The following is a 57,671-nucleotide window of genomic DNA, read 5'->3' as shown; positions in this document are numbered from 1 at the left end:
GAGAAATCAGTAGCCGTATTTTGAGTCGAAATTTGATCAACAAGCCAATTGGCGACATCCCAAGATGTGACTAAATTATCTGGCAATTGCTGAAGAAGCTTTTCAACATTATTTTGTAGCAAAGATAGCAGGGCATTTCCCCTGCCTGCTTTCTCTACAATAAACTGACGTGCTGCTCGCCTGATTAATTCCCTTTGCACGTACGGGACATTTTCCTGAGTGAGGCCAGCTAAAAAACCATCAATTACATCGCTATCGGACTTGCGAGATAACGTGAGTGCAACCATGGCTGAAAACTGAGTCTTTGATATGCCTCTAATTCTTTTTAGGTCTGCAAAAGATGCCGCTTCTTCTGTAGATGTAGCCTTAACTTTGAGTTCGGAATAAACGGCTTTGCAAAGTATATCTGCACGGGGGGAGTGGTCTGGAAATTTATCTGCAAGATAAGTTGCAACTCTGCCCATGGTATGGCTTTCTAGGTCATCCATCGCCAATGGACTTCGAATGAATTTCAAATTAGCAAAATCAACCTCTCCAACATCACACCCTATCTCAGCCGCAACCGAAGTTTTTAGCTCGGCAAGCAGCTTAGGGTCAATTTGGCTAGCAGAAAGCTCAGAAAACGCGGTTGAATCATCGCCAGTTTCAAGCTTTAGTTCTACAGGTGCATTACTTACAAAAGAAATAGCAGCAGTTTCGTCTTTCGCAATCGATTTGGATTCATGGAGCTTTGCAAGTATCGATTTACCGTCTTTGGGCGGCTTCGCCAAGGTGGTTTTTGTCCATTTTGTAGCGCTTCCTTCCTTTTTCTTTAGCTGGAAAAGCGTCATCTGATCAGGAGTAACCTCACTATTTAAAACGGCAACATCCTCGATAAACTCCAAAAGGATCAAGTAATCATCATGCTGAAGATCAATTTGAAGGAGGTGACACAACGCCCAATAGCGCTGAAATTCATGGCCTTTACCGCCATGTCTTCCTCCTCGCTCTTTGGTAAGCGAGTCATTCAGTGTGTCGAGAAATGCCATTTAATCCCCGCAGAAAAACATTACAAAGACGAATGAATATCACTTTGCGCCCCGTCCCAGTTGAGAGCCAATGTCTTTTGACGAAAGCATTCTAAAAATACTCGCATCAAACGCTCGCTTAAAATCAGGGTCTGAGGCGTAGCGTTTGTACAGATCAAGTTCTCTGCGTCGCTCAATGCTGATTGCATGTTGAATTAACTTTTCCAGCGCAAGCTGGCGGTTTTGGTTGTCGGGGTTGTCTTCAACTTGAGCTTTGTAATCGGCGTGGCCAATAACATGCTTGGCGATGTTGATGAACTTTACGCGCTGCTCTTCGGGTGTCGCTTCCCAGCCTGCGAAATGGCGCTCGTTGAAGGCTTTGATAATCACATCCAACGGGTCTTTTTGCTCGCCTTCAGTATGCACACCACGCAAATTCGGGTTCTGCGGGTCTAACTCGGCCTCAGTGTCGTCTAGGCCAATTTTGGCATCTAGTTTCGAGCGTTCCAGCCCGTAGGTACTCAAGTCGATGCTGTTGAGCAATTCATCGAGCGCATCTTGCGATGGGTCTTTGACTTTCAGCTTCGGTATCAGGAATTTCAAGAACCAATGCAGCATCTCCCATTTCACATTGTTGAACGGGATGATTGCGGCGACTTGCGCGTAGATTTTCACAAATTGCTTGGCTTTGATCTTGAAGTCGATGCGCTGCTCATCATCCAAATCCGTATCAAAACGTTCGACGACCGCATCAATGATCGGGTGTAGCTCTTCTGCTTCCGCGCTGGCGAAAAACTTTTCATTGAAGTTTTCGACCTCTGCCCAGTCATAAATACCGACATCATCGAGCGCATCTTTCAAATCATGCAGTACGTTCACATCTGTCGGCTCACTGAGCGTGGTTGAGGTGTAGAACGGGTCAAAAGCCTTTTTGATTTCATCGACCGAGTTATAAAAATCGAGCACAAATGTATCAGTCTTGCCTAGCTTCCAATTGCATCGGTTCAAGCGTGACAAAGCCTGCACTGCCAACACACTTTGCAGCTTCTTATCCACGTACATGGTATGCAGCTTGGGTTCGTCGAAACCAGTCAGATACTTGTTGGCGACCACCAGAATTTTGTAGTCGTCTTTTTCAAACTCTTCAGGCAAATCGCGTGCCGCAATGCCGTTCAGCGAATCTTCGGTGTATTTGATGCCATCGACTTCTTTTTCTCCAGAGAAAGCCACCAGCGCTTTAAATGGTGCGTTTTGCGCTTGCAGCTCGGCACGGATGGCAAAGAAATAGCGGATCGCACACTCGATATTGCGCGTCACCACCATTGCCTTGGCCTTGCCTTTAAGCTTTTTAGCCTGCCAAACCTTGCTCATAAAGTGATCGGCCATGATCTGGGCTTTCACTGTAATGCTCTCAGGGCTGGCTTCAACAAAGGCTTTCAGTTTCTTCTGTGCTTTGGCGGTATCAAACAGCGGGTTATCTTCTACCGATTTTTGCAGCTCGTAATAGCTTTTATAGGTGGTGTACTTTTCGAGCACATCGAGGATAAATTTCTCCTCAATCGCCTGCTTCATCGAATACAAATGGAATGGGTAAAACTTGCCATCAGCCGCTTGCCGACCGAATTTTTCCAAGGTCGCTGGCTTTGGGGTAGCAGTAAAGGCAAAGTAGCTGGCATTGCTACTCATCTTGCGGCCTTTCATTGCGGCCAGAATTTTGTCTTGCAGGTCTTCAGGCACTTCCTCATCGTCCGCGCCCAACGTCATATTCAGCTTGTCAGAAGCACTGCCCGATTGCGAAGAATGGGCTTCGTCGATGATCACGGCAAAGTTGCGCTCGGTCAGGTCATCAATGCCATCCACGATGAAGGGGAATTTTTGCACAGTGGTGATGATGATTTTCTTGCCCAGCTCCAAGTGTGACTTGAGTTCAGCCGCGCTTTCGCAGTGCGCCACAATGTTCTTGGTTTCAGAGAACAGCTTGATATTGTCTTTAAGCTGCGAATCGAGCACGCGCCGATCTGTAACCACTACCACCGAATCAAACAGGTTTTCCACGCCGTGAATGTCATACAGCTCAACAAGCTGATACGCCAGCCAAGTAATAGAATTCGATTTGCCCGAGCCAGCAGAATGCTGAATCAAGTAGGTCTGACCAACCCCGCGTGTTTTGCAATCATTCAATAGACGGCGTACCACATCAAGCTGGTGATAGCGCGGGAAAAATAGCGCTTTACGCTCTTTGCCCGTTTTTTTGTCTTTCTCAACTGTGTGCTTGGCAAACTGCTCGATGATATTGGTGATGGAATGCCGCTGTAGGATTTCTTGCCACACATAGGCCGTTTTATAGCTACCTGTATTCGCAGGCAGCACGTCATAACTAGCACGAGGCTCCGCAACAATGCCTTTAGCGACTGGCGTTGCACCCAAATTGGGTGGATTACCCTTGCCAAAGTTATGCCCTTTATTGAATGGCAAAAAGTTGCTGTCATTGCCAGCCAAATGGGCGCACATATACGCCTCATCAGGGTCTAGCGCGAAATGCACCAAGCAGCGGCCAAACTCAAACAAAGGCTCTTTCGGATCACGATCAGTACGGTATTGCTTAATCGCATGGTGGACATTTTGCCCCGTCCACGGATTTTTCAGCTCCAAGGTGGCAAGCGCCAAACCATTGATAAACAGCACCATGTCTACCGATTTAAAGGTATCGGTTTCGCTGTAATGCACTTGCCGCGTCACACTAAAGATATTCGCGGCAAAGTTGCTCACCACTTCGGGGTTCAGCTCGTTGTAGGGCAAGCGGTACAGCAACGTGAGGTGGGCATCATCAATATCCAGCCCTTTTTTCAACACGGCCAGTACGCTGTCTTTGCGGATTTTCTTATTCAGCCGCTCCAGCACCAAGCGCTGCCAGTTTGGGCGATCTTTTAATTTAGCCAGCTCCTGCGGCTGCGTGGACTCAAGAAACGCCCAAAATAGCGCATCATCAATCGCAAACTCACGATTAAAATCGGCTGCTTGACCAATACGCCAGCCGTCTTTGGCTAAGGCATTTTCCAGATGACTTTCAAGTGCGGCTTCGTTGGTTTGGCTGACCATAAATTAAAGCTCCAGCTCACCTGAGATATGTTGCAACAAAGCTGTGTGTGACTCTGACGTTACAATCGAAATATGAGAGCTTTTTGATATCAAACTCATCAGAACTGATGTCGCAGGATGTTTAATTTTACTTGCTTTTTTAGGATCAACTGCTGGCGCAGTAATGACATGAATATATCCAATTCTTCCCAAATCGTCTTCGAAATTTTCAATTGATCCATGATGTGGAATAGTCAATGTATCTACATTATCCAAAAGGGTGCCATAGTGTTTTTTGAAATCGTCAAACTTCTTGCTTTTAGGCTCATTTTTTAACTCGGCATCACCAGTACCGAGCCATCCAATTCGGTTATGCTGAAGATCAAAACATCTCCAGCAGCTCTTCAGATTAAAAAATCCAGATTCAAAAAATGTAAGTCTACGGATCCAATATTCATTCACAGGGGCAGAATACATGCATAGCGAAATTGAGTTAGGATTTTTTTTGAACTCATCTCTATAAAATTTCTGCAATAACCCCCAGCTAGATCCGTCAATCTTATTTAAATAATCTAGCAAATCCGATTTATCCGACAGTTTTAAATCAGCAATCAATTTATTTACAAAATTTCCCGCAATTACAGCATCTTTTTGAACGTAGAATTTAAATTCCCAAGCTAGCTTAGATGATGCATAGATACCCGAGACTTTATTGTGGCTATCATAAATAACAATACCACTCTCAGAAGGCGGTAAATTTATATCAGTAGTAGATTCATCAGTACGAATAAATACGACCTCAGTATCTGCCCCCCGGCTAGTAAACCATTTTTGCGGATCTTGAATTAAATCAGAGAACTGTACCTTAGTGTCGAAATCTTCTTCTGCCAATTGAATAAGCATCAAAAGTTTAAAGTCCTCCTCAAGAAACGGAAGGACAACTTTTCTAACATGAAATTTTTCTAAGAGTTTAGGAATTCCATTAACATGATCAGCATGAAAATGTGAAATAACCAGCAGATCGATGACTGGTATCTGACCTTTGACTAACGCCTTATCTGACGAATACCTAGTTTCAAGATATTGTTCGATTTTATCTTCAATTAGTACTGATGCGGTCGTTAACGGGCCTTTTGCACCACAGTCATAAACATAGTGGTAAAGCACACCTTCTAAATTAATGCTCGCCGAATGAAAAAAACCATGACCAACTGGCCATTGCTGTCGTCCATGCTCAAACGAAATCATATACGCCTTAGTTAACTTTACTATTCTTTGGTTTGATAGGTAGGTCTTGCGGTTATTTTTAAGCTGATCTTTATTGAGAACAAAAAACACCATCTCTACAAATATTTAGAGAACACTAGCAATACCATACGGAGCTTAAACCAGTAATTTACCTCGAATACTGTCTTTCCACCATCAGAATTTGTAAGCAGCCAAAAGAAAATTCATCAGTTGTGCGATAGCACTACTTTGACTTAAGGCCGAGTGCCATCGCGCTTTAAAATCGCCGCGCTGTAATCGAGAAATTCATCCAAATGCTCGGTAATCACGCTCACTGTAATGGGTAGCAGCAGGCTTTGGTATTCGTGCACGGCGATGTTGCGAAAGCCGACCATGTGCTTGAGTGCGTCGGCCAAGGGCTTGGCGATCCAATCGGCCTGCGCCAGCAGCGTGAACACATCGCGGGCGCTTTGCGGTACACCGAGGCGCTCGCGACGTATCAGGTGGTGCCCCATATCCAGTGCGGCTTCGCAGGCGCGTTGAATATTCAATATCGCCGCATCTTGGCGGGTAAAATCAGTCGCAAAATCACTGGCGGCGGCGTATTCCTCACGCGCTCTTGCCACGCAGCGCTCAATCGTTGCCGCCTTGTTAATCAGCACATCATCGGCCATACACGCTCCCGTTTTGACTAATATCGGCCAGCACGCCGCTGCGAGCGGCATCTAGCGCGGTTTTTTCGCTCAGTACATAACACTCAAACAAACCTGCCGCTGGCTCAACGCCCCACAAGCGCCGCCCTGTAGTCAGTACTTGGTATTGCATCACCGTACTTGCAGAGCGCAAATCGAGCAAATCCACGGCACAGCCGACCAGCTCGGCCAATTCCCCCGCCAAGCGCCACAACAGCAATGGATCAGCGAAACCCGCGACCAGCACTGCCAAATCCAAATCACTGTCGGCGTTAGCAGTGCCTTGAACACGGCTGCCGAAGGCGTAAATGCCAATGACTTCAACGCCCATGTTGGCGCGTAAATGGTGGATGGCGGATTCACTAATCCGCATAATGGAGGAAGAATCCGTCATATTGTGTTCTAAGTGCATGCAATTACACCTTGAGCTTACCTGTGACTACTGACGCAATCAGTGTGCTTTTCATTTCCTTCAACGACTCGATTTCATTGCTCACGCCACCAATTAAATTCTTGAATTGCGCATTAATGCCCTCGCAGTGACTCAAAATCGATTCCTGTTCATCAAAAGGTGGAACAAGCAGAGGTAAATTACCTAGTTTCGTTTTATTAGTTGATGCGAGATTAGTGGTCTTGTTTGCTGTGGTTGTAAAATAGCGCCGCGCATATTCAACGCCCGTAATAAGACTAACAAACTCGGGGAGAACAGCTCGTACTATTCGAATTGCAAACACGTGATTTTGGTGCAAACACTCATCGATTTCGCCATACCAGCAAGCACCTCTACCAAGTTTATCGATATCGCCACCTTCAGTTACAAGAATGTCTGCTTTTTTTAGAAAGTAATTCTTTGCATGCCTAATTGGCAATTTAATTTCGGCAATATCTGACAAATCCAAAAAGCCATCCTGTACATTGGCAACTCGCAGGTAAGGATAAGATTTAATGCTATTCACTTGAGCATAGCTCTTGCCCAAAGTCACACCACTTTGTACTGTAGAGACATGTTTGAGTGGTGCGGTTTGCCAGTGCGCTGGAATTTGACCAATCCATTCCACGCCACTGTCGCGCATCGGCACGTCGGGGTTGAGGCTACGGGTGACGGCTTGGTTGATGAGGATGTTTTTTTGCTCTTGCAGCAATTCAATCAAGCGCTGTTTTTTGGCAATAGCCGTGTCGATTTCAGCGGTTTTTTGGTCGAGGAAGTTAGCAATCAATTCTTGCTCATCTTCAGCCGGAATTGGCAAATATGAATATGACATTTCACCAAAATCAATGTTTTTGCCCTGACGAATACCTTTGACTGATGTATTTAACTCAGAGATAAATCCCGTACTTTTTAGTAAATATTTTAAATATCCAGAATGAATATCACGTTGCTTGCGTAATACGGTATATGCAGGACTGACAAGCCCTGTATAGGCTGAATATTCAATGCCTCCTTGGAAAGAGCGCAAGCTAATAACAAAATCATCAGTGCGTACTAATTTGAACGTCTGTAGTTGCCCCAAAGGCATAACAACCCGCTGGTCGAGTTGATCGCGTGGAATTACGCCTTTATCTTGAGTTACTGAAAGAAGTTCTGCATTGGGGTGCCCCTTCTCAGACACTTCGCAAAAAATCCTTTTTGCCCGTACCACTTCCCAATGGCTTGGAATCTCCCCCAGCCACTCAACACCACTCGGCTTATAAAGTTCATAGCGCAACATCAAGCCACTCCATAGGTATAGGCTTTCAGCCATTGATTTGAAATGGCTACATGGCAATACCCATCATTCAATTTATCCCAAGGTTGCGCCATCATGCTTTTGGCTCCTTCTTCTTGCTGGCGCTACGTTCGAGCGTTTTGAGCTGCTTGATTGCAGCGTCAAAATGCACCTCAACGGGGCTTTTGGCGTTGAGCAGGGTTTGGCGGTATTTATCGAATTCGATCTGGGCTTTTTGCAGCGCTTGTTCATGCGACACTTTTCCCGCGCCTTGCAGAATATCGCGGTCGGAAACGCGCAAGAAGTCGTCGAGCTTGCGTATCCAGTCGGCCATATACATCGGCTTACGGTTTAAGGCTTGCAGCTCGGCGAACTCTAGGTACAAGTTGACGATGCGATTGAGCGTATCCAGCTCTTCGCTGGTTAGATAGTTTTTGGCGACACTGGCCTCGGTTTTGGTCGGCTTATTGCCGCTAAAGCTGGTCATGCCCATATTGGGCAAGCTGGCGTCGGCACGCTGAAACACCACTTCGGATGCGGTGTGGCCGTGTGCCGCCCAGTGCATTTTGTTTTGCACGGTGGCAAAGAAACGCTTGGATTGTTCACTCGCGCCCTCGTAGTCGATGCTGGTGGCGTAAATGTCGAGCACTTTGCGCCAGAACACTTTCTCGCTGGAGCGAATATCCCGAATGCGTTGCAGCAACTCATCAAAGTAATTGCCACCGCCGTTTTGCTTTAGGCGCTCGTCGTCCATCGCAAAACCTTTGATCAGGTATTCGCGCAAGCGCTGGGTTGCCCAGATGCGAAATTGCGTACCGCGCTGCGACTTGACGCGATAGCCAACAGAGATGATGACGTCGAGGTTGTAGTGCCGTGTACTGTAGTTCTTGCCGTCACTAGCAGTTGTAAAGAAATCCTTTACTACTGAATCAGACTGCAATTCACCCTCATTAAACACATTGCGAATATGCTGCCCAACGTTTTGTTTACTGGTCTGAAATAGCTCAGCCATTTGCGCTTGATTCAGCCAAACCGTTTCACCATTAAGCCGAACTTCAAGCCGAGTTTCACCATCTTCAGTGGTGTAGAGCAGAAACTCGCCTTCAGGTGGCAAGATCGTTAAATCAACCATGCTGCGCCCCTACAAAGCTGACTAAGGCTTTGAGCAAGCCATCGGTTTCTTTTTCTAAGTCGAGAATTTCTTGCGTGACATCGGCAAGGCTACGCAGCGGTTTGTGCTGGTAGAAGTATTTATTGAAGCTGATCTCATAGCCGATCACGGTTTTATCAATCGCTAGCCATGCCTCGTCAACGTGTGGACGTACTTCCTCAATGAAGTAAGCGTGAATCACGTCGTGAGCATGACGGGTTTTATCCCGATCCAGCGGCACGTTTTCAGTGTCGCGCAACTCGCTATCGGTTTCGTATTCGATGTATTCGCTGGATTTTTCGGTTGGCCAGTAGCCATAATCGGCGAGTTTATCTGCCGTGGTTGCCAACTCTGCAAGCAGCTCTTGCTGCTTGGCAGCATTGAGCTTGTGGACTTTTTTGATTACCTTGGCGGCACGCTCATCACGCCACGTAATCGCATTGATAATTTGCTTTTTCTCATTGCTAGCCAGCTTCAAGCTCAAACCCTTAGCGGTTTGGTCAAAGGTAATCTCGAATTGGTTGAAATCAAGGTATTCGGCATCGCCAATGGCATCAGCCAATTGCTGTGCGTACTGCATGATTTCCCGCTGTGCTAGCCATGTTGCGACATTGAGTAGCTCTTTGCGATTTTTGGGCGACAAGGCCATTTCTTCGCGCTCGATATGGTCTTCAATCGCTTCGGCGTGAGATTTCAGGCCTGATTGCAAATCGTTGCTATATACCGCATCGCCATACTTGGCATACACCCATTCCATAATGTCTTGCATGCCAGGTGTGTAGCGCAGTGTCGCAATCCGCTCGGGGGTAAATTGCGCTGCCAAGCGTAATGGGCGCTCTACCGTAACTTTGTAATAGCCGAAGTCGCGGTTCTCAAAGACCTTGGAAATGCCATCATTGGGCATGTCTTGATAGAGCTGAGTGATTTGCTGCAAATGTTCTTCTGAAAACTCGCAGTTTTTCTCGCCCAAGTTTTTACGCAGTTTCTGATACAGATTAGATGCGTCGATCAATTGCACCTTGCCACGGCGTGAGGCTTTTTTGGCGTTCGAGAGCAACCAGACATAAGTGGTAATGCCCGTGTTGTAGAACAGATTGTTGGGCAACTGGATGATGGCTTCGAGCATATCATTTTCAAGGATGTGGCGGCGAATATTGCTTTCGCCGCTGCCAGCATCACCCGTGAATAAGGCCGAGCCATTGTGAACCGAGGCAATGCGTGAGCCGATGGGTGAATCGGCAAGGCGTTTCATTTTGCCGACCATTTCCATTAGAAATAGCAATTGGCCATCTGATGAGCGTGGGATGGCAGGGTAAAAATCGTGCTCTTCTTCGGTGTAGTTGCCAAGGTTGACCTGAAAACGCGGGTCGAGCACATCTTTGCCTTCAACAATGCTTTTTTGATCACTCTTCCAGCTTTTGCCGTAGGGTGGATTGGTGAGCATGAAGTCAAAGCGCTTGCCTGAAAAATCATCCGTCGCCAGCGTTGAGCCAAACAGGATGTTTTCAGGGTCATTCCCCTTGATCATCATGTCGGACTTACAAATCGCATAGGTTTCTGGGTTTACTTCTTTACCGTACAAAAACACACCGACTTTGGCTTTAATCTCGCCTTCGGGGTCGGTGATGAAATCTTGCGATTCGGTCAACATGCCGCCACTGCCACACGCAGGGTCGTAAATCGTCAGCGGATTAGGCAGTTGATCTTTGACGGGAATGAAGACCAAATTGGTCATCAGCTTAATCACTTCACGCGGGGTAAAGTGTTCACCCGCTTCTTCATTATTTTCTTCGTTGAATTTGCGAATCAGCTCTTCAAATACATAACCCATGCCGAGATTGGATAAACCAACTTGCGTGCGGCCATCCACGCCTTTGCGGTCATCAGGGCTGAGATTGATTTCATCCGATACAAATTTTTCAATCACGTCATGCAGCACATCAGATTGCGCCATTTTGCGAATCTGATTGCGCAAATCAAATTTCTCGATGATTTCCTTTACGTTGTCGGAAAAACCATCAAGGTAGTATTTGAGATTGGCTTCAAGTTGCGAATGATTACCCAGCAATGTCTTTAGCGTGAAGGGCGAGGTGTTATAAAACACGTAGCCCGAAGCGTCTTGCAAGCCATGCGGATCAAGATCGGCCATACCTGCGTCTTCACGCTGAAAACGCACTTCTTCAAGTACTACTGCTTTGGTGGGCTCCAGCAAACAATCCAAGCGCCGCAATACAAACATCGGCAAGATGACATCGCGGTATTTGCCACGGACAAAAACATCGCGTAGGCAATCGTCGGCAATCGACCAAATGAAGGAAACAATCTTGTTATGTGCGGAGTGATCCATGCGCTCTTCTTTTCTGCAAAAAACTGAGTTGGTATTGCACCAACGGAAGCGCTAATGATACTCGGTCTGAAGGGGGGAGTCAGTTGCAAACAGGCAATTGAAAAGCTTTTTATACAGCCAAACAATGCGCTGAATGAGCGTTTCATATGCAAACCAGCAAACACACCTTGCCCCACTTATTGTGCATTTTGCAGAGCCTACACCTCGCAAAATGTGACTGACAGTCTCATCCTATGTAGCATGCACTGGATAGCTCTGTTGCGATTAGCGAGCAGAAGCTTCTTCGGGTGGCGAGGCCAGAAGGGATAGAACGTCAGTATCCAGAGACTCGGCAATTTTGCAGAGTACCTGCAGCGAAGGATTGCTCACACCGCGTTCAATCTGCGACACGTAGGTTCGGTCAATATCGGCATCGAAAGCAAGCTGCTCTTGCGAGCGCTTGCGCTCTTTGCGTACTGCTTTGACGTTCGTTCCTAAGTTCTGGCGCAATTGGTCGAACTGATTCATAGCGCCACATCGTCGCTGCAATAGAGACTGATGGTCTACGGAATATAATCTACAAAATTATGTAGATAATCGCTGTGCCAGCCATGAAGGGCATTTGAAATAAAACTGTGGCGTACAAAAAGCAATGCTGAATACCCAAGAATTGACGCAATTTCTAGAAAGCCAAAAGGCACTTCAATTGGGCAAGCCTGTTGCAGATACGATGGCTGCCAAGTTGTTACTCTTCTTTCAACAAATCGCGCCGTTATTACCAAAAAGCCAATCAATTTCGCCAGTTACCCAAGTCAATCCAACTCAATTGCAGGATTGGCTTGAGCACATAAAGCAGCCACTAATTCGAGCAAAACAAGGTGGATTAGGATTTAACCCATGGATCATCGCCAACATCAAGCGTGATGAAGTGAGAAATTCTGCCGTCCTCGCATGGTTGCTCAATCCAAATGGGAATCATGGTTTAGGCAAACTAGCACTGTGCGCATTAGTGCGCGGTATACCTGAGCTTGGCTTATCAGAGGCGCTAAATACATCAAGCCGCTGTTCGGTAAGAACAGAGAGCAATCCCGATGGGGATCGCAGCAATCGCGTTGATATTGAAATTGACGCCGACCATTTTTACCTGCTGATTGAAGTAAAAATTGATGCGGCAGAAGGCATAGACCAGCTCAGTCGTTACGGAGCGCTCTGCGAACAGCGTGCAGCATCTCGCCCTTGGGCAATCTTATTTCTTACCACTAAGCGCAGCATGCCCAAAACGGCAGGCAATTATGCTCACAAGATTCACAGCGTTTCTTGGCTGCAAGTTGCTCAATGGCTAAGCAGTGCGCTCAAGCAGCATACAGCGCAAAGAACCAACCCCGACAAGCAAGAAATCTTAACTCGCGAAAGCATCAACTGCTTTCTGTCATATATCCGCACCTTTTAGAGGCATTTTATGAGTGATTCACGCGAAGCTGGGGCAATCATGCTATCCCAGCTAAAAATTTTGAATGACACCGTCAAACTGTTCGAGAATGAAATATATCCTGAGGTACATGCAGCAATTGCCGAAGTTTTTAGCGATTACGCCGAAGAAAATTGGATTGGTGGATATGAAGATGCTGAGCCAGAATTGTGGTTAGCACTAGCGAGCTGGAATACTGCAGAGCCAGACAGCAAGTACCGTCCAATTGCGAGCCTTGATCTCGTAGACGTGAGTGAGGATAGTGACAATTACTTCCTCGCCGCATTGTGTGGGCTTGCAGGAGCAAGAGCAGGCTTTCAATTCAATATTGATTCGCGCTATTTTGGAGGCTCAAACTGGCGAAATTACGTGCAATCGTGGAAAAATAAAACACCCAAACCTGTATCAGCGCTGGAAGAATTAGGTTTTCAAGATTTAAGTGGCAAAGGTGAGTTCTTCCTTCCTGTACTACTCAAAACCGAAAAGCTTGCAGATGCCTATCGTAATGATGATTACGCCGAAGCTTTGCAACCTATTAGCGATGCGTTTGATACCATCAAACAATCATTGAAGCATTTTGACGCCATTATAAAAAACGCACCAACAGTCTAGCTAAATTCTATTTCAGCAAAAGGCAATCTATGAGCAACGATAAATTATTCTTCATTTATCAGGAATTGTTTGCCAAATACCCTCTCAGCTTCAGAAATCATGATGCCGAGGATACGCAGTTTATGAATGGAGTTCATTGGCCAGAAGAATGGCTTCCACTTGTAGATCAAACTTGCGCTGAAATAGAAAAATACTTATTAAGCATCCAAGACACAAGCAAAACATCGTCATTACCAAGAATAGTTCAAATCAAAGAAAAGTTTGGCGAATTAAAAATAAACATTATTCCATGCGACGAGAATCTAAGCAAAATTAGGAGAAACGCCGCAATTCAAAGCAAAACATGCAAAAACCAAAAATTTGACAAATAAATATAAATTCCAATAATATAAAAATGCAAAGCTGATATATCGGCCAATTGCAACTATTTTATTTGTTTTAATCATGAGCGCCCTGCAAATAATTTGCAGGGCGCTCTTTTATTTGGAGAAAAGAAAATGACTCGACTTTCCCATGCATTGTTTTCATTAGGACAAACCGTGGCAACTCCTGGTGCATTAGCTGCACTCGATGAAGCTGCCATCAACGCACTTGCACTGTTACGCCGTCATCAAACAGGCGATTGGGGCGATTTACCGCCAGAGGATTGGGAGAGTAATCAGCAAGCCGTTGAATGTGGCTGGCGCATTTTGTCGAACTATCCGCTCACGACTGGCGAGCGCATTTGGATCATTACCGAAGCTGATCGCAGCGTCACGACCTTGCTTTTGCCAGAGGAATACTGAGCATGGCACTGGTTGTACATCCCAATCTAGTTGCAGGGCCTCACGGCCCTTGTGTAACTATTAACCGTAGCGGCAAGCTACGCCCGATTTATCTGCAACAAAGCGTGCTCGACCAAGCTTGTGGGCCGCATTGCGTATATATGGCAATGATGATTCTCAAGCTAGTCAGCCGCAGCCAACTGCTTATCATGTCGCGTGGCGATGATGAATATCACCCACTGTTTAATTCTTGGCTAATGGCACAAAGCTACTGGTTACACGGCACACCCACGCGGGGTTTGCTCCGCTTATTTGCCGGACTCGAAGATAAAATCACGCTCACGGCCATCGACGAAACGAGCACGAAAGTTAATCAATACCTAGCCAGTAACTATCAAGCCCACGATGTGTACATCCTTAATATCTTCAATTGGCGCGCAAATTTAGATCATTGGCTTCTAGTGGTTGGTCAGGAAATTGAGGCAGATGGCAGCACGAGCTGGTTGACCATTGATCCATATACCCCGCCACTAGGCAATCAACTCTTCAGCGGCAAACTCAAAACGGCCAAGGGCAAGATCAGTAGCTACCACATGAATAATGGGAAAGTCTGGCAGGCTAAGGCAAGCGCATTACTTCGCATTCAGCTCGAACACGATTGAGTTTCGCGAATGCTACAGTCGTGATTCTGGCACTTGGTATTCATCAGCGTTCAAGCTTATCTTCGCTATCATCATGACAAAATTCTTACGAATAAACCCCAATGCGAAAAAAGAAACCCCTTAGAGCAAAAGACTCACTTGGGCGAAAACTAACCATCAAAAACACGCCTAAACGCTCAGTCCATGACAAACGCAATGGTACGCGTCCCAATGGCATTGACCTTACAAGATACGAGGGGTATGAGAAATGGACTGGACATCGCTGGGCATGGGAGTTTTTGCGTCGAAACGATGATTTTCGTGCAGACTGCACGAAGCTGCGAGAAGATGCCCCCGATGTGTCAGAGGACAGTATTGCCGAAAAATATGGCCTGTATAGCTATAAAGACTATCGCGATAGCTACAAGACTAGTCCCAAGCCGCGCTTTAGAACCAATTCCCTGCGCATTATCGGCGAAAGCTCGCTCGGCCATCATGAGACACGTTACTTAGAAAATGTGAAGCTTAGGAAAGGGCAAGTCGCTGTGGTAATCGATCTTGAATTTGCGGTCACTTCAGGAGGCTCAATTCAGCGCCAAATCGTTGAGGCACAATCGAAACTCGTTGAGTTGGCAAAGCTTTATCATGGTGTCGAGAAGCTACCCAATACATCCAGAAAAACATCACTGAAATTTCTCACGTATCTATGCGTTCTCGACCTATTCTGGGGGCAAGATAAAAACAAGCTCACACCAGAAGATATCCATAACTATTTGATCAAAGTTCCGGATTCATCAATGACGGGTGGATATGACGGCAAATATATCTACGATATGCACGAATTAGCCCAAAATTGCACCAAAGATTACTTGTATATCGCTTCGAGCACGCCAAAAATTGAGGAAAATTTGGAGAGAAAAAGGCTTCAAGCGGAACGCTACAATAATCCAGCATAGCGCTTAAATGTGGTAGGCCAAGATAACCCTTGGCCTGCTTGTGATCATTGAGTAAATGCTAATCGTAGTTCGCGCAGGGCTTTAGCCATATCCTTTGCAATATTGATTTGCTCCCACTCTTTGAATTTTGCTTGATCCAACAAGCGTTGATAGCGCTCTTTATCTTTTCGCACAAGCTTAGACATTACAGCAGAGACCCCCATACACTTAGCCAACTCAAGGAACAATTTTTGCTCCAACGTTGCGCAAAGCCTTTCAAAATTCCCCATATCATAAATCTGAATTGCAGAGAATTTTTCCATCGCCAGAGAGTCAACTTCACTGAGCGGCTGATTTGGGCGTGTATATCTACATTCAATTCGAATACTTTCGGGCATAGTTTTGTCTGCAGATACTTTAATTCTCTGAGCCATAGGCTTGCCTTTTCGAGCCTTAGGGTAGTAATCGTCAAAATCTGCGGGGAGCTGCTTATTTTTACGGTACTGCAAAAAATCTGGATAAGCTAGATCATCCAGTTCTGCTGCTTGCAGATCGTAAACACTAAAATAACGCTCGGAAGCCCTTGACCCAAACTGAATAGTTTCTGCGTTTGCGGACATTTCCTTTCCCCAGACCTCAAAAGCATGCTTGCTCTTGCAGGCAAACAACAGGCTTGAAAATGGCCGATCTATATCAACTGCCAATTCCATGTTCAAGATCATCGCACCAGCTAGCGCATCTGCGGCATGCTCGTAATAGGTGGCATCGATAATCCCGCGGATCAGCTTGATACCTTCGCCACTTGCATCGGCCTTGCCAAAACTAAAATCTATTTCTAGGAAATATTTGGCTGTATCACTCTTCGGGTGAGCAAGTAACCATATCCTGCCGCCATCACTTTCTAGCCAGTACTTTTGCTTGTATGCCTCTCCTGTGCTGCTCTTACGTTCGCTGATGCCATCTTCCTTAAGGGCAACCATATGGCTTTCCAGATTGGCAGCCAACACCTCAACATCACTTTCTCCAATAGGAAACGCCAAGCGAATCTTATCAATGCTACATCTGCTACGCATTTTAGCTCGCAGGTTCTTTGCCGCTGGCTTCGCTTTGGATGGTACTGATTTGGTTGGTCGGGGATCATTTCCAAGATCATCGATTTCATCATCAATTTCCCTGCGGCTTGGTTTTGATGTTGGAAGCTTATTTTTCCTTGGGGTTGTACTGCGCTTTGCATTGGTGGACATGTTGAATCCTCATATACCAAATTACTATGTCCATGAAATGCTGATGGCTAGTCCACAATGGCTGATCACCATGCCCTTACTACTGTTGACTATGTGATGGTGAGTTATGCTATGTAATAGCGTTACTCAACACACAATCAGAGTAGTCAAATAGGCTCAGTTGCGCTGAATATGCACCCAGAGGCGCTGTTCTAATGAAACTCAGCGTTTTTGACCATGCAACTGTACGTAACTTATAAAAGCTGCACGGCATTTATCGTGAATGACCACTTTTGCGTCTAGCCGCTAGTTGAAGCCTTCAAACACACGCACGAAGGCTTCAAACAGCATTAACATGAGTTTTAGGGTTAATTCGATTTACGTAACTTATACATCGAGCATCACGTTTACAGTTTCACTGCACAGAGGCTTGATTGCTGTTTTCTAGCCACTGCAGAAACAGATCTTCATCGATCAAGACCTTGCGACCTTGGCGCAAAATGGCACACTCCAAACCGTTGCCTCGCTGCATTTCTTTGGCAAGCATTCGATCTTTTGCATTGAAGATTAACCAGCGGAGCGCCTGTTCACTCCATGCGGGATAGCGCTCAGCAAACTGCTTCACAGTGAACAACTGTCTTGGTGCTTTAGTGGAAAAGGAAGAACGATTTGTAGTCATAGATAGCCTCTTTTCATTGGTAAGTAACTGTCGCTGCCGACAACTGCATTTAATCGCAGGGTTTGAAAAAAGGCATCGGCGAACAAATCTGAAAATGTTTTCCGCAAAAGAATCATGAAGTTACGAAAAATAAATCTGAATATCTAGCCTTGCTACAAATATGCGCTAACCATGCGCTCCACCACACTTTTCTTGTGGTCAGGGGTAAAGTGGGCGTAGCGTTTCACCATCTGCAATGTCTTATGCCCTAGGATTTCCGCCAGTTCAGGCAAGGTTGCGCCACTCATTGCTAAGTAGCTGGCAGCAGTGTGGCGCAAGTCGTGGTAGCGAAAATTGTGCAATTGCGCAGCCGCGATGCAATGCTCCCACTGCTTGCGAAAATCAAAGGATTTCCCTTCGACCTTGCCGGGAAAAAGATGGTCATTCGGACGAGGGCGCAATGCCTGACGTTCTCGCAAGATCGCCAGTGCCTCACCCACGACAGGTACGACACGAATTTCTTTATTCTTGGTCAGATGCAAGGTGATGGACTGTCGATCCAGATCGATCTGATGCCAGCGCAAATCCCAAATTTCATTCTTGCGCGCTCCCGTACTAAGAGCCAACACTACGGCCAAATACAAATCAGGAAAGTTTTTGCATTCTTGCAATAAGCGAGCGCGCTCTTCATCGCTCAGAAAACGGCTGCGTGCATTATTGAGTTTAGGCTTTTTAACGGCCATCACAGGATTGCGTTCTAGCCACTCCCATTCTCTTTCCGCAGTTGAGCATAGGTGTGACATCACGCGCAGATATGCGGTGACCGTACTTGCAGAGCGATACACAGGTTCGATATTGACGGCTTTACCACGTGGCGGCATGGGTGTTGCTGCAAGCTTGGTTTTGCACCCTGCAATTACCGCAGGCGTTAAATCGTGCAAATGCAGAGTTCCTATTTCTTTACGCCACCACTCCAGTTGCTGCGACTGATCCCGAATTGTTGATGAACTCTTGTTCGGCAGTATTTCTCGCTGATAGCGATCAATTGCATCAGAAACCTTATGCTTAGGGCGTGCATTAGCTTGGAAAAAGCGACCCTCGCGCATTTCAGTCTCAATTTTGGCCGCCCATCGTTTGGCGTCGGTCAGTCGATCAAACGTGGATGTTTGAGGTGCAAATCCTTTAAGGCGGATGCAGACCTGATAACGTGTTTCTCCACTTGCAGTGGTACGTCGTTGAATGTTTGCCATAGCGTCTAAACTCCTGATTCTCGGATTAAACCAATTGGATAGACGCACTTACAAGTGCTTGATGGGGCAGCAAAAATGCCAATAACCGCCCAAAACTGGCAATAAAAAACGCTGTCGCGAAGTCGCAACAAAGCGCATTTCAATCAGCGGCAGCGGATGAACTTTATCGGTGCAAGTGTTGGGGTTTGTGGTGGTGTGTTGCGGCGAAGTGCGTTGGGAGTGCGTTGCGCAAATGACAAAGGGTTAGCAATTGCTTGCTAACCCTTTGATATTCTTGGTGCCGACGGCAGGAATCGAACTCGCGACCCCCTGATTACAAGTCAGGTGCTCTACCAACTGAGCTACATCGGCTAAGAGCTGCGCATTTTACACCATATTTATTTTTCCGCAAGCAAAAAACCGTTTATTTAGTTGCATGACTACTAAAAAATGCGTCTGAATAAAATTCTTCCGCTGGCAGCCCTTGGGCGATGCAGCCTTTCACTGCCGCTTCAACCATCACGGGTGCACCGCAGGCGTAGACTTGGTAGTGCGCCAGATTGGCAAAATCGGCCAAGACGGCCTCGTGAACCAAGCCGGTGCGGCCTTGCCATTGGTGTTGCGGCTTAGGCTCGGAGAGCACCGGAATAAAGGTGAAATTGGGGTATTGCTGCTGCCATTGCGATGGCACAGCAGGCATGTACAAATCATCGAGCGAGCGGCAGCCCCAGTACAGCACCATTTCGCGCTGCGTGTTGTGGTGCAGCGCGTGTTCGATAATGCCTTTGATTGGCGCAAAACCGGTGCCGGTGGCGATGAAAATAATCGGTTTATCTGAGTCTTCGCGCAAAAAGAAGCTGCCCAGCGGGCCGGTGAAGCGGAAAATCTCGCGCTCTTTCATCGTCTCCCACACATAGCCAGAAAACTCACCGCCCGGCACATGGCGGATGTGCAATTCGAGATAGCCTTCCTGATGCGGCGCGTTGGCAATCGAGAAGCTGCGTTTATTGCCGGTTTTGGTGTGGATGTCGATGTATTGGCCAGCCAGAAACTGCAGCCGCTCGGTCGATGGTAGCTTTAGTGTGAGCACGGCTACGTCGCGTGACACCTTGTCGATTTTCTCGATGCGGGTCGGTAGCGTTTTAATTTGGATGTCTTTGGTCGCCGCCACTTCGCGGCATTCGATGCTGACGCTGTCGCTCACTGGCGTTGCGCAACAGAATAGCGACATGCCTTTTTCAATTTCTTCGCTGGTCAGCACCGTTGGCGAATGATCGCCATGCGCCACTTCGCCGCTGAGCACTTTACCTTTGCACGCGCCGCATGAGCCGTTTTTGCAGCCATAGGGCATATTAAAGCCCTCGCGCATCGCTGCATCTAGCAGGGTTTCACCGTCAAACACGCTCAGTTGCTGACCTGAAGGTTCAATGATAAGTTGCTTGCTCATTCTTTTGGATTTCCGACTTGTGCGAAAAAAACGCTTGTTAATTATAGGTTGCGGTGATGTGGTGCAGCGCGCTTTGCCGTGGCTACGCCAGCGCTTTCAGGTGTATGCCACTGCACGCAGCGCCGATAAAGCGCAGCAGCTACATACCCTAGGTATCCACCCGATCATCGCCGATCTGGATCAGCGCCAGTCTTTAGCGCGCCTGGCGGGTCTGGCTGATACGATCATCCACAGCACGCCGCCGGGCGAAGGCGAAGCTGACCTGCGTACTCGCCGCCTGCTGGCCGCACTTGCCCGCACACCACGCAGACGCTCTGGCGCGCGCGAACCGCAAAACGGGATTTTAGCACAGCGCCGCATCGTCTATATCAGCACCAGCGGGGTTTACGGCGACCATGGCGGTGCGTGGATTGACGAAACCTCGCCGCAGCTAGCCACCACCGGCCGCGCCCTGCGCCGCATCAGCGCGGAACATCAGCTGCGACACTGGGCACAGAGTCGATCAGCGACGCGCCGCGTGTGTCTTTTGCGCGCGCCGGGCATCTATGCACTCGATCGACTGCCCACCGCGCGTATTGCGCGGGGCGAGCCGGGCATCATCGCCAGCGAAGATAGCGTGAGTAATCATATTCATGCCAATGATCTGGCGCATGCGGTCTGCTTGACGCTATTTCGCGGCCTGCCGCAGCGTAGCTACAATATTGTCGACGACGCGCCGCACACGATGAGCGAGTGGTTTGACCAGGTTTCCGACTTCACCACCCTGCCCCGCGTACCCAAACTCAGTCGCCAAGAAGCACAAAGTCGGCTCTCTCCGACCATGTGGTCATATATGAATGAGTCGCGGCGGCTGAGTAATCAGCGCACCAAAAGTGAATTGCGCTGGCGGTTGCAATATCCGACAACCGAGGCGTTTTTTCATGCCAACAAAGGAAGGTATATTGCTACAAACAAATACTAGATTGATCTGTAGCCATATACCTATTTAAGACCAAAAGCGCTCCAACCAGCTTTTCTTGTGCCAGCTTTTTTGCGCACCACGCGATAGGAAATGCTCTACGTAGCGCTGGTCGCCTTCCATGATGTGGTTGGTTAGCCAGTTGCGCAAAAAGTGCAGCAATTCAAACGAAATTGACTCGCCATTGTTCATACGCGCCTGCAAGTCTTGCATCTGACTGATCAGGTCTTCATGGTGCGCTTTATGTGTGTCGTATTCGGGATAGCCCAAAATACGCATCAGGCTCTCTTCCACTGTGAAGTGAATGCGGGTGTAGTCAGCCAGCCGCTGCAGCACGGCAATCGAGGCATCGCGGCCATGGTGATGGCGAATTGCGTCGTGCAATTCATTCAGTAGATTGACCAGCACTTTGTGCTGTTCGTCGATCTCTTGAATCCCGACCGATAATGATTCATTCCACTCGATAAGCAGGCTCATGTGAATACTCCTTGCCAGTCAACGCTGGCTATTGTCTAGCCTGCATACTGCCCAGAGCACCGAGCATCATTTTGATTTGAGTCAAACAAACCACAAGCGCCACACCAAACTCACACAACTGCAACACTACCCTGCTGCGCACTAGCCAACTCACGCTCTAGCACCGCCTTGAGCGCGGCAAAACAATCGGCATCAATGGCATTGCCGACCATGCCGCTCATAATCTGGATGGTTTTTTCTGGTGAATTGGCGGCGTGATAGGGGCGCTCCGCGCTGATGGCGTCAAAAATATCGGCCACGGTGATAATGCGCGTTTCCAGCCGAATGTCGGGCGCACTCAAGCCACGCGGGTAGCCTTTACCATCGAGCCGCTCGTGGTGCGAGCCAGCCACAAATGCCAAATCAGCAAATTGCGCGATTTTGCCCAAAATTTCTTCGCTTAAGCGCGCATGCTGCTGCACCGCGCGAAACTCGTCATCAGTGAGCTTGCCAGGCTTTTCTAAAATGCTGCTACTAACGCCGAGCTTGCCAACATCGTGCAATAGCGCTGCACGCTTTACCCACTTACGGCGACGGTCTTCCAGGCCTAATTCCTGCGCGATTAGATCTGCATAAAACCCCACGCGCTCGCTATGGCCAGCAGTAAATGGGCTTTTGGCATCGACCACCTGACCAAATGCCGACGCAATTTCATCCATATATTCATCATCGAGCGGCACCGTAAATTGCGCGGGCTCCAGCTCCAGCACAGCGCTGGCGATGTCGGGATCGCTCAACGTCTGCCAAAACGCGGCGTCTTTGGCCACCACTTCAAACGCTGCCACCAGCAAGGGGTCAAACCAGACTTCGGTGCGGTGACGCACCTCGGCCAAAGCGGCATCGCGGCCATTGGAAAAATGAAACACATCGATCACTTGGGCCAGCAAGGCGATGCGGGCATTAAGCGGAATATCCGCGCCCTGCAAACCATCTGGCCGCCCGCCGCCATTCCAGTGCTCATCCAGCGAATGAATGCCCAGCGCCACCGATTCGGGAAAGCGCAATTGCCGTGCAATTCGCGCGCCCCGATCGCAGCGCGTCTGGATCAGCTCCTGCGCAATCGTGTCGCCATTGCGCATGATATTTAAGATGGCAGTCAGTCGTTTAGTCCAGCTTTCATTGCGCCCGGTGTGCTCGAACACAAAGCCCAGCACTTGCGACAGATTGGTGCCGACCAGCTTGAAATCCCGCTTGAAGCTTTGGTCATCGGTGAGATATAGCTCGCAAATTCGCGCTGCATTGCTGCTACAGCCCAAATCTTTGAGCAGCAGCGTGTAATACAGCTCCCACAAGGCCTGCTCGCTCATGCCGATCTGCTTGCCGATATGCACGCCGATCCAGCAACAGCGCACACAATGCCCTTCGGGCTGACCTTCGGTCATATCCAGCGCATAGGACAAAGCGCCCAGCAATTCAGCAAGCTTTAGAGATTGGCTCATTGCGTTACCCTGATGAGTTAAGTCTTTAGAATAGACAATCGCACGCCGCGAGCGAGCGAACATGTAGTGCATCCATATACCTACTACCGTATTACTATGTAGACTATATTAAATAATAGCTACAGCTAGATACCCCAAATAAAAACAGCGACCCGTAGGTCGCTGTTTGAGTTGAAATACTTTCAGGCAGATTAATCAGCGCCACGTGCGCGATCAGCGTTAAATTTCGCTACGTATTGCGGGAATTGGTCAGCTTCGATCGCATCACGCATTTCCTGCATGATCACTTGGTAGTAATGCAGATTGTGAATGGTATTGAGCTGTGAGCTCAAAATCTCTTGGCTGCGGAACAAATGATGCAAGTAGGCACGGCTGAAATTGCGGCAGGTGTAGCAATCACAACTTTCGTCGAGCGGGCGCGTGTCTTTTTTGTAATGCGCGTTTTTGATCTTCACATTGCCATAGCGGGTAAACAACATGCCGTTGCGTGCATTGCGCGTTGGCATCACGCAATCGAACATATCAATACCTTGGCTCACGCCATACACCAAATCTTCCGGCGTACCAACGCCCATCAAATAGCGTGGCTTGTTCACCGGCAATTGCGGTGCAGTGTGCGCCAGAATGCGCTCCATTTCTTCTTTGGGCTCGCCGACAGACAAACCGCCAATCGCCATGCCGTGAAAATCAAGCTCGTTCAGACCCGCCAGCGATTCATTGCGCAAGTCTTCATGCATCCCGCCCTGCACAATACCAAACAGCGCGTTTGGATTTTCCAGCTTATTGAATTCGTCTTTCGAGCGTTTGGCCCAACGCAGACTCAGACGCATCGATTCAGCAGCAGTTTTATGATCAGCCGGATACGGCGTGCATTCGTCGAAAATCATCACGACGTCGGAATTGAGCACCTTCTGAATGCGCATGGATTCTTCGGGCGTCAGAAATAATTTATCGCCATTAATCGGACTTTGAAATTTGACGCCTTCTTCGGTGATTTTGCGCATCGCACCCAGACTAAATACCTGGAAACCACCCGAATCGGTCAACATCGGCTTATCCCAGCCCATAAATTGATGCAGACCGCCAAATTGCTCAATCACTTCCAAACCCGGGCGCAGCCACAAGTGGAAAGTATTGCCTAAGATAATTTGCGCTTTAATATCGTTCAAATCGCGCGGCGTCATCGCTTTGACGGTACCGTAAGTGCCAACAGGCATAAACACCGGCGTTTGCACGACGCCATGATTGAGGGTCAACGTGCCACGGCGCGCGCCGGCGGAGGTGGTTTTTAGTTCGAATTGCATGAGATTTCCCAAAAAAAGCAGCCAGATACACAGTCCAGCGCGAGGCGGCAAGATTAACGGGCTAGGCCTAAGCTGGCAAGTTGAATATTACGCAATAAAAACAAACCATTAGACCGCAGGCTGCGTGAATTCTCGTTTTTTTATCTGCCGGAATGCACACTCTGAACACATTTAGTGACAAGTCACGCCTATTGATAGCACGAAAACACTGGAAGACTTGAACCACCACTTCAAACGATTAAGTAGCACTCACTGCTGTGATCATTCAGCGCAATCAAATTGAGCAGGCACAAAAAAGGCGAAGAACCACGCTTCGCCTTTTAGCTTGTTGTAGGAACGATCTTTAGCGCTGCGGTTCTAGCAACATCGAGTCGCCATAGCTAAAAAAACGATATTGCTGCGCAACTGCATGTTCGTACGCGGCGCGCATCGTATCGTGCCCAGCAAAGGCTGCAACTAACATTAGCAAGGTGGATTTTGGCAGGTGAAAATTCGTAATCAAGCGATCAACGACTTGAAATTGATAACCTGGCTTGATGAAAATATTGGTATCACCCTCAGGCTCTGCCAACAAACCTTGCTGTGATGAGGCCTCCAGCGCGCGCAACGAGGTAGTACCCACCGCAATCACGCGTTTACCTGCGGCCTTAGCATCGCGAATTGCGGCTTGCGTATCAGCAGGGATTTTATACCGCTCGTGATGCATTACGTGCTCGGCAATATTATCTACACGCACCGGCATAAATGTACCCGCGCCGACATGCAACGTTAAAAACTGCGTTTTAACCCCCATCGCGCGTAATTGTTCGAGTAACTCATCGGTAAAGTGCAGCCCAGCAGTTGGTGCCGCTACGGCACCGGGATCGCGGGCGTACACGGTTTGATAACGCTTGGCATCTTCCTCGTCAGGTACATGAGTAATGTACGGCGGAAGCGGGAGTAAACCTGATTGCTCCAGAATATCCAATACTGTCAGATCAGCGTGAGCGTCGGAAAAATCCAGTTTGAATAGATCACCTTGGCGCTCGGTCATTTCGGCGGTAAAGCCGCCCTGAAAGTGCAAAATCGTGCCGGGCTTGGGCGCTTTGGAAGCCTTGATGTGCGCAAGCGCCTGATGCTGGTCTAGCACACGCTCGATCAGCGCCTCGATTTTGCCGCCACTGGCTTTTTCACCAAACAATCGCGCTTTGATGACTTTGGTATCGTTAAATACCAACACATCACCCGCTTGCAAAAATGTGGGCAATTCGGTAAAAACGCGATCTGCAAGATTTGCACCATCCACGTGCAGCAAGCGGCTAGTGCCGCGTGTGACAGGTGGAAACTGCGCAATCAGATGCTCGGGTAAATGGTAGTCAAAATCAGAAATTTGCATTGCACTTGCACGCCGTAAGCCAAGGTGAAAATTCGCGGGAATTATAACAGTAAAACCCTATGTAACCCGCGCCAATCCTGATGTAACAAAATTTTTCAGCAAAAGTTCCGCCTGTAAGCCAGCAGAAATTAAAATATTTTCACTGCTTTTTCTGGACAAGTTCGCCGAAGTTGCGGCAAACTCCGACGATTCACAGGGAATATAAGGATTGCTTTATGTCGTCTAACGACAAAATCCTGGTTCTGCACGGCCCCAATTTGAACTTGCTTGGGCTGCGTGAACCGCAGCACTATGGCAACGCTACGCTCGATAGCATCAATCAAACTTTGATCGAGCTAGGGAAAAACCATCAGGTGGAAGTCACCACCTTTCAGTCAAATCGTGAATACGAGCTCATTGAACGAATCCATGCAGCCTACGTCGAAGGCATTGCGTATATCGTGATCAATCCAGCTGCATTTACGCACACCAGCGTTGCGCTACGTGATGCACTAGCTGGCGTAAAAATTCCGTTTGTAGAAGTACATTTATCTAATGTGCATGCACGGGAAGCATTTCGCCATCGTTCGTATTTTTCTGATCTCGCTACTGGCGTGATCTGCGGTTTAGGCGCACAAGGCTACGAGTTTGCACTCACCTTTGCGATTAAAAAGCTAAAAACCCAATAACACTAAAAGCTCAAAAAGCTTCAGTCTCCACCTTATAACAGAGAGGATTGCATCAATGGATCTGCGTAAACTTAAAAAACTCATCGACTTGGTTGAAGAATCGGGCATCGCCGAATTGGAAGTCACAGAAGGTGAAGAGAAAGTACGCATCACTCGCAGTGTAGCCAATCAAGGCTTCATGCAAGCACCAATGCAATATCACATCCCTGCTGCCGCACCAGTTGCAGCCCCTGCACCAGCTGCTGCCGCGCCAGCAGCCGAAGCAGCCGCACCCGCTGTTGAAGGCAATGTACAAAAATCGCCTATGGTCGGCACGTTCTACCGCTCATCTAGCCCGGGCGCGAAATCTTTCGTTGAAGTGGGTCAATCTGTGAATGCTGGCGATACATTGTGCATTATCGAAGCGATGAAGCTGCTCAATGAAATCGAAGCCGAGCACTCAGGCGTAGTGAAAGCAATCTTGATTGAAAACGGTCAGCCGGTTGAATACGGCGAACCGATGTTTATTATTGGCTAATTCTGTGATGCGTGATGTGCACGTGAACGCCCCCGCGGTCTGCACTTGCACTCAAAGCTCACTCCTCACGGAGTTTGTATATGTTTGAAAAAGTACTCATTGCCAATCGTGGTGAAATCGCGCTGCGTATCTTGCGCGCCTGCCGCGAGATGGGCATCAAAACTGTCGTTGTCCACTCAGAAATTGACCGCGAAGCCAAATATGTCAAATTGGCCGACGAATCAGTGTGTATCGGCCCAAATCCTTCCGCACAAAGCTATCTAAATGTACCGGCACTGATCGCCGCAGCCGAAGTCACCGGCGCACAAGCGATTCACCCGGGCTATGGTTTTTTGTCGGAAAACGCTGATTTTGCACAGCGCGTTGAAGAGTCTGGCTTCGTCTTTATCGGCCCGAAACCTGAATCAATCCGCATCATGGGCGATAAAGTTGCCGCTAAAGATGCGATGAAAAAAGCGGGCGTGCCATGCGTGCCTGGCTCGGAAGGTGGTTTGCCTGACGACGAGGCAGAAATCCTCAAGCTCGGTCGTGAAGTAGGCTATCCAGTGATTATCAAGGCCGCCGGTGGCGGTGGTGGTCGCGGGATGCGCGTGGTACACGCCGAAGAAGATTTGCTGTCATCTGTTGCGCTCACCAAGCAGGAAGCCAACCAATTCTTTGGCAACCCAATGGTGTACATGGAAAAATTCCTGCAAACGCCACGTCACGTTGAAATCCAGATTCTGGCTGACCAGCACGGCAATGCGATTTACTTAGGCGAGCGTGACTGCTCAATGCAGCGTCGCCACCAAAAAGTAATCGAAGAAGCACCGGCACCGGGCGTGACTGCAGAACAACGTCAACGCATTGGCGAGGCGTGTGCTGCGGCTTGCCGTTTGATCGGCTATCGTGGCGCAGGTACGTTTGAATTCTTGTACGAAAACGGCGAGTTCTATTTCATCGAAATGAACACCCGCGTACAGGTTGAGCATCCAGTGACTGAAATGATCACCGGCATCGACATTGTGCAGGAACAAATCCGCGTTGCTGCAGGCTTGCCATTGCGCTACACGCAGGAAGACGTGAAGCTCAAAGGCCACTCGTTTGAATGCCGTATCAATGCCGAAGATGCAGTGAAGTTTATCCCTAGCCCCGGCCAAGTCACCAAATGGCATATGCCAGGCGGCCCAGGCGTGCGTGTTGATTCGCATGTGTATCAGGGCTACACGATTCCGCCAACGTACGACAGCATGATCGGCAAGATCATCACTTACGGTGATACGCGCGAACAAGCGATGGCGCGCATGCGCATTGCCCTGTCGGAAATGGTGGTAGAAGGCATCAAAACCAATATTCCTTTGCATCAGCAATTGTTATTGGACAAAGCCTTTATCAAAGGTGGTACCAGCATTCACTATCTGGAACACCATATGGAAGAAATTCGCTTGGCAATCGAAGGCAAAAAAGCCTAAATTGCAACACCCTAAAAAGGGCAGCTCTGCTGCCCTTTTTTTTCGCCCCTATACCTAAACACGTATAAATCCAAAGGGCTTATTTGTTCTAAAGTACAGACACATACCCCCACCCACAAAGCCGATTAACTGACAACTAGCTTTGATCAGTTTATTAGAAAAACACCATATGCTGACGCTGTAACTGACTTCATTGTCATTAAATACAAATCGTCCTAGCATCGCTACACCTGAATATAAAGTCAGGGCATAGCGGCGGCAGTCACGAAACCGCCACCAATAACCGATGGATGGAGTGAGTCAAATGTCTCAAGGTAAATTATTTTGCCGTAGCCGCCTTGCGGTACTACTAAGTGGTTTGCTGCTAGCTGCCGGCGTGCATGCGGCAAATTGGCAAGAAGGTAATACCTACACCGCAGGAACACAGGTCGATTACAACGGCAAAACCTACACTGCTTTAGTTACACATACTGCATTCACTGGTGCGAATTGGAATCCAGCCTCTACCCCAACACTGTGGAAAGAAGTCGGCACCAGCACTGTGACGGCAACGCCAGGTGTACCACCAACTCCAGCGCCAACTGTAAGCCCAGTGGTGACACTCCCCCCCACACCAAGTACTAGTCCAGTCATCACCACTGCGCCAGCCAATGGCACTTGGGATAAAGCAGCCGTTTACACTGGCGGTCAGCGTGTTTCTTATAATGGCTTGATTTATGAAGCTAAATGGTGGAATCAAGGCGATGTCCCAGGCGCCAATGAATGGGGTCCTTGGAAACTCGTTGGTTCGGCCGTCATTACACCAACGCCAGCCATCACCCCAACCCCTTCATCAACACCAATTGGCATTGTCTGCCCATCACCAATCCCAGGGATGGCCAGTGCTATGACCACTTGCGGCCCTGCTATTACGCCAGTAGTAACACCTACCGCCAAACCAACCAACACGCCGACGGCAACGCCAACACTTAGCCCTACACCAACCCCAGTCGTAACACCAACCTCGACACCAGTTGTGACCCCAACAGGGCCAACCCCAACGCCAAATGCCAATGGCTTGCCAAAACATGCGCTGATTGGCTACTGGCACAACTTCACGAATCCATCGGGTGATACCTATCGCATTCGCGATGTAGCACCAGAATGGGATGTCATCATGATTTCCTTTGCCGATGATGCAGGCAATGGCGCAGTAGCCTTCAATCTGGACAAAAATGCGGGTACCGAAGCCGAGTTCATTGCAGATGTGGCGGCCAAACGTGCCCAAGGCAAAAAAGTAGTGCTCTCGCTAGGTGGTCAAGAAGGCCGCATGACCCTTTCGACCAAAGCCAACGTTGAGAACTTTGTAAATAGCTTGTATGCAATCATCACCAAGTATGGTTTTGACGGGATCGATCTGGATCTAGAGAGTGGTGCCGGCGTGGTATTGGGCACGCCGATTATTGATAATCTGATCTCGGCAGTGAAACAACTAAAAGCTAAAGTTGGCCCTAATTTCTACCTGTCTATGGCACCTGAGCACCCTTATGTTCAAGGTGGTTACGTAGCCTACTCGGGCATCTGGGGTGCTTACCTGCCAATTATCGACGGCCTACGTAATGATTTGAACATCATTCATGTTCAGTATTACAACAACGGCGGTCTTTACAGCCCATATTCGGCTAATTCGCTCAATGAAGGCACGGTTGATGCGCTCGTTGGTGGCTCTTTGATGTTGATCGAAGGCTTCAAAACTTCAGGCGGAACTGGCTGGGAATTTAAAGGCCTGCGCCCTGATCAGGTAGCCTTTGGGGTACCAAGCGGCCGCTCTTCTGCCAACGGAGGCTTCGTCACCAATCAGGTGGTCAGCGACTCACTCACCTGCCTGACTCAATTGAAAAACTGCGGCTCAATCAAACCAAGTAAAGCCTATCCAGACTATCGCGGCGTAATGACCTGGTCGATCAATTGGGATAAAAAAGATGGCTACAACTTCTCTAAACCGACCTCAGCAACGCTAAAAGCGCTGCCGAACTAAACTGCACTCGGTTTAACCGTAAAAACACCTCGGCATCCCCGGGGTGTTTTTTACGTGCGTATTATTATTTCTTACCCGCCCCTATCGTCAAGGCATTGAAATTTACATTGAATCAGACCCTAGAAAGCGCTATCGTATTGCATTCACTGGCAGTTAAATCATGAATCCCAACCTTCAGCGCATCCAAGAGCTTTACGATCAAAGCAAAGCATTGATTTATGTCGTTCCTGCCGAGTCACTCCGCCTGGTTGAAGAAGCGGTGGCTTTGCTACAAGCTGATGACGAGCCTGCGCTGCGCATTGCGGTGATCAATCAACAAATTGAAATGTTGACTGCATTTGGACGTATCCACGATGCACTAATTTTGCTGCACCAAATCTTAGTTATTGCCGAAACAGAAAACCTAGAAACTCAACGGGGTGATTTGCTGTATCACATCGGTATCGCGCATTACACCATTGGTGATTTTGGCACTGCCATCGATTACTGGAGCGACTGTCTCAACTTAGAAAATCAAGGGTTTTCGGCTGCAACTCGCGTAAATACCTATATCTCGCTTGGACAGCTTTATTTTGCATTTCACATGCCCAGTGATGCGCTGCGTCACCATCAAAATGCACTCAAATGGGTCAATGACAGTATTGCTCCCGATCTGTATGTCCGCTTATTAATCAATTTGGTTGCAGATCTCTGTGATCTTGAGCGCCATGATGAGGCCGAACCCTATCTTGATGAAGCAGAGCAATTAGCCAAAGAGCTCAAGCATTACGAATATGTTGGCGAAATTCTCGGATATCGTACACTGATGCTGCTAGCGCAAGATAAGCTCGATGAAGTCACTCAACTGCTGGAGCGCGGGCATAGTATGGAGCGCTACTGGGCCTGGGGTGAAATAAGTTGGAAAATAGTGACCGGCAAGATTCAACAAGCAGAACAACGCCACGACGAAGCCATCGCGTCTTTTCAGGAAGCCTTGGCGCTGGCCAATAAATATGAATGCACCGGAAAAGTCCATGTCGTGCATGCGGTGCTAGCCCGTGCTTATGGCCAGATTGATAATCATGCGATGGCAGAAAAACACCATCGCTTGTATCAGGAACATTTCAATCGTTTAGGCACGCCGGCGATTTTTGCCCGTTTACAACAACTCGAAGCCCAACTCGAAAATACCTAGTGCTGTATCTATATCAACCCTAAGAAAGAAAATACACACAGGGCAATACCCCTCGCTTAAACTATCCCATATGTGAACCCCAGCCACTAGGATACCGCGATGCATGCCTTTAGCTTTCACAACCCCTGTCAAATCGAATTTGGCGCGGGCCAAATTGCCAAATTGGCGCAATTAATCCCTGCTCAAGCAAGAGTATTGCTGTTATACGGTGGGGGCAGCATCAAGCACAATGGGGCATATGATCAGATTTGTTCTGCATTAAAACAGCACCATTGGCGTGAGTTTTCCGGCATTGAACCCAACCCCGAATTTGAAACCCTAATGCAGGCCGTGCAATTTGCACGTAACGAGCAGCTGGACTATATCGTTGCAGTCGGTGGCGGTTCAGTGATTGACGGCGCCAAATTTGTAGCCGCAGCCGTTCCACATAATGGCGATTGCTGGCTCATTATTGGTAACCGAACACCGCTTAGCACAGCGCTCCCCCTTGCCGCAGTACTCACGCTGCCAGCGACAGGATCAGAAAGCAATTTTGCGGCCGTGATATCCCGGCGCGAAACAAATGACAAATTATCTTTTAAAAATCCGCTGGTGTTTCCAAAGCTGGCTATTTTGGACCCAACCCTCACCTATTCTCTGCCTGCAAGGCAGGTTGGCAATGGCATAGTTGATGCATTTGTGCATACGACCGAGCAATACCTGACCTACCCCAATGAAGCTCGTGTGCAAGATCGGTTAGCCGAGGGCATTTTACAAACACTGATTGAGATTGGCCCCATTACACTGGCAGAGCCAAATAATTATGACGCGCGTGCAAACTTGATGTGGGCAGCCAATCAAGCACTATATGGCATGGTTGGGCTTGGCCAGCCACAAGACTGGGCCAGCCATGCTATGGGGCATGAGCTCACAATATTATTCGGGCTTGATCATGCGCGCACGCTTGCCATTGTTCTGCCGGCATTGTGGCGCTATCGACTCCAGAGCAAACAGGCAAAATTGGCGCAATATGGCCGTCGGGTATGGGGTTTGAATGGCAGCGACGCGCAAGTTGCCAACGCAGCGATCGACAAAACAGCTGACTTTTTCCAACAAATGGGCCTACCCACACAGCTAAGCGCCTATTCAATTGATGCCGATGAAGCAGCCAATGGGGTGGCCGCACAACTGATTCGCCATCAGCGACTAAAGCTGGGTGAAAAGCAAGACCTAACACCCGATGATTGCCGTGCCATTTTAATCACAGCCGCCTAAGTCATTGCAGTGTAACCTAGGGCACAGTGGTATTCTGGCGCTTTGACGCACACCGACATTGGTAGAATGACCGAGGCAGAACTACAACGCCAATTGGCCAAAGCACGCAAGTTGTTGCACTCGCAAAGTACAGAAGCACTTGCCCTGGTACTTGAAGCTCGCAAACATGCGCAACAATTGCAATTGCCAGAGCTAGAGGCTTGCGCGCTATGCATCATGGCTCACTGCGTTTATGACTTCGGCCATTACAGCGAGGTGCTGGGCTACCTAGAAGAAATTAACCAGCTTGCGGCTGAACACCCGATCGGAGCCCAGGAAGGCGAACTACTGCAAACCTTTGCTCGTACCTATTACACCATGGGTGAATACCGCAAAGCCCATGATTTCTGGCGACGCTGCCTGACGCTGCCTGACTCGGCCATTATTCTGGATACCCGGATCAAAGCCCATATTGGTTTGGGGCAACTATTTTACGCGCACGAACATTTTGAATCTGCCCTAGCCCACCACCGCCGCGCCGAAGAGCTTGCTGCCAGCTCCGATGATTATCAACTTCAGGCTGCGATTTTGATAAACATTGCAGTTGATCTGATTAGTTGCAATCAGCTCAACGAAGCGCATGTGGTCCTCAAAGGGGCGTTACCGCTGGTAAAGGCAGATCAAAATTATCGTAACGAAGCGGAAATTTACGCTCTAATCGGACAAATCCAACTATTACGCCAAGAATATGACAAAGCGCGCATGAGCCTGCTGGTGGCACTTAAAATTAACCGCATGCACATTAACCAGTGGGGTGAGGCCAGCACTATGGTTACGCTAGGTAAGGTGTATCTCGCCAGCGGTTTAATCGACCTGGCTCGCGATCAATTAGTCGAAGCCTTAAACAAAGCCTGCGGTTTAGGCGCTATTCATATGCAATATACAATTCATCAAGCTTTAGCCGATATTTATTGTCAGCTAGGTAAAGCCGATATTGCTCAGGGCCACGACAATTTACAACATGCCCTGCGCAAGCAACTGCTGGCCAGCACACTGGAAAGTGATCTGGAGACTATGGAATTAAGGCTGGACTACTTATAAATCAGCGCCCGAGCCATTCGCATGACCACTCATCAAGATATTCGCAATTTAAATCAACGTGCCCGCGCTCTTTCACGCGAGCATAGCGCAGAAGCTTTGGCCTGTGCACAGCAAGCAGCAATGTACGCAATTACGCTCAAAGATGAACTAGGGTTTACCGAAGCGATCTTTATTCAAGGTAGTGTCATCGCACTACAGGGCAATTTTGATGAAGGCCTGTCGCTGATGCGCCATTCGCTCTATATGGCTAATCTGCACCAGGCAAAATTTCTTATCCCAGATTGTCTGCAGGAAATTGCACGCGCCAGCTACACGATTGGCGACTACGATAACGCACTCGATGCTTGGGCCAAATGTCTGGATGCAGCCCTAGAAATCAACGCACAGGATATCTATATCAAAGGCCAGATTGGGCTGGGCCAACTGTATTTTGCGCATGATGATTTTTACAATGCCCTCAATCATCATCTGAAAGCCCGCGATTATGCCTATCAGTGCCAAGATAAGGCCGTTCTAGCTGCCATCGAAATCAATATCGGGGCCGATCAGTTCGAATTAGGGCAGCTCGATAATGCTAAAAACACCTTGAAGCAAGCCTTGGTATACGCCCAAGAAGTGCATAACCTTGAATATCAAGCGGCCGCCATGGGTACTTTAGGCTCAGTGGCACTAGCCGAAGGAGATTTTCCTTTAGCGAGATCACTTCTTGAGCGAGCACGTGGCATCAATCAAAGTCATGATAACCGATGGGGTGAAGCGCACAACCTGTACAACTTAGGTTTACTCGCCCGCAAAGAAGTCCGCATAGACGCCGCAATCGATTACTTTTCACAAGCCTTAAGTGCCGCAGAAAATATTGGTGCTGCGCATTTAATATTTCAGCTTGAATTTGCTTTATCAGATGCACTAGAGCAGCGCGGAGACTATGTCACAGCATTAAAACTGCACCAGCAAGGCTACCAGCATCATTATCAATTATTGCGACAGGCTTCCCCGCAACGCTTGCATATTATGGAAGCCAAGCTTGATGCTGAGAAAACCCGTTTAGAAAATGCGACATTACGCGAATTGAATGATCAGGAGCGCAAAGCGCGCCAGCAAAGCGAACATATTGCCTCGCAAGACCCGCTCACTGGCTTGTTTAATCGGCGTGGCTTTGAATTACGTAGTGCGAGTTTGCTAGTATCAAATCCAGAGCACCGTGAACCCTTGGCACTGCTGATGCTCGACATTGACTATTTCAAAGCAATCAATGACCGCTGGGGACATCTCGTTGGAGATTATGCCTTGCGCCAGGTTGCTGCCTTGCTCAAATCAGGCTGCAGGCAAGATGATTTGGTCTGCCGCTGGGGGGGTGAGGAATTTATAATTCTGCTGCCATCCCGTAATGGCATGCCAGCTCGCGATGTGGCCGAACGCCTACGTCGGATGGTAGAAAATTGGTCTTGGGATAAAATTGAGCACGAGCTGAAAATCACAATCAGTATCGGCGTCACACAATTTCAAAATGACCATAGCCTCACGCAAATGGTACAACGGGCAGACCAGAATTTATATCGAGCCAAGCAAGCTGGACGTAACCTGGTCGTTTGCTAATGCTATTTTTGGATTTTTTCTGACCTAAAATCAAAAAAATACGGGTTAGTTCCCATATCCCTATTAAATTTGCGAGTTTTACCTGACGTTTTTCCGTTAAAATTCGGTCTTTAGTCGTATTTCCCGCCGGAGATGCCCTTCATGGCCGACCAAACCGCCACGACCCTCGCTCACACGCATGAACGCTTGCGTGAAATCCCCTATAACTACACCTCATTTTCTGATCGTGAAATTGTGATTCGTCTGCTCGGCCACGATGGCTGGCGCGTGCTCGATGAACTGCGTCAGGAACGTAAAACCGGCCGCTCGGCCCGCATGTTGTTCGAAGTTTTGGGTGATATTTGGGTCGTTAAGCGCAATCCGTATGTGCAGGATGATTTATTGGAAAACAATAAACGTCTGAAACTGCTGGTTGAAGCCATGCATCATCGGCTATCGGAAATCGAGAAACGCCGTCAGGACAACGAACGCGTCAATATCCTGCTGGCGCGCACCCGCCAAGCCGTGGATGAGTTTGAGCGTGAATTCCGTGATGTCGCCATTTTGCGCAAAAAAGTGCTCAAAAAAATGGGCTCGCTAACGCGCAAAGACAATATCCAGTTTGATGGTCTGGCGCGCGTATCGCACGTCACCGATGCCACCGACTGGCGCGTTGAATACCCCTTCGTTGTACTGTGCCCCGATACCGAAGCTGAAATGGCCCCGCTGGTTGCGGCCTGTATCGAGCTAGGTCTGACCATCATCCCGCGTGGCGGTGGTACGGGTTATACAGGTGGCGCGGTGCCACTCACCCCATTGAGCGCGGTGATTAACACTGAAAAACTCGATCGCCATCAGGGCGTTGAGAAAATGCGCATACCGGGCGTTAATCACGAAGTCGCCACCATTCAGTGCGGCGCAGGCGTGGTGACCCGCCGCGTAATGGAAGCCGCTGAAGACGCTGGCCTCGTGTTTGCCGTCGATCCGACCTCAGCCGATGCCTCCTGTATTGGCGGTAATGTGGCGATGAATGCTGGCGGTAAAAAAGCCGTTTTGTGGGGCACCGCGCTCGACAATCTGGTGAGCTGGAAAATGGTCGACCCAGACGGCAACTGGTTGTTCATTGAGCGGATGGATCACAATCTGGGCAAAATCCACGACGCCAAAGAAGCCACTTTCCGCATCAGCAAATTTAAACCCGATGGCAAAACCCCATTGGGTGTCGAAACACTGGTGATTCCAGGCACCACCTTCCGCAAAGAAGGCCTGGGTAAAGACGTGACAGATAAGTTCCTTGCTGGCTTGCCGGGCATACAGAAGGAGGGTACCGATGGTTTGATCACCAGCGCGCGCTTTGTACTGCATCGCATGCCTGATCACATCCGTACTGTCTGCCTAGAGTTTTTCGGCGAAGTTAGCCGCGCGGTGCCATCGATTGTTGAAATCAAAAACTATCTGGATGCACACCCAACCGTACAATTAGCCGGTCTGGAGCATTTGGATTGGCGCTATGTGCGCGCTGTCGGTTACGCCACCAAAGCCAAATCCAAAGGCCGCCCGAAAATGGTCTTGATCGCCGATATCGTATCGGACGATGAAAAAGCCCTCGGTGAAGCCACTAGCCATGTGGTGCAGCTAGCAAACGCCCGTGGCGGCGAAGGCTTTGTTGCGGTATTGCCTGAGCAGCGCAAGAAATTCTGGCTCGATCGTGCGCGCACTGCCGCGATTGCCAAACACACGAATGCGTTCAAGATTAACGAAGACGTGGTGATTCCATTGCCACGTTTGGGCGAGTATTCGGACGCGATCGAACGCATCAATATCGAGCTGTCGATTCATAACAAACTCGAATTGCTGGATCATCTGAGCGACTTCTTCGCCCAAGGCCGTCTGCCTTTCGACACCAGCGATGCACCTGTTAGCCACGATGTACTGATTGGCGACCGTCGCGAGTCGGCGCTAGCCTTTATTGAACAAACGCGCAAACACTGGAACTGGATCAACAGTAATCTGGACGATGCTTTCGAGCTGTACCAAACTGCCTTCCCGCAGATGCCGCTAGAAAAAGCCGTCGATGCCAATGAGCTACCGCAAAGCGTCTTCCACGCGCTTCGTGACTTTGTGCTGCGCATTTCGTACAAACGCGAATTGCTCACTGAATTGGAAACACTGTTTAGCGGCCGCACCGACAAGCCGATTCTGGATGCGATTCACGCCCTACATCAGAAAGTATTGAAAGGCCGCACTTGGGTTGCGCTGCATATGCACGCTGGTGACGGCAATGTGCATACTAACTTGCCAGTCAATTCTGATGACTACGAAATGCTGCAACGCGCCCACCACGCGGTGGCGCGCATTATGCAAGTCGCTCGTGATCTGAACGGCGTCATTTCGGGCGAGCACGGCATTGGTATTACTAAGTACGAATTCTTAACGCGTGACGAACTCGCGCCGTTTGAGGCGTACAAGCAAAAAGTCGATCCAAACGGCCACTTCAACAAAGGCAAATTGATGCCAGGTGCCGATCTGACCGATGCCTATACGCCCTCTTTCAGCCTGCTCGGTACCGAGTCGCTGATTCTGGAGCAATCGGACATTGGCAGCATCAGCAATATGGTTAAAGACTGTTTGCGTTGCGGGAAATGTAAACCCGTGTGTAGCACACACGTACCACGCGCCAACTTGCTTTACTCGCCACGCAATAAGATTCTGGCAACAGGTCTGCTGACCGAAGCGTTCCTGTACGAAGAGCAAACACGTCGTGGCATTTCGCTGAAACACTTTGAAGAGCTCGGCGACGTGGCTGACCATTGCACGGTATGTCACCGCTGCGTGAACCCATGCCCAGTGAAGATCGACTTTGGTGATGTATCGGTCGCGATGCGCAACTTCTTGCGCAAAGAAGGTAAAAAGAAATTCAACCTGGGCTCTGCGCTGGGTATGACATTCTTGACCTTAAAAGATCCGGCCACGATCAAATTGATGCGCGCGCTGATGATCGGTTGGGGTTATAAAGCCCAACGTTTAGGTCATTCGCTGGCGAAGAAATTTGGCCTGTTAAAAGGCGTGACCAAGCAGCCACCATCGACACTGGGCACAGCACCGATCAAAGCGCAGGTGATTCACTTCATCAATAAACCGATGCCAGGTGGGCTGCCGAAGAAAACTGCGCGCGCGCTGCTCGATGTTGAAGATAGCAATATCGTACCGGTGATTCGTGACCCGCAACGCCTGAACGAAGAGAACGAAGCGGTGTTCTACTTCCCGGGTTGCGGCTCGGAGCGGCTGTTTAGCCAGGTGGGTTTGGCCACGCAAGCCATGCTGTGGCATGTGGGCACCACCACGGTGCTGCCACCGGGCTATCTATGCTGCGGCTACCCGCAAACTTCCAGCGGCCAGCAGGATAAAGGTGACAAGATCACGATGGAAAACCGCGTGCTCTTCCATCGCTTGGCCAATACGCTGAACTACCTCGACATCAAAACCGTGGTGGTTTCCTGCGGTACGTGTATGGATCAGCTGCTCAAATATCGTTTTGAGGAGATCTTCCCTGGTTGCCGCCTGTTGGATATCCATGAGTATCTCTTGGAAAAAGGCGTCAAGCTTGAAGGTGTGAGCGGTACCCAGTATATGTATCACGAACCATGCCATACGCCGATGAAGACGTACAAAGGCATCGACGTCGCCAACGAGCTGATGGGCCAACGTGTTGATCTGAACGATCGTTGTTGCGGTGAATCGGGCACATTTGCCGTAGCGCGACCCGATATTTCGACTCAGGTCCGTTTCCGCAAGCAAGAAGAGATGGAAAAAGGCGCGGCTAAATTGCGCGCAGATGCAGGCGACGCTAAAGCGCCTGTGAAGATCCTGACTTCTTGCCCATCATGTATGCAGGGCCTAAGCCGTTATAACGATGATTCGGGCACTGAAGCCGATTACATCGTGATTGAAATTGCCAAATCAGTGCTAGGCCAAAACTGGATGCCAGAGTACGTAGCCAAAGCGGGCAACGGCGGTATTGAGCGCGTCTTGCTGTAATTTCGCGATACTGTTGTAACAACAACGCAATGGGCATGATTTTCAACAATCATGCCCATTTTATTTTGTAACAAGCTCCTCCGGGCCAAGCGCTAATATTTGACAACCCGGCTTAGCCAAGCCATTGATAAATCTAAGCAATCGGCACTCACCCCTGTAATACCTACGCCATCTGCAAGTACCGCAGCACACGCTTGTAACCTTGCTCACCCAATATGAAACCCGCATGGCAGAATCCGCTAGTCAAGGCCTGCTCTCGTAATATAATCAGAAGATTATTTAGTCACGGAAACTTCATGAGCATCAATTGCCCACTGTGCCAAAACGCTGGCGGCGAAATCGTTTGGCAAAATGAATTAGCGCGGGTTGTATTAGCAGACGAGCCAGAGTACCCGGGGTTTTGTCGTGTTATTTTGCAGCAGCATGCTGCGGAGATGACTGATCTGCCCGCCGCTCAACGTCAGGCGCTAATGGAAATTGTATGGGCGGTTGAAACTATCGTGCGCAACACGCTACAACCCACTAAAATTAATGTGGCCAGCTTGGGCAATGTCGTCCCGCATGTGCACTGGCACATTATCCCGCGCTGGCTAGATGATTTGCACTTCCCTGCGCCCATTTGGGCCACGGCGGCGCCAAACCGTAATACACATACACTAACCCCAACACAACTTAGCCAATTACGCCAACAACTTGAGCAATTAACGCCATGATTGAAGTATTGATTCAGCGCGCTCTGCCCGACCTTGGCGGTTCAGCCATCCCGCCATTTCACGACGTACGCAGTGCGCGTGACTGGCTAAAGCTATTGCCAATGATCAATGTGCCAGTGGCACATGATGAAATCAGCCAAGCCATCGCGCAACTGAATCAAAGCAGACTCGCGGCCCTCGAAAGCCTCAAAATCATTGAGCAGTTTCGCGAGTCCGTACACACTCTGCAAGACGCAATTATCAGTAAATTGATCAATAAACCGTTGCCACTTAGCACAGAAGAGCAAGCGTTGTGGGATGCAGTAGATCGATTGTGGCTATGCATGGAAACCACATATGCTCGTGGTTGGCATGCTGCATGTAATAACGAAATTGGAATCACCGAATTTTTGCCTTTACTGGCAGAACGCACGTTGTATTACAGCTGCAAGCAGCATTGCCACCTTGCTCATATCTATCGCAAACCTAGTGAGGCGCAATGGCGGCAAATTTTTGCTTACTACGAGCTAGCCAAGGCTCAGCACATTGAAAAGCTCAAAGCACGCGATAGCCTGATTCAAATCAGTGGCGTGACCACACCGGAATCTATTTTTCTGCATGCTCTGCTATTTAGTGCAGCGAATCCTCACCAATACACGTTCAAGCAACAAATCTGGCTGAATAATCGACTAGAGATTCTGGCAACTCGCAGCTCATTGAGCCCCATCGCTCAAACCTTGCCTAACCGCCCTGCGCTTTATATTGATTTACAAGCGCCATCGAGCCCGATGCGCCGCCAAGGCGAACGCTATGATAGTGAATTGGAAATTGATACCTATAGCTTGGCGCAAGTGATTATCAAGCGTATCAAACTACTGCGCATGGGCGAAATGCCCGACAAAATCGGCTTGGGCACAGAATTGAGCCCGCAGACTGCTGAAGAACTATTGCGCGATCTCTATCGTGCTTGGTGCGAGCACCCGACCGAACGAGCCTTACCCCGCCGCGAAAGCCAACGCTATCTGGAAGCCGGCACAGGCCTCAGCAATCTGCATTTTTGGCTAGCCAAAAACAACTTTGCACCGCCGCCCCAAACTGAACAATACATGAGCAGCACCGAGCTGATGCAAATCAGAATGTTCGGGCAAACCAGTGCCCGCAGCAGTGCCATGCCAGTGAATGTGATCGAAACCCAGCAATGGCAGATTAATAACGAAACGGCTCAAGGCATTTGCCTACAGCGTGCGCGTGATGGGCAACAACGGATCCAATTGCATCAATTAATGATGCTGGCCGATGGTAAAACGCAGCTACTGGGGCAAGTACGCTGGTTAGCAGAAACCCACGATCAACGTGAAATAGGGATTGAGTTATTACCTGGCATGCCAGAAGCAGCCTGCATCCGGGCGCAAGATGCGGCACGGTTTGGGCAGGGCGATTTCACCAAAGTAGTGATGTTAGGCGCACTGCCCGCGCTAAAATCACCCGCTACCCTGCTGCTGCCCCCAGGCTGGTTCCGGCAGGGGCGCCTACTTGATTATTGGGATGGGCATCAACTCAACCGGATTCGACTGGTTAGCCTGCTTGGACGTGGCGTCGATTACGAACGTGTACATTTTGTACCTTCAGGTGGTTTGTAAACGCTACGCAGGCGACTAGCTCCGCTGACGCTGGAGTCGCTTATATACACGCCAGCCAAGCAATACACTCAACACACAAGCATAAATAATGGGCTGGGTGAGATCTTTTTTCACCAGCCACCAGTAATGCACCACCCCCAGCAAAGCAATCAGATAAATCGCACGATGCAATTGCCCCCAACGTCGCTTTAAGCGACGCATCATTCCTTGAGTTGAGGTCAGCGCCAACGGGATTAACAGCGTAAAAGCCAATACACCTAAGGTAATAAATGGCCGCTTTAGAATATCGGCCACAATTGCAGCCCAATCAAAGAACTGATCCAACCAAAGATAAGTCAGCAGGTGCAAACAGGCATAAAAAAATGCGTAGAGCCCCAGCATACGCCGATAAGCAAGCCAGCCCGCCCAGCCGCTCAGCTGGCGCAATGGTGTTATGCTCAAGGTCAGCATTAAAAACACCAAAGTCCAGGTACCGCTAGAGCGAGTAATAAATTCAATCGGGTTCACAAGCTCGCCCGCAGCAAGCAGATAAACCGCTCGCAACAAAGGAACTAGCGCCACAGCAAACCACAGCCAGCTATTACGTAGCAACTTCAACAAGCAATACTCCCATCATGTATTTACATGAAAAAGAAACACAACAATGCATTCAACGACATACCCAATTAGAAATATTTTTTCAGATCCATACCTTGATACAGACTGGCTACTTGATCGGCATAACCATTAAACGGCAGTGTTTTGCGTTTGAAAAATTCACCAATACGTCGCTCGCTGGCCTGACTCCAGCGCGGGTGGGCCACTGCCGGATTCACATTGGAATAAAAACCATATTCTTCAGGTGCGGCTTGATTCCAACTGGTTTGCGGTTGTTGAGCTTGCAGGCGAATCTGCACGACCGACTTAATACTTTTAAAGCCGTATTTCCACGGCACCACTAAGCGTACTGGGGCACCATTCTGATTGGGCAACACTTCGCCATATAAGCCAACGGCCAAAATTGTTAACGGATGCATCGCCTCATCCATACGTAAACCCTCGCGGTAAGGCCAATCAAGTACACGCGTGAGTAAACCAGGCATTTGTTTTGGGTCATTCAAGGTTTCGAACGAGACAAATTTGGCATTACCGGTGGGAGCCACTTGCTTTAGTAAACTTGATAATGGAATACCCACCCAAGGTATGACCATGGACCAGCCTTCTACACAGCGCAGGCGATAGATACGCTCCTCCAACGGCGCTAACTTGAGTAAATCCTCTAACCCGAAGATGCGTGGCTTGCCCGCTTCACCCTCTACCACAATCTGCCACGGCTTGGTTTTAAGGCGGCCCGCATTGGCCGCAGGGTCTTCTTTACTCGTACCAAATTCGTAAAAATTGTTATAAGAAGTAATTTCTTTCAGGCTATTGGGCTTTTCGCTCGCCGAATACCGGCTTGGCACTGTTTTAAGTGCCGCAACTGCTTCGCCTGCGAGCAAAGCACTCCCAGCCGCTGTGGCCATAAACTGGCGACGATTGAGAAATACATCGCGAGGTGTTATTTCAGAGGGCAACACATCGCTAGGTCGGCGAATCAACATGGTGTTCAATCTCCAGTAGTACGGCAGCTAATAAGGCTTAGTCGAACCTTGAGTTTGAATCTAACACCGATCTCCAAAATAAAAAACCCTAGCTTAAACTAGGGTTTTAATCAGGCCAACGCGTAGCTGCTTATTTTACTTTCAGAACCCACTCAGCCATTTGCTTGGCTTCCGCCTCGGTCACTGCATTGGCTGGCATTGGCACCGCACCCCATACCCCTGCCCCACCTTTTTGAATTTTGCTCGCCAGTTTGCTCACTGCGCCTTTATCTGCTTTGTACTTAGCAGCCACATCTTTATAAGCTGGGCCGACTAATTTTTTATCTGCCGCATGACAGGCAAAACAGCTTTTCGCCTTCATGGTGTCTTCGATACCTGCCGCATGAGCAGCACCACTCAGTAAACCTCCCGCGATTAAAGCGACGCTCAAGCATTGCATCCGTAGCTTCATGTTCTTCTCCAAATTATTACGCATGACTTTCAAGCAAGGCAGGCCGAATGGCCGCCATTGGAGCATGGCACATATTTTGCGCAGAGCAATCGACTTAAATCAAAAAACCATGTGAATTTGCATACGCAAATCAGCCAAAGCAAGCGACAATAGCAACCTTGCTCAATGTAAGCTGGCTACGTCGCACACTGCGTGACGCAATTTAATCGTTTTGATGACTGCATTTAAGGCAATTCCAATGGATTACTTTCCACTTTTCGTAAATCTCAAACAGCAGCCCTGCATGATTGTCGGCGGGGGCGATATCGCAGTGCGCAAGATGCGGCTGCTAGCGTCAGCGGGCGCGGATATCACCGTGGTATCACCGGTGCTGTGCGATGAAATGCGCGAAATGGTCAAACACGGCAAAGTACATTGGCGCCCTGCTGAGTTTTCGCTCTCCCATATCGCAGGGCAACGCCTCGTCATTGCCGCCACCGATCACGCCAGCGTCAATCAAGCCGTGTTTGCCGCCTGCGAAGCGGCGGGTATTTTGGTGAACTCGGTCGATGATCCGGCACACAGCCGCTTTATCACACCGGCAATTGTCGATCGCGCGCCATTGACGATTGCGCTCTCAACGGGCGGCGGCGTACCGGTTTTGGCGCGACATTTGCGCGCCCAACTCGAAGCAATGATCCCGCACGGCTGGGGCGATTTAGCCAAATTGGGCAGCGATTTGCGCGTTTTGGCCAAAGAAAAATTACCCGATACCGCCGCACGGCGCGAATTCTGGGAAAACGTACTCGCGGGGCCAATTCCCGATCAAGTATTCTCTGGCCAAGTTGAAACCGCACGTATTGCTCTGACAGAGGCATTAGAAAAGGGGCAGCAACCAATACGTGGGGCGGTATATTTAGTCGGTAGCGGCCCGGGCAACCCTGATCTACTCACTTTCCGCGCGCTGCGCCTAATGCAGCAAGCCGATGTCGTCGTTTACGATAATCTGGTTTCCAAAGAAATCATGGAGCTGGTACGCCGTGATGCCGAGCGCATTTACGTCGGCAAAAAAGCTAGCAATCACGCGCTGCCGCAAGAAGAAATCAATTTGCTGCTGGTCCGTTTGGCGCAGGAAGGTAAAAAAGTGCTGCGTCTGAAAGGCGGCGATCCATTTATTTTTGGTCGTGGCGGCGAAGAAATTGCCGAGCTGGCGGCGGCCGAGATTGCGTTTGAAGTGGTCCCAGGCATTACCTCAGCGGCAGGCGCATCGTGCTACGCCGGTATTCCGCTGACGCATCGCGATTACGCCCAATCGGTCACCTTTGTCACCGGCCATCGCCGCGCGACCGAGAGCGACGCCGATAAACTCGAACTTGATTGGGCGCGTTTGGTTAACCCGAGTGAAACAGTGGTCGTCTATATGGGCGTTGCGCAAGCTGGGTATATTGCTGAGCAGCTGATTGCGCATGGTCGATCTGCCGATACCCCTGTCGCGATTATTGAACGGGCAACAACCCCACAGCAGCGCGTTGTGATCGCCAATTTGAGCAATCTGGCCGAGCAAATCAGCGCAGCGCAAATTAAACCGCCCGCCTTGCTGATTATTGGCGACGTGGTGAAACTGCACGAGCAACTAAACTGGCGACAGCTGTAGCATATGCTCAAGCTACGCGGCAAACTCAGCACAGTGTTTGCCAGTTCAGCTTTAACTTATTTGAGTCCATGTTGCGATTCGATGTGCCGGCTACGGCGCTGCGATTTACTCTGGCCCACAGCCAGATACGTATAGTTTGCTGGCAAGCAAGCCCAATCAATCGATAGATAATCGATAGTAATTTTTATTTACACCACAATTACACACAAACACCACAAAAACATAAATTGCGTTCAAACTTAAAAACATAAAGCTTACAATTTCCACTCATAAAAAGGATGGAGTCAGTGCAATGTTCAAAAAAATAATGACGCTCAGTCTAGTTGCGGCACTAAATGGCTGTGGGGGCGGCGGTGGCAGCACAACGAATACCAGTGCGGCCGATGATTCAATCAAAGCCACTTTCCCTTTCAATGGCTACACAGTGGCGGTATCAATTCCGCGCAGCGTCTACAACTGGGTGCAAGCTTCGGCAGCCCCCTTTCAAAATACAGTTGCTCAAGCCAATGATGATTTTGCCGATCTGAAGGCTTTTGGTGATGCCATAGGCGATGCACGCGTGGTGTCGCTCACCGAAGATACGCATGGCGATGCTACTTCGTTTGAATTAATGAATCGCGAAGTACAATATTTGCATCAAAAGAAAGGCTTTGATGTTTTATTGATTGAAAGTGCCCTGTTTGACGTTGAAGCGGTTTGGCGTGCAGCAACAACTCAAAATGCCTCAGTCACGGCATTGGCTCCCGGGCGAATTTTCTTCATGTATTCCAAGGATGAGGCGGCCCGTAAAGTATTCCAATATATCGACCAACAAAAAACAGCAAGCCGCCCTTTGATTCTGGCGGGCTTTGATGAACCGGCAGGGGGCGATGTATCGATTAACGAAATCATCCCTGCGCTAAAAACCTTCCTTGATAGCCGCCATTCCACTATTCCACAGCAAGCGAATTGGGCGGATTTTGCCACCATGGGCCAACAAGCTGCCGCACTAACATCGGGCCAACAAAACAAAGCCACTTTTTATGCTGTGGCCGCGCAAATTCAGAATGAAATTTGCAGCGATCCAGCCATGGGGCCAAGCCAGCGCGAAACAGCCAGCTGGTGGTGCTTACAAGTTAAAGGCTTAGTAGCCGCCGCGCAGCGACAAACAATGCTGGCACAAAACAAACCACTGTTTGGCGATCCGCGCGAACCAGTGATGGGGGCAAACGCTTTGTGGGTAATCCAGCAACTGTACCCCAATAAGAAAATCATCATGTGGTCCAATACAGGCCACGGCGCCAACAATCGGATGTTAAAGTGCGACTTTGATGATTTGATCAAGGCCGACGGCAAGACTTCTTATCCAAGTACCTGTAAAAATGACGGCAGTGACGTCACTAGGCCAATCAGTGCTGGAGCCTATGTTGCAGAAGCACTTGGGAGGAATTTTTATGCCGTCAAACACACGCCACTGGCAGGCAAAGTGAGTCAGTTTGAAGGGACAGGCACCTTTGCTGTTCAAGGGCTCAAAGACTATGTGCAGCTTTCTCTGGAGAAATTAGGGTTAACTCAAGCATTTATTAGCCAGCCTAACGATGCGGGTATTAAAGCCCAAATCTTGGCTGATCCAAATAGCAACGGTTACCTGCTGGGCGATAATATCAATGGATTGTTTGTCTATCCGCTCGCGGTTCCTGCGGTGAAAGGCAATTATCCAACCGTGCCCATGCCATAGAAATACGCCCACTTAATGAATGTCGCTGACATTTATCAGCGTAGGTATCGGCTCAATTAGCGGTAGTCTTAGTACTACCGCTAATCGTTTCTGCTCGCTTTATCTCACACATCAATTGACAAGTTTTCTGCCTCGCGATTAAATAACTAACCAGTCAGTTATTTAAAGAGTCCAGTGTATGGCCGAAGCACCGCGCAATTTACGCCGCAAAGAAGCCCGCCCCAGCGAAATTATTGAAGCCGCCTTGCAGCTATTTCATCAAAAAGGCTTTTCCGCGACCAAAATCGATGAGGTCGCCACCGCAGCGGGCGTCACCAAGGGCACGGTGTATCTGTATTTCCCGAGCAAGGAAGCACTATTCAAAGCCGTGGTGCAGGATCGGGTTTTGCCCAATTTGGCACGGATGAAAGAGGCCGTAACGCAATTTAATGGCAGTCGCGCCGATTGTTTGGCGCATGTACTGCGCGGCATGGCGCAAGCCTTGAATGACTGTAATGGCAGTATTTCAAAATTAATGATTGCCGAAGCCGGTAATTTCCCCGAGCTGGCCGCCTTTTATAACGACGAAGTTGTGCAGCCGATGCATCGCGTCATTCGGCAGATACTAGCCGAGGGTATTGCCATCAAAGAATTCAGAGAAATGGATTTGGAGCATATGCCCCGCATTATTATCGCACCGATTTTTCTCGCCAATATCTATCGCCACACTTACGGTCATCTGGACGCGCAGCCGCTCGATTTGATGACCTATGCCGAAATTCAAATTGACGTTTTATTGCGCGGCCTCAGAGCTACAGCGGAGAGTAAAGAATGAGTGAAGTGATCGAAAACACGCCCAAAAAACAGGCCAAAGGCCGCTTAATTTTGGTATTAATTTTAGGCCTTGCCGCCGCCACGATAGGCTACCGCATCTGGTGGTCAAGCGGGCATGTCAGCACCGACAACGCCCAAGTTGAAGCGCATATTGTGCCGATTTCGGCGCGTGTGGGCGGTTATGTCAAATCAGTTAAAGTTGAAGACAACCATCACGTTGCCCCCGGTAGCACGCTGGTTGAAATCGACCCGCGCGATTACATCGTGCGCGTGGCGTTAGCCGAAGCTGATTGGCGTAATGCACAAAGCGTGTCAGGGCAAAGCGGCCAATCAGGGCAAGCTTTAGCGCAAATCAGCGCCGCCAGCGCCAATGCCGCGGCGGCCGCCGCGCAAGGCCAAGCAGCCCAATTGGCGATTGCCGAAGCGCGCGCCAATGCCAGCAAAGCGCGCAATGATTTGCAGCGCGCCAAAGAACTCGCCGCACAAAAAATGGTCAGCCAGTCCCAACTCGACGCGGCGCAAACCGCACTGGATGTGGCGGAAGCCAAAGTACAAACGCTAACCGCACAGCAACACGCCAGCGCCGAACAAAGTAATGCGGCGCGCCAGCAAGTGGCCGTTTCAAGCGCAGGGCTCAAATCGGCCGAAGCCAAAACACTGGCCGCCGAAGCGCAATTGGCCTTGGCTAAAAATCAGCTCATCGATACGCAAGTCAAAGCGCCTACGGCCGGCATTATCAGCAAGAAAAACGTCGGCGAAGGCCAAATGATTCAAGCTGGGCAAACGCTGATGTATATGGTGCAAGATGGCGATCTATGGGTGGTGGCCAATTTCAAAGAAACCGAAATCAGCAAAATTCGCCCGGGGCAGAAAGCCGACATCAAGCTTGATGCTAATAGCGATTTGAAAATCAGTGGCGTGGTTGATTCATTTAGCGGTGCAACGGGTGCCCGCTTTACCTTGTTGCCGCCCGACAATGCGACGGGCAATTTCACCAAAGTCGTGCAGCGCGTACCGGTCAAAATCAAGCTCGATCCGCTGCCAGCGAACGCCAATATTCGCCCGGGCATGTCGGTGGATGTGACTGTTGAATTGAAATGAAATCCATCCTCCCTTCCCTATCGCGCTCGACTGACGACACGAGCATCCACCAGCATCGCTACATTATTGCAATGACGGTGACGCTCGCTTGCGTGCTCGAGTTGCTCGATACCAGCATTGTCAATGTCGCGATCCCGCACATGATGGGTAGCTTGGGTGCGACGCTGGATGAAATTACCTGGGTGTCGATTGGCTATGTCGTGGCCAATGTCATCGTGCTGCCAATTTCGGGCTTTTTAGGCAATTTATTTGGCCGCCGCAATTATCTGGTGCTATCGATTGCGCTGTTTATAGTCGCGTCGATTGCCTGCGGCAATTCCACGTCGCTGCCGGAAATGGTGTTCTGGCGCATTGTGCAAGGCTTGGGCGGCGGCGGGCTGATTGCAACCGCGCAAATGACGCTGTTTGAAGTATTCCCCGCCAAAGAAATGGGCACGGCAATGGCGATTTTCGGCATGGGCATTATGCTCGGGCCGATGCTGGGGCCGACCGTTGGCGGCTGGCTAACCGATCAATACAGTTGGCCGTGGATTTTCTACATTAATCTGCCACTGGGCTTGGCCGCGCTGCTGCTCACGCTGCTGTATGTACCCGATTCCAAGTTGCGAAAGGCGGTGACACACATCGACTTTTTTGGCCTGTTGCTGATGGCCAGCGGCATTGGCGCGCTGCAATTATTGCTTGAACGCGGCGAAAAACTGGAATGGTTTGATTCGTGGGAAATCGTCACCTACACGGTGCTCAGCATTGGTGCGATTGGTGCGTTTATCATTCGCCAACTGGAGCACGACCACCCGCTGGTTGATCTGCGCGTGTGCAAAGACGGGCAATTTTCGGCGGGGCTGGCGATTACCTTTTTGCTCGGCGCATCGCTGTTTTCTACCGTGTTTATTTTTCCGGTCTACGCTCAAACGCTGATGGGCTACACGGCGTGGCAAACGGGTCTGCTGATTCTGCCGTCAGCGTTGGCCTCGGGCTTAACGATGCCGATTTCGGCTAAATTAGTCGATCGCGGCATGCCGCCACGGCTGTTGATTACGCTGGGCGCGAGTATCTTTTTGTATTCGATGTGGATGCATCATCACTTCACCACACAATCGGGCATCAGCGATTTTATGCTGCCGCTGATTGTGCGCGGCATTGGCTTGGGGATGATTTTCATGCCGCTCAATAGTCTGTCGATGGCCAATTTGGCACCGAGCCAGATCGGCAGCGCAACCGGGCTTTACAACCTGACGCGCCAGCTCGGCGGTAGCGTCGGTATTGCTTTGTCGGCGACATTTGCGACCAAATTCGCGCACATCAATACCGATGTGTTACTGGAAAATCTGGGCAGCGACACGGCGATGGAGCGTTTGGCGGGACTAAAAAACATGCTGCTGGGCAGCGGCACGCCAGCGGCTGCGGCCGAGCAGGCCGCGAATGCCTTGATGATGCAAATTGTGAATAAACAAGCTCTGATGCTCGCCTACGAACATCTGTTTATGCTGTTTGGTTTTGCGATGATTTCTGTATTGCCGCTCTTGGCATTTATGAAGAAAACCAAGGTTAAGGCCTCGGCAGATGCTTTGCATTAGGAATGCGGCGTGGAATATCTATACCTAATCCCGATTGCGTTTATCGCTGGGCTCGTTGATGCCGCAGTTGGGGGTGGTGGATTGATCCAGATTCCGGGCCTGTTTGCCATGCTGCCGCACGAAGCACCTAGTGCGCTGCTGGGCAGTAATAAATTTGCTTCAATATGGGGTACCACCTCAGCTGCCTTTAATTACCTTCGTCGCATTCGTATACCCTGGAAAGTGATCTTGCCGACGGCAGCCACCGCGTTCATCGGCTCGCTGATTGGCGCACGCATCACCGACTTATTACCCAGTGATTTGATTCGCCCGCTGATTATCGCGCTGCTGGCCATTATGCTGATTTACACTTGGCGGCGACCGACTCTGGGCCATGTGGATGCCAACAGGGAGTTAAGCCGGAAAGATGTCGCCATGGGGATGCTCTTGGGCGCGCTCATCGGTTTTTATGATGGTTTTTTCGGCCCCGGTACCGGTTCGTTTCTGGTTTTTCTATTTGTCCGTTTTTTTCACTTTGATTTTCTGCGTGCAACCACCTGCGCCAAAGTCGTCAATGTGACGACCAACGCTGCCGCTTTGGTCTTTTTTATTCCGGCTAAATTGGTGCTTTTTAGTTATGCCATTCCGATGGCGATTGCCAATATCGCAGGCGCGCAAGTGGGCAGCCAGTTAGCTTTACGGGGCGGGAACACTTGGATAAGGCGGTTGTTTCTGGCTTTGGCGGTGGTGCTACTAGCGAAACTAATTTATCAACAATGGCTGGTTTAAATTGCCGAACAATTTAGCCTGTTAATCAACGTGGAGCCTAAGAACCAAGCCGTGATTTTGCTTGCTCAGCGGCTATCGGCCTGCCCTTGCCTGAGCCCATGCGCTGGGCTTTGTAAATGCCGCTATAACCCGAGCACAAGTGCGCCATCGTGCAGGCCAGTAGCGCAAAAGGTGCAATCGGTGCGCCGAATAGCTCGATAGCCATCAAGGTGCACGCCAGCGGGGTATTGGTGGCGCCGGCAAATACGGCGACAAATCCCAGCCCGGCGAGTAAGGGAAATGGCAGATCCAAAACGGGCGCCAGTGCATTACCCAGCGTTGCGCCGATGAAGAACAGCGGAGTCACTTCGCCGCCCTTAAAACCTGCGCCCAAGGAAAACACCGTAAACAGCAGTTTCAACGGCGCATCAGCCCAGCTCAGAGGCTGGGTAAATGCCTCGACAATAACTGGGATACCAAGACCAATGTAGCGCTCGGCACCAAAGCCCATCACCACCAGCGCCAAGATACTCCCACCTAGTACTGGCCGCAGTGGCGCATAGCGAATGCGTTTGAACTGCTTACCCAGCCAATGCGTACTATCGGCAAATAATTTACCGGCTCCGCCAAAAATGGCACCCGCAATCAGCACCAGCAAACCCAGCCACAAACTAAATTCAGGCACAGCACCTACGCTGTAATGCGTGTGGTGCACACCCAAAAATCCACCCAGCACGCTGACGGTAAAATCAGCGACAAACGCGGCGATCAGACACGGCAGCAGCGCGTTATTGCGCATCATGCCCAATGCCAGCACTTCCACGCCAAACACTGCGCCCGCCATCGGTGTGCCAAACACGCCAGCAAAACCCGCGCTAATCCCAGCCATCAGCAAGACACGCCGATCGTTCTGATTACGCCGTGTGATCAGCGTGAGCTGGTCTGCCAGCGCTCCGCCCATCTGCACCGCCGTACCTTCGCGGCCAACCGAAGCGCCGAATAAATGCGAAACCAGCGTACCAAACAACACCAGCGGAGCCATTCGCAGCGGAATTACTGCTTTGGGATTGTGGATCTCGTCGATCAACAGATTGTTACCCGCCTCAACCTCTTTGCCAAAGCGCAAGTACAGCCAACCAACCACAAAGCCCGCAATCGGCAAACCCCAGATCAGCTGTGGATGCGCCACGCGGATGTCCGTAACCCAAACTAGCGCCCACAGAAAACCTGCAGCAGCGCTTCCCCCTAAAACCCCAACAAGCGAGGCCAGCGGTAGCCACAGCAATAAGTCATGCAAAATAGTGCGGTAATAGTGCAATGATGAATGATTGGGCGACATGGCAAGACGCAGTAGGATGGGATCAGGGCTATTCTAGCACTTGGCGGACTCCTGACAGGTAAGCAAGCTTGATCTAGATCGTTACCCGCGACAACACTCCGGGCATAATTTGTGGATGCCAAACTGCTTCTCCGACCTTCAGCTCAGCTGTCATGGGCAAAAAACCTGCGCACCGTGCGATTGCAGCGACGAGGAAATTGCCATGCGCCATTTTGCCAGCCCCAAACACGCCCTCGCCCCGATGAATGCCGAGCAGCGCGCATGGTGTGCTACCGAGATTGAGCGCTATCAGCCAGACCTGCTGCCGCATGATTTGGCTCACCTTGCAGATGACGCGCTAGCAAGGCTGGTACTGAAAAGTTGGGCGCGTTCAGTGCGGTTTTAAGCAGGATCGCGCCATAAACCATATTGGCGTAATTCGGCGGTGCTCAGCTTGAGAGCATTAAAAATTTGAATGGCCGCATACGCGTCGTTTGCGGCATACAGCAATTGATTATCCTGCAGTTTGGCACTGGCCCAGTTCGAGGTACTGACGCGTTTTGATTTACTGAAGCGCTGACGCAAAATCAATGCAACCGCGCTTTTTGCACCCAAAGTTGCACTGTAGCCGTGGCGGCGAAAAATCACATCCAGATCAAATACGGCCGCCAACTCCACCCCTAAATTACGGCGTATATCGGCGCGATCCGATTGCAGGCCGAACCCCACCTTAACCAAATCCTGATTACTCAGCAGTTCACCCACTGTTGCGCATGCTGCTGCATTGCTCAGCTGGAAGATGTAGCCGCGCTGCATGGTTGCTAGTTGCACCACATGTGGCCCACTTGGCACCTCACCGACGCGAAAAACGGGCTTTGATTCGGTATCAAAACCGACAAACCGCTGTGCTAATAAATCTGCACGCGCAACAGCTAACTCGGCTGCGGTTTGTGGAACCACAATGGCCGACAACTCCAAACCCGCAAAGGGAGGAAATAAGGCCGCTTGCTCTTTACTTGGTGGGTAGTGACGCATGCAATAGTCTTGGGTTCAAATTTCAAAAGCAGCCGCGCAGTATACGCGTGATCTGCATACGCAGAACAGCTGCTGGGTATATTCACGCAAAGCTCGACATAAAAGCCCTTTATTCATATACCCAGACTCGATTGCATTATGCTAGGTAGCGTTGCGTCAAATGTGCACGGAAATGGGCAGGATTTAACGGCTCACCCGTGGCGCGCTCGATCAGCTCGGCGGTTTCCCAGCGGCTGGCTTGTGTCCAGATATTGGCTTTTAGCCAATCAAAAATCGGCGCTAAATCGCCGACCGCAATACGCTGATCTAAGTCGGGGTGCAACTGGCGGATCGTGGCAAAATATTGCGCCGCATACATGGCGCCCAGCGTATAGCTTGGGAAGTAGCCAAAGCTGCCGTCAGTCCAGTGAATATCCTGCAGGCAGCCATTTTTGAAATTACCACGGGTATCAACGCCCAGATAGACCTGCATTTTTTCATCCCACAACGCAGGAATATCATCTGGTTCAATCTCGCCATCAATCAGTGCGCGCTCGATTTCATAGCGCAAAATCACATGTGCAGGGTACGTCAGTTCGTCGGCATCGACACGGATGAAGTCCGGTTTGACGCGAGTATAGATTTTGGCCAGATTCTCGACACTAAAGGCGGCTTGTTCGCCCAGATGTTGACAAACCAAAGGCTGGATCAGCGCCAAAAACGCCGGGCTGCGGCCCAATTGCATTTCAAACGATAGGCTCTGGCTTTCATGAACCGCCATCGAGCGTGCCCGCCCTACCGGCAAATGCACGGTGTCGCGCGGCAGATTTTGCTCGTAACGCGCGTGGCCGGTTTCATGCACGATGCCCATCATACTTTGGGTGAAATCGTCCTCGGTGTAGCGCGTGGTAATCCGCACATCTTCCGGCACACCGCCGCAGAATGGGTGATGCGAAACATCAAGGCGACCCGCGTTAAAGTCAAAACCCAATTTATCCATTACCGCCAAGCCCAGCTCGCGTTGCGCCGCAATCGCAAACGGGGCTTGGGCGGCAACCACACTTTCTGCCGCCTGCTTGCGCATCGCCTGCTGGATTAAATCGGGCAGCCACTGCTTCACATCACCAAAGATGCGATCAAGCTCGGCACACGTCATGCCCGGCTCATATTTATTCATCAATGATTCGTACGGAGATAAACCACTGTGCTGGCTTAACAGTTGCGCCTCTTCGCGCGCCAAGCGCACTACTTCGCGGAAATTAGCCAAAAAGCCATCCCAGTCATTATTCGCGCGTTGCGTGCGCCATTCGTGCGAGCAGTGCGAACCAGCCAAGGTTTTGGCTTCGACCAAACTCGCGGGCAGTAAATTGGCGTGTTCCCATTGGCGGATCATTTCGCGCAAGCTGGCCTGCTCGTCAGAGCCTAATTCTTCTTGCTTCGCGGCAGCAATTACCTCCGCCAAGGCTGGATCAGTCAGTGTTTGATGGATCAACACGCCCAACTCTGCCATCGCAGCACCCCGCGCGTCGTTACCGCCATCTGGCATCATCGCCGCCTGATCCCAGCCCGCTAACGCCAACAGATGTTCAAACCGGTAAATACGGCGAAAGGTACTCGATAAACTCGCATAGGCTGGATATTGCATGGAGAAACTCACGTAATGAACTATCACGCCATAATGCCAGCGCTCGGCACAAATGCAATTGCTTTCCTCCCTAAGTGCACTGCTCTACCCTGCTTTCAGCCCATATCAGACCATGACATTTGAATGTGAATTTTATGCAAAGTGGAATATTTCGTCTTGCCACTGCCCGCTCAAATCGCAATAATTTCGAAATCAAAAAGAAAGGGTATAGAAAGATGACTGGGAAAATTAAGGTTTTATCGGTCTTCGGCACCCGGCCAGAAGCGATCAAAATGGCCCCATTGGTGCATGCGCTGGCAGCCGATCCTGCCATCGAGAGCTTGGTGTGTGTCACTGCCCAACATCGAGAAATGCTTGATCAGGTGCTGCAGCTGTTTGATCTGCAGGCCGATTATGATCTGGATTTAATGACCCCCGGCCAGCAACTGGCGCAGCTGCAAGCCCGCGCCTTGCAAGGCGTGGATGACGTGTTGGCGCAAGCCCAGCCCGATCTGATTCTAGTGCATGGCGATACCAGCACCACCTTGGCTGCTGGGCTGGCTGGGTTTTACCGGCAGATTCCGGTTGGCCACGTCGAGGCAGGCTTGCGCACCTGGCAGCTGGATGCGCCGTGGCCTGAAGAAATGAATCGTACGGTGGTCGGGTTATTTGCTGCACTGCATTTTGCCCCCACGCCGCAGGCCGCCGAAAATCTAACCCGCAGCAGCCATCGGCAGGGCGAGATTCACATTACCGGCAATACCGTAATTGATGCGCTACTCAGCATCAGCCAGCGCATTGACCGTGAGCCAGCCTTGGCGGCTGAGCTGGCGAGCCAATTTCCGTTTCTTGATCCCAGTAAAAAACTGCTGCTGGTAACGGGCCATCGGCGGGAAAACTTTGGCGAGGGTTTTGAGCAGATTTGTGCCGCGTTAGCGCAGCTGGCCCAGCGTGATGATTTGCAGATCGTGTATCCGGTGCATCTGAACCCGAATGTGCAGGCGCCAGTGCAGCGCTGGCTGGCCGAGGTCCCCAATATTCATCTGATTGCGCCGCAAGATTATTTGCCCTTTGTGTATCTGCTTAAACAAGCGCACATCATTCTGACCGACAGTGGCGGCATTCAGGAAGAAGCGCCCGCGTTCGGAAAACCGGTGCTGGTGATGCGCGATACCACCGAGCGGCCCGAAGCGGTTGCGGCCGGCACCGCCAAATTGGTCGGCACGCAAACGGCCACCATCGTGCAGGCGGTGAGCGAATTGCTAGAACAACCCGCCGCCTATGCCGCGATGGCGCAAGCAAAAAATCCATATGGCAGTGGCGATGCGGCGCAGCAGATTGTGGCCTTGATTAAAGCCTGGAGCGCCGCACGATGAGCTGGCTCGATTTTTTTGCCACCTACTGGTTTGTGCTGGCGATTTTGCTGCGGGTGGGGATTGTTACCATCTTTATCAGCTCGATTGATGACTTTCTGATTGATGTTCGCTACTGGGTATGGCTTTTAAAGCACCGTAAAAACTGGCGTCGCAGCATATACCTGCCAGAGTATGCCGATGAGTTGTATCAGGATGCGCAACAACCAATTGCGATTATGATCCCGGCGTGGCAAGAGGCGCCGGTGATCCAGCGCATGGCCGATTATGCTGCGCGCACTTTTGATTACGACAATTACCACATTTTTGTCGGCACTTACCCGAACGACCCCGAGACCCAAGCCGAAGTTGATAAGGTCGCCGCGCGCTACCCGAATGTGCACAAGGTAGTCACTCGCGACCCCGGCCCGACCACCAAGGCCGATTGTCTGAACAACATCATTGCGTTTATCACCGAGATGGAAGCGCGCGAGGGCATTCATTTCAGCTGCTTGGCTTATCACGATGCCGAAGACATTATTCACCCGCTGGAGCTACGCGCCTTCAACCGGCTGGTGCCGCAGTTTGATCTGGTGCAACTGCCGGTAATGCCGCTGGCACGGCGCTGGACCAGTGTGGTGGGCAATCACTATGTCGATGAATTTGCTGAGTGGCACGGCAAGGACATCTTGGTGCGGCAAATGCTGACCGGTCAGGTACCGAGCGCCGGCGTGGGCACCGCGTTTAGCCGCAAAGCCATTAGCCTCTTGGAGCAAATCAACGGCGGCGTGGTATTCGATACCGGCACGCTGACCGAAGACTATGAAATCGGCTTTCGCCTGCACGCGGTGGGCGCGCGTGAAATGATGCTGCACTACGATGT

General features: G+C 49.9%; 50 protein-coding genes and 1 tRNA gene (2 of these 51 running past the window's edge). 27 read left to right on the top strand and 24 right to left on the bottom strand.

What is annotated here, in order from left to right; all coding sequences use genetic code 11:
• From HZU75_RS14570 to HZU75_RS14530, 9 genes are all read right to left on the bottom strand, one after another.
• On the bottom strand, positions 1-1,028 hold the 5' portion of the coding sequence (locus HZU75_RS14570) for a DUF4297 domain-containing protein (RefSeq protein ID WP_180306729.1). The gene continues 55 nt to the left of window position 1, outside the view; 1,028 of the gene's 1,083 nt are visible here — the first part of the coding sequence; the start codon lies at positions 1,026-1,028; the stop codon falls past the left edge of the window.
• Positions 1,029-1,067: 39 nt separating this feature from the next.
• Positions 1,068-4,106 (bottom strand): type I restriction endonuclease subunit R, encoded by a 3,039-nt coding sequence (locus tag HZU75_RS14565; protein WP_180306728.1) that lies wholly within the window; start codon positions 4,104-4,106, stop codon positions 1,068-1,070.
• A 3-nt stretch (positions 4,107-4,109) separates the two neighbouring features.
• A complete protein-coding gene (locus HZU75_RS14560) occupies positions 4,110-5,333 on the bottom strand; it encodes an MBL fold metallo-hydrolase (RefSeq protein WP_180306727.1) in 1,224 nt (407 codons plus the stop codon).
• A gap of 233 nt (positions 5,334-5,566) precedes the next feature.
• Positions 5,567-5,986, bottom strand: a complete 420-nt coding sequence (gene hepT, locus HZU75_RS14555; RefSeq protein ID WP_180306726.1) for a type VII toxin-antitoxin system HepT family RNase toxin — start codon at positions 5,984-5,986, stop codon at positions 5,567-5,569.
• Entirely contained in the window at positions 5,976-6,416 is a 441-nt protein-coding gene (mntA, locus tag HZU75_RS14550; protein WP_228028087.1) for a type VII toxin-antitoxin system MntA family adenylyltransferase antitoxin, read from the bottom strand. The genes hepT and mntA overlap by 11 nt, the downstream gene beginning before the upstream one ends.
• Before the next feature lie 4 nt (positions 6,417-6,420).
• Complete coding sequence (locus HZU75_RS14545; protein WP_180306725.1) at positions 6,421-7,713, bottom strand: restriction endonuclease subunit S; 1,293 nt, start codon at positions 7,711-7,713, stop codon at positions 6,421-6,423.
• A gap of 91 nt (positions 7,714-7,804) precedes the next feature.
• Positions 7,805-8,842, bottom strand: a complete 1,038-nt coding sequence (locus HZU75_RS14540; RefSeq protein ID WP_180306724.1) for a virulence RhuM family protein — start codon at positions 8,840-8,842, stop codon at positions 7,805-7,807.
• On the bottom strand, positions 8,835-11,207 hold the full coding sequence (locus HZU75_RS14535) for a type I restriction-modification system subunit M (protein WP_180306723.1): 2,373 nt from the start codon (positions 11,205-11,207) through the stop codon (positions 8,835-8,837). Before HZU75_RS14535 ends, HZU75_RS14540 begins: the two co-directional genes overlap by 8 nt.
• Before the next feature lie 264 nt (positions 11,208-11,471).
• On the bottom strand, positions 11,472-11,714 hold the full coding sequence (locus HZU75_RS14530; RefSeq protein ID WP_180306722.1) for a helix-turn-helix domain-containing protein: 243 nt from the start codon (positions 11,712-11,714) through the stop codon (positions 11,472-11,474).
• Between the two features lie 124 nt (positions 11,715-11,838).
• On the opposite strand from HZU75_RS14530, the gene HZU75_RS14525 reads away from it, so the two are divergent.
• From HZU75_RS14525 to HZU75_RS14500, 6 genes are all read left to right on the top strand, one after another.
• Positions 11,839-12,636 (top strand): PDDEXK-like family protein, encoded by a 798-nt coding sequence (locus tag HZU75_RS14525; protein WP_180306721.1) that lies wholly within the window; start codon positions 11,839-11,841, stop codon positions 12,634-12,636.
• A 39-nt stretch (positions 12,637-12,675) separates the two neighbouring features.
• Positions 12,676-13,266, top strand: a complete 591-nt coding sequence (locus HZU75_RS14520; protein WP_180306720.1) for a hypothetical protein — start codon at positions 12,676-12,678, stop codon at positions 13,264-13,266.
• Between the two features lie 29 nt (positions 13,267-13,295).
• The gene (locus HZU75_RS14515; protein WP_180306719.1) at positions 13,296-13,637 is read left to right on the top strand and encodes a hypothetical protein; all 342 of its coding nucleotides are present in this window, start codon (positions 13,296-13,298) and stop codon (positions 13,635-13,637) included.
• A gap of 126 nt (positions 13,638-13,763) precedes the next feature.
• Positions 13,764-14,051 carry a hypothetical protein gene (locus tag HZU75_RS14510; protein WP_180306718.1) on the top strand — a complete coding sequence of 96 codons (288 nt, stop codon included), beginning with the start codon at positions 13,764-13,766 and terminating at the stop codon, positions 14,049-14,051.
• 2 nt (positions 14,052-14,053) lie between these two features.
• Positions 14,054-14,692 carry a hypothetical protein gene (locus HZU75_RS14505; protein WP_180306717.1) on the top strand — a complete coding sequence of 213 codons (639 nt, stop codon included), beginning with the start codon at positions 14,054-14,056 and terminating at the stop codon, positions 14,690-14,692.
• 101 nt (positions 14,693-14,793) lie between these two features.
• The gene (locus HZU75_RS14500) at positions 14,794-15,627 is read left to right on the top strand and encodes a transcriptional regulator domain-containing protein (protein WP_180306716.1); all 834 of its coding nucleotides are present in this window, start codon (positions 14,794-14,796) and stop codon (positions 15,625-15,627) included.
• A gap of 44 nt (positions 15,628-15,671) precedes the next feature.
• Here the strand turns inward: HZU75_RS14500 and HZU75_RS14495 are convergent, their stop codons facing one another.
• The 5 genes from HZU75_RS14495 to HZU75_RS14475 all read right to left on the bottom strand — a co-directional run bounded on the left by HZU75_RS14495 (position 15,672) and on the right by HZU75_RS14475 (position 20,163).
• Positions 15,672-16,850, bottom strand: coding sequence for a hypothetical protein (locus HZU75_RS14495; RefSeq protein ID WP_180306715.1), 1,179 nt, complete (start codon positions 16,848-16,850; stop codon positions 15,672-15,674).
• Between the two features lie 394 nt (positions 16,851-17,244).
• Positions 17,245-17,508, bottom strand: coding sequence for a hypothetical protein (locus HZU75_RS14490; protein WP_180306714.1), 264 nt, complete (start codon positions 17,506-17,508; stop codon positions 17,245-17,247).
• A gap of 152 nt (positions 17,509-17,660) precedes the next feature.
• Positions 17,661-18,737, bottom strand: coding sequence for a tyrosine-type recombinase/integrase (locus tag HZU75_RS14485; RefSeq protein WP_180306713.1), 1,077 nt, complete (start codon positions 18,735-18,737; stop codon positions 17,661-17,663).
• Between the two features lie 275 nt (positions 18,738-19,012).
• A tRNA-Thr gene (locus HZU75_RS14480) sits at positions 19,013-19,088 on the bottom strand.
• Between the two features lie 52 nt (positions 19,089-19,140).
• A complete protein-coding gene (locus tag HZU75_RS14475) occupies positions 19,141-20,163 on the bottom strand; it encodes a CDP-6-deoxy-delta-3,4-glucoseen reductase (RefSeq protein ID WP_180306712.1) in 1,023 nt (340 codons plus the stop codon).
• Positions 20,164-20,182: 19 nt separating this feature from the next.
• Between HZU75_RS14475 and HZU75_RS14470 the strand changes: the two genes are divergently transcribed.
• Entirely contained in the window at positions 20,183-21,124 is a 942-nt protein-coding gene (locus tag HZU75_RS14470; protein WP_228028086.1) for an NAD-dependent epimerase/dehydratase family protein, read from the top strand.
• Positions 21,125-21,148: 24 nt separating this feature from the next.
• On the opposite strand, the gene HZU75_RS14465 is transcribed toward HZU75_RS14470, so the two are convergent.
• The 4 genes from HZU75_RS14465 to queA form a co-directional block, all read right to left on the bottom strand.
• On the bottom strand, positions 21,149-21,598 hold the full coding sequence (locus HZU75_RS14465) for a bacteriohemerythrin (RefSeq protein ID WP_180306710.1): 450 nt from the start codon (positions 21,596-21,598) through the stop codon (positions 21,149-21,151).
• A 110-nt stretch (positions 21,599-21,708) separates the two neighbouring features.
• Positions 21,709-23,076: an HD-GYP domain-containing protein gene (locus HZU75_RS14460; RefSeq protein ID WP_180306709.1), complete on the bottom strand. Its 1,368-nt coding sequence runs from the start codon at positions 23,074-23,076 to the stop codon at positions 21,709-21,711.
• Positions 23,077-23,267: 191 nt separating this feature from the next.
• Positions 23,268-24,380 (bottom strand): tRNA guanosine(34) transglycosylase Tgt, encoded by a 1,113-nt coding sequence (gene tgt, locus HZU75_RS14455; protein WP_180306708.1) that lies wholly within the window; start codon positions 24,378-24,380, stop codon positions 23,268-23,270.
• Positions 24,381-24,723: 343 nt separating this feature from the next.
• On the bottom strand, positions 24,724-25,755 hold the full coding sequence (gene queA / locus HZU75_RS14450) for a tRNA preQ1(34) S-adenosylmethionine ribosyltransferase-isomerase QueA (RefSeq protein ID WP_180306707.1): 1,032 nt from the start codon (positions 25,753-25,755) through the stop codon (positions 24,724-24,726).
• Between the two features lie 215 nt (positions 25,756-25,970).
• Between queA and aroQ the strand changes: the two genes are divergently transcribed.
• The 11 genes from aroQ (at position 25,971) to HZU75_RS14395 (ending at position 41,861) form a co-directional block, all read left to right on the top strand.
• On the top strand, positions 25,971-26,423 hold the full coding sequence (gene aroQ, locus HZU75_RS14445; RefSeq protein WP_180306706.1) for a type II 3-dehydroquinate dehydratase: 453 nt from the start codon (positions 25,971-25,973) through the stop codon (positions 26,421-26,423).
• 55 nt (positions 26,424-26,478) lie between these two features.
• The gene (gene accB / locus HZU75_RS14440) at positions 26,479-26,940 is read left to right on the top strand and encodes an acetyl-CoA carboxylase biotin carboxyl carrier protein (protein ID WP_180306705.1); all 462 of its coding nucleotides are present in this window, start codon (positions 26,479-26,481) and stop codon (positions 26,938-26,940) included.
• Between the two features lie 80 nt (positions 26,941-27,020).
• On the top strand, positions 27,021-28,391 hold the full coding sequence (gene accC, locus HZU75_RS14435; RefSeq protein WP_180306704.1) for an acetyl-CoA carboxylase biotin carboxylase subunit: 1,371 nt from the start codon (positions 27,021-27,023) through the stop codon (positions 28,389-28,391).
• A 304-nt stretch (positions 28,392-28,695) separates the two neighbouring features.
• Positions 28,696-30,408 carry a chitinase gene (locus HZU75_RS14430; protein ID WP_180306703.1) on the top strand — a complete coding sequence of 571 codons (1,713 nt, stop codon included), beginning with the start codon at positions 28,696-28,698 and terminating at the stop codon, positions 30,406-30,408.
• Between the two features lie 160 nt (positions 30,409-30,568).
• Complete coding sequence (locus HZU75_RS14425; protein ID WP_180306702.1) at positions 30,569-31,582, top strand: tetratricopeptide repeat protein; 1,014 nt, start codon at positions 30,569-30,571, stop codon at positions 31,580-31,582.
• 99 nt (positions 31,583-31,681) lie between these two features.
• Entirely contained in the window at positions 31,682-32,836 is a 1,155-nt protein-coding gene (locus HZU75_RS14420; protein ID WP_180306701.1) for an iron-containing alcohol dehydrogenase, read from the top strand.
• Positions 32,837-32,902: 66 nt separating this feature from the next.
• Positions 32,903-33,916 (top strand): tetratricopeptide repeat protein, encoded by a 1,014-nt coding sequence (locus tag HZU75_RS14415; protein WP_180306700.1) that lies wholly within the window; start codon positions 32,903-32,905, stop codon positions 33,914-33,916.
• A gap of 21 nt (positions 33,917-33,937) precedes the next feature.
• Positions 33,938-35,512 (top strand): tetratricopeptide repeat-containing diguanylate cyclase, encoded by a 1,575-nt coding sequence (locus HZU75_RS14410; RefSeq protein WP_180306699.1) that lies wholly within the window; start codon positions 33,938-33,940, stop codon positions 35,510-35,512.
• Between the two features lie 132 nt (positions 35,513-35,644).
• A complete protein-coding gene (locus HZU75_RS14405; protein ID WP_373279615.1) occupies positions 35,645-39,529 on the top strand; it encodes a DUF3683 domain-containing protein in 3,885 nt (1,294 codons plus the stop codon).
• Positions 39,530-39,825: 296 nt separating this feature from the next.
• Positions 39,826-40,242: an HIT family protein gene (locus HZU75_RS14400; protein WP_180306697.1), complete on the top strand. Its 417-nt coding sequence runs from the start codon at positions 39,826-39,828 to the stop codon at positions 40,240-40,242.
• Entirely contained in the window at positions 40,239-41,861 is a 1,623-nt protein-coding gene (locus HZU75_RS14395) for a cyclic-di-GMP receptor FimW-related protein (RefSeq protein ID WP_180306696.1), read from the top strand. The genes HZU75_RS14400 and HZU75_RS14395 overlap by 4 nt, the downstream gene beginning before the upstream one ends.
• Before the next feature lie 15 nt (positions 41,862-41,876).
• Here HZU75_RS14395 and msrQ read toward each other — a convergent pair whose 3' ends face one another.
• From msrQ to HZU75_RS14380, 3 genes are all read right to left on the bottom strand, one after another.
• Positions 41,877-42,461 carry a protein-methionine-sulfoxide reductase heme-binding subunit MsrQ gene (gene msrQ / locus HZU75_RS14390; RefSeq protein WP_180306695.1) on the bottom strand — a complete coding sequence of 195 codons (585 nt, stop codon included), beginning with the start codon at positions 42,459-42,461 and terminating at the stop codon, positions 41,877-41,879.
• 65 nt (positions 42,462-42,526) lie between these two features.
• Positions 42,527-43,441, bottom strand: coding sequence for a protein-methionine-sulfoxide reductase catalytic subunit MsrP (gene msrP / locus HZU75_RS14385; protein ID WP_180306694.1), 915 nt, complete (start codon positions 43,439-43,441; stop codon positions 42,527-42,529).
• 130 nt (positions 43,442-43,571) lie between these two features.
• A complete protein-coding gene (locus HZU75_RS14380; protein WP_228028085.1) occupies positions 43,572-43,892 on the bottom strand; it encodes a c-type cytochrome in 321 nt (106 codons plus the stop codon).
• Between the two features lie 238 nt (positions 43,893-44,130).
• On the opposite strand from HZU75_RS14380, the gene cysG reads away from it, so the two are divergent.
• From cysG to HZU75_RS14350, 6 genes are all read left to right on the top strand, one after another.
• Complete coding sequence (gene cysG / locus HZU75_RS14375; RefSeq protein WP_180306693.1) at positions 44,131-45,525, top strand: siroheme synthase CysG; 1,395 nt, start codon at positions 44,131-44,133, stop codon at positions 45,523-45,525.
• Positions 45,526-45,817: 292 nt separating this feature from the next.
• Positions 45,818-47,242 carry an erythromycin esterase family protein gene (locus HZU75_RS14370; RefSeq protein ID WP_180306692.1) on the top strand — a complete coding sequence of 475 codons (1,425 nt, stop codon included), beginning with the start codon at positions 45,818-45,820 and terminating at the stop codon, positions 47,240-47,242.
• 178 nt (positions 47,243-47,420) lie between these two features.
• Positions 47,421-48,056 carry a TetR/AcrR family transcriptional regulator gene (locus HZU75_RS14365; RefSeq protein WP_180306691.1) on the top strand — a complete coding sequence of 212 codons (636 nt, stop codon included), beginning with the start codon at positions 47,421-47,423 and terminating at the stop codon, positions 48,054-48,056.
• Positions 48,053-49,156, top strand: a complete 1,104-nt coding sequence (locus tag HZU75_RS14360) for an HlyD family secretion protein (protein ID WP_180306690.1) — start codon at positions 48,053-48,055, stop codon at positions 49,154-49,156. Before HZU75_RS14365 ends, HZU75_RS14360 begins: the two co-directional genes overlap by 4 nt.
• Positions 49,153-50,733, top strand: a complete 1,581-nt coding sequence (locus HZU75_RS14355; protein ID WP_180306689.1) for a DHA2 family efflux MFS transporter permease subunit — start codon at positions 49,153-49,155, stop codon at positions 50,731-50,733. The genes HZU75_RS14360 and HZU75_RS14355 overlap by 4 nt, the downstream gene beginning before the upstream one ends.
• 9 nt (positions 50,734-50,742) lie before the next feature.
• Positions 50,743-51,501 carry a sulfite exporter TauE/SafE family protein gene (locus tag HZU75_RS14350; RefSeq protein ID WP_180306688.1) on the top strand — a complete coding sequence of 253 codons (759 nt, stop codon included), beginning with the start codon at positions 50,743-50,745 and terminating at the stop codon, positions 51,499-51,501.
• A 37-nt stretch (positions 51,502-51,538) separates the two neighbouring features.
• Here the strand turns inward: HZU75_RS14350 and HZU75_RS14345 are convergent, their stop codons facing one another.
• On the bottom strand, positions 51,539-52,819 hold the full coding sequence (locus HZU75_RS14345) for a voltage-gated chloride channel family protein (RefSeq protein ID WP_180306687.1): 1,281 nt from the start codon (positions 52,817-52,819) through the stop codon (positions 51,539-51,541).
• A 202-nt stretch (positions 52,820-53,021) separates the two neighbouring features.
• Here HZU75_RS14345 and HZU75_RS14340 point away from each other — a divergent pair, with 202 nt between their 5' ends.
• The gene (locus HZU75_RS14340) at positions 53,022-53,204 is read left to right on the top strand and encodes a hypothetical protein (RefSeq protein ID WP_180306686.1); all 183 of its coding nucleotides are present in this window, start codon (positions 53,022-53,024) and stop codon (positions 53,202-53,204) included.
• Here HZU75_RS14340 and HZU75_RS14335 read toward each other — a convergent pair.
• Together HZU75_RS14335 and HZU75_RS14330 are read right to left on the bottom strand one after the other, a co-directional pair.
• A complete protein-coding gene (locus HZU75_RS14335) occupies positions 53,201-53,833 on the bottom strand; it encodes a 3'-5' exonuclease (RefSeq protein ID WP_180306685.1) in 633 nt (210 codons plus the stop codon). The genes HZU75_RS14340 and HZU75_RS14335 overlap by 4 nt on opposite strands.
• 136 nt (positions 53,834-53,969) lie before the next feature.
• Complete coding sequence (locus HZU75_RS14330) at positions 53,970-55,457, bottom strand: carboxypeptidase M32 (RefSeq protein ID WP_180306684.1); 1,488 nt, start codon at positions 55,455-55,457, stop codon at positions 53,970-53,972.
• Positions 55,458-55,672: 215 nt separating this feature from the next.
• Between HZU75_RS14330 and wecB the strand changes: the two genes are divergently transcribed.
• Positions 55,673-56,812, top strand: a complete 1,140-nt coding sequence (gene wecB / locus HZU75_RS14325; RefSeq protein ID WP_228028084.1) for a non-hydrolyzing UDP-N-acetylglucosamine 2-epimerase — start codon at positions 55,673-55,675, stop codon at positions 56,810-56,812.
• On the top strand, positions 56,809-57,671 hold the 5' portion of the coding sequence (locus HZU75_RS14320; RefSeq protein WP_180306683.1) for a glycosyl transferase family protein. 586 nt of this gene lie beyond the right edge of the window; the window shows 863 of its 1,449 coding nt (coding positions 1-863); it begins with the start codon at positions 56,809-56,811; the stop codon falls past the right edge of the window. The genes wecB and HZU75_RS14320 overlap by 4 nt, the downstream gene beginning before the upstream one ends.

Source organism: Chitinibacter fontanus, from assembly GCF_013423785.1.
GTDB classification, from domain to species: Bacteria; Pseudomonadota; Gammaproteobacteria; order Burkholderiales; family Chitinibacteraceae; genus Chitinibacter; species Chitinibacter fontanus.
This window is presented reverse-complemented; position numbering and strand designations above follow the sequence as displayed.

Coding starts and splice junctions, on each gene's coding strand:
- HZU75_RS14565 (WP_180306728.1), bottom strand. CDS start 4,106: ATGGTCAGCCAAACCAACGAAGCCGCACTTGAAAGTCATCTGGAAAAT.
- HZU75_RS14560 (WP_180306727.1), bottom strand. CDS start 5,333: ATGATTTCGTTTGAGCATGGACGACAGCAATGGCCAGTTGGTCATGGT.
- hepT (WP_180306726.1), bottom strand. CDS start 5,986: ATGGCCGATGATGTGCTGATTAACAAGGCGGCAACGATTGAGCGCTGC.
- mntA (WP_228028087.1), bottom strand. CDS start 6,416: ATGCACTTAGAACACAATATGACGGATTCTTCCTCCATTATGCGGATT.
- HZU75_RS14545 (WP_180306725.1), bottom strand. CDS start 7,713: ATGTTGCGCTATGAACTTTATAAGCCGAGTGGTGTTGAGTGGCTGGGG.
- HZU75_RS14540 (WP_180306724.1), bottom strand. CDS start 8,842: ATGGTTGATTTAACGATCTTGCCACCTGAAGGCGAGTTTCTGCTCTAC.
- HZU75_RS14535 (WP_180306723.1), bottom strand. CDS start 11,207: ATGGATCACTCCGCACATAACAAGATTGTTTCCTTCATTTGGTCGATT.
- HZU75_RS14530 (WP_180306722.1), bottom strand. CDS start 11,714: ATGAATCAGTTCGACCAATTGCGCCAGAACTTAGGAACGAACGTCAAA.
- HZU75_RS14525 (WP_180306721.1), top strand. CDS start 11,839: ATGCTGAATACCCAAGAATTGACGCAATTTCTAGAAAGCCAAAAGGCA.
- HZU75_RS14520 (WP_180306720.1), top strand. CDS start 12,676: ATGCTATCCCAGCTAAAAATTTTGAATGACACCGTCAAACTGTTCGAG.
- HZU75_RS14515 (WP_180306719.1), top strand. CDS start 13,296: ATGAGCAACGATAAATTATTCTTCATTTATCAGGAATTGTTTGCCAAA.
- HZU75_RS14510 (WP_180306718.1), top strand. CDS start 13,764: ATGACTCGACTTTCCCATGCATTGTTTTCATTAGGACAAACCGTGGCA.
- HZU75_RS14505 (WP_180306717.1), top strand. CDS start 14,054: ATGGCACTGGTTGTACATCCCAATCTAGTTGCAGGGCCTCACGGCCCT.
- HZU75_RS14500 (WP_180306716.1), top strand. CDS start 14,794: ATGCGAAAAAAGAAACCCCTTAGAGCAAAAGACTCACTTGGGCGAAAA.
- HZU75_RS14495 (WP_180306715.1), bottom strand. CDS start 16,850: ATGTCCACCAATGCAAAGCGCAGTACAACCCCAAGGAAAAATAAGCTT.
- HZU75_RS14490 (WP_180306714.1), bottom strand. CDS start 17,508: ATGACTACAAATCGTTCTTCCTTTTCCACTAAAGCACCAAGACAGTTG.
- HZU75_RS14485 (WP_180306713.1), bottom strand. CDS start 18,737: ATGGCAAACATTCAACGACGTACCACTGCAAGTGGAGAAACACGTTAT.
- HZU75_RS14475 (WP_180306712.1), bottom strand. CDS start 20,163: ATGAGCAAGCAACTTATCATTGAACCTTCAGGTCAGCAACTGAGCGTG.
- HZU75_RS14465 (WP_180306710.1), bottom strand. CDS start 21,598: ATGAGCCTGCTTATCGAGTGGAATGAATCATTATCGGTCGGGATTCAA.
- HZU75_RS14460 (WP_180306709.1), bottom strand. CDS start 23,076: ATGAGCCAATCTCTAAAGCTTGCTGAATTGCTGGGCGCTTTGTCCTAT.
- tgt (WP_180306708.1), bottom strand. CDS start 24,380: ATGCAATTCGAACTAAAAACCACCTCCGCCGGCGCGCGCCGTGGCACG.
- queA (WP_180306707.1), bottom strand. CDS start 25,755: ATGCAAATTTCTGATTTTGACTACCATTTACCCGAGCATCTGATTGCG.
- aroQ (WP_180306706.1), top strand. CDS start 25,971: ATGTCGTCTAACGACAAAATCCTGGTTCTGCACGGCCCCAATTTGAAC.
- accB (WP_180306705.1), top strand. CDS start 26,479: ATGGATCTGCGTAAACTTAAAAAACTCATCGACTTGGTTGAAGAATCG.
- accC (WP_180306704.1), top strand. CDS start 27,021: ATGTTTGAAAAAGTACTCATTGCCAATCGTGGTGAAATCGCGCTGCGT.
- HZU75_RS14430 (WP_180306703.1), top strand. CDS start 28,696: ATGTCTCAAGGTAAATTATTTTGCCGTAGCCGCCTTGCGGTACTACTA.
- HZU75_RS14425 (WP_180306702.1), top strand. CDS start 30,569: ATGAATCCCAACCTTCAGCGCATCCAAGAGCTTTACGATCAAAGCAAA.
- HZU75_RS14420 (WP_180306701.1), top strand. CDS start 31,682: ATGCATGCCTTTAGCTTTCACAACCCCTGTCAAATCGAATTTGGCGCG.
- HZU75_RS14415 (WP_180306700.1), top strand. CDS start 32,903: ATGACCGAGGCAGAACTACAACGCCAATTGGCCAAAGCACGCAAGTTG.
- HZU75_RS14410 (WP_180306699.1), top strand. CDS start 33,938: ATGACCACTCATCAAGATATTCGCAATTTAAATCAACGTGCCCGCGCT.
- HZU75_RS14405 (WP_373279615.1), top strand. CDS start 35,645: ATGCCCTTCATGGCCGACCAAACCGCCACGACCCTCGCTCACACGCAT.
- HZU75_RS14400 (WP_180306697.1), top strand. CDS start 39,826: ATGAGCATCAATTGCCCACTGTGCCAAAACGCTGGCGGCGAAATCGTT.
- HZU75_RS14395 (WP_180306696.1), top strand. CDS start 40,239: ATGATTGAAGTATTGATTCAGCGCGCTCTGCCCGACCTTGGCGGTTCA.
- msrP (WP_180306694.1), bottom strand. CDS start 43,441: ATGTTGATTCGCCGACCTAGCGATGTGTTGCCCTCTGAAATAACACCT.
- HZU75_RS14380 (WP_228028085.1), bottom strand. CDS start 43,892: ATGAAGCTACGGATGCAATGCTTGAGCGTCGCTTTAATCGCGGGAGGT.
- cysG (WP_180306693.1), top strand. CDS start 44,131: ATGGATTACTTTCCACTTTTCGTAAATCTCAAACAGCAGCCCTGCATG.
- HZU75_RS14370 (WP_180306692.1), top strand. CDS start 45,818: ATGTTCAAAAAAATAATGACGCTCAGTCTAGTTGCGGCACTAAATGGC.
- HZU75_RS14365 (WP_180306691.1), top strand. CDS start 47,421: ATGGCCGAAGCACCGCGCAATTTACGCCGCAAAGAAGCCCGCCCCAGC.
- HZU75_RS14360 (WP_180306690.1), top strand. CDS start 48,053: ATGAGTGAAGTGATCGAAAACACGCCCAAAAAACAGGCCAAAGGCCGC.
- HZU75_RS14355 (WP_180306689.1), top strand. CDS start 49,153: ATGAAATCCATCCTCCCTTCCCTATCGCGCTCGACTGACGACACGAGC.
- HZU75_RS14345 (WP_180306687.1), bottom strand. CDS start 52,819: ATGTCGCCCAATCATTCATCATTGCACTATTACCGCACTATTTTGCAT.
- HZU75_RS14340 (WP_180306686.1), top strand. CDS start 53,022: ATGCGCCATTTTGCCAGCCCCAAACACGCCCTCGCCCCGATGAATGCC.
- HZU75_RS14335 (WP_180306685.1), bottom strand. CDS start 53,833: ATGCGTCACTACCCACCAAGTAAAGAGCAAGCGGCCTTATTTCCTCCC.
- HZU75_RS14330 (WP_180306684.1), bottom strand. CDS start 55,457: ATGCAATATCCAGCCTATGCGAGTTTATCGAGTACCTTTCGCCGTATT.
- wecB (WP_228028084.1), top strand. CDS start 55,673: ATGACTGGGAAAATTAAGGTTTTATCGGTCTTCGGCACCCGGCCAGAA.